The organism is Ancylobacter sonchi, from assembly GCF_018390695.1.
Classification (GTDB): Bacteria; Pseudomonadota; Alphaproteobacteria; order Rhizobiales; family Xanthobacteraceae; genus Ancylobacter; species Ancylobacter sonchi.
Genome location: NZ_JAHBGF010000026.1, coordinates 1 through 55,717, shown reverse-complemented (window position 1 = coordinate 55,717; position 55,717 = coordinate 1). Strand labels below are relative to the sequence as shown.

Here is a 55,717-nt window from a genome sequence, read left to right as displayed (position 1 = left end):
ACAAGCGCGACGGCAAGCCGCAATACCTTCGCCACATCCCGCGGATATGGAGCTATCTCCAGCGCGGGCTCGCCTTCACCGAGCTGGCGCCGCTGAAGGCGTGGTTCGACCGGCACGTTCCCGCGCCGGGCCAGCCTGCCGGCCAACCCGTCGCCCAACCTTCCGAGCAGCCGCAGACGACATGAGCCCGATCCGTAACGCCATGGTGCTCGCCGCCGGTCTCGGCACCCGCATGCGCCCGCTCACCGACGACCGGCCGAAGCCGATGGTGGACGTCGCCGGCAAGCCGCTGGTCGATCACGTGCTCGACCGGCTGGCCGATGCCGGCATCGGGACGGCGGTGGTCAATCTCCACTATTTCGCCGACCTGCTGGAAGGGCACCTCGCCGGCCGCACCCGGCCGCAGGTGGTGTTCTCCGACGAGCGCGGCCAATTGCTCGACACCGGCGGCGGCATCGTCAAGGCGCTGCCGCTGCTCGGCGACGGGCCGTTCGTCTCGATCAATTCCGACACCATCTGGATCGAGGGCATCCGCCCCAATCTGCCGAGCCTGATCGCCGATTTCGATCCCGAGAAGATGGATGCGCTCCTGCTGCTCGCCGCCTCGACCGGCTCGGTCGGCTATGACGGGCGCGGCGATTTCTCCATGGATGGCGACGGCCGGCTCACCTTGCGCGGCGAGCGCCTCGTGGCGCCCTTCGTCTATGCCGGGGCGGCGGTGCTGTCGCCGGGGCTGTTCGCCGGCGCGCCGGAGGGACCGTTCTCGCTGGTGAAGCTGTTCGCCCGCGCCGCAGAAGCCGGCCGGCTGTTCGGTCTGCGCCTCGAGGGCGTGTGGATGCATGTCGGCACGCCGGAAGCGATCAGCGAGGCGGAGCAGGCCATCAGCCTGTCGACCGAGTAGCCGGGCGTTTGCCCGGCGCATCCTCTACACTCAGCCGAGGCACGATTCGACAGGCCGGAGCATGCCCGCGTCGCAGACGTCGTTCGAATTCGCGGAGACGGTAGGTGAGGGCCGCGCCGGGTCGGTGCGCCCGTCGCCGCGCGTCTTCACCATTCCCTCTTCCGCGCCGTTCCTGCCGGTGCTGGCCGAGGCGCTGCTCGGCGGCGGGCTGGTGCCCGGCTTCGCGCCGCTGGGCGATCCGCTGGCACTGGCCTCCGCCACCATCTACCTGCCGACCCGCCGCGCCGGCCGCCTCTTCGCCGAGGAGCTGCGCCGGCGCATGGGCGGCACCACGCTGCTGCCGAAGATCGTCCCGGTCGGCGACGTCGACGAGGACGCGCTGATCTTCTCGGAGGAGAGCGCCGGCCCGCCCAAAGCGGTCGCCCCGACCACGCGGCGGCTGGCGCTGGCCAGCCTGGTCGGCAAATGGCGGGCGGCGCTCCGCGACGGGGACGGGCGCAGCGCGGTGGCTGCGGGTCCCGGTGCCGGCCTCGCGCTGGCCGACGCGCTGGCCGGGCTGATCGACGAGATGGGCGCGCAGCAGGTGCCGTGGTCGCGGCTCGACGATCTCGTGCCCGGCGAGCACGACCGCTATTGGGACATGGCGCTCGACTTCCTCAAGATCGCCCGCGAGGTGTGGCCGAACCTGCGGGGCGAGGAGGTCGATGCCGCGGTGCGCCGTGACCGGCTGATCGATGCCGAGGCGGCCCGGCTGGCGGGGCTTGGCGAGGCGGCACCGCCGGTGATTGCCGCCGGTTCCACCGGTTCGATGCCGGCGACCGCGCGGCTGCTCGACGCCGTCGCCCGGCTGCCGCGTGGGGCGCTGGTGCTACCCGGCCTCGACCTGCACATGGCGGAGGTCGACTGGCGGTCGCTGACGCAGGAGCCCAGCCCGGCGCCGAGCCACCCGCAATATGGTCTGGCGCGGCTGCTCGGCGGCATGCATGTGCGTCGCGCGGAGGTAGTTAAGCTCGCCGAACCGGCCGCGCACCGCCGCGACACCCTCCTGTCGGAAGCGCTGCTGCCGGCCGAGGCGACGCCGGGCTGGGCTCGCCTCGCCGAGCGCCTGCCGGAGGCGGCGCGCACGGCGGCGCTCGCCGAGGTGACGCTGATCGAGGCGGACGACGCGCGCGAGGAGGCGCTCGCCATCGCGCTGGTGCTGCGCGAGGCGCTGGAAGAGGAGAGCCGCACGGCGGCGCTGATCACCCCGGACCGCGACCTCGCCCGCCGCGTCGCCGCCGAGCTGCTGCGCTTCGGCATCGCCATCGACGATTCCGCCGGCGAGCCGCTGTCGGAAAGCGGGGCCGGCCGCCTGTCGCGGCTGGTCGCCGATGCGGCGGCGGAACGGCTGGCGCCGCTGCCGCTCGCCGCGCTGCTGCGGCATGCCTCGTCGCGTTTCGGGCTCGACCACGCCCCGCTCGGCCGGGCCACCGACGCGCTGGAACTGACGGTGCTGCGCGGCCCGCGCCCCGCGCCCGGCGCCGAGGGGCTCACCGCGGCGGTCGCTGCCTTCCGGCCGGCGGACTGGCATCGCGACGATCCGCGTCGCGGCGTCACCGACGACCAGCGCGAGCGGGCGGCCGATCTCGCCCGGCGGATCGGCGAGGCACTGACGCCGCTCGCCGGCCTCGGGGCGGGCCTGCACGCCTTCGCCGATCTCGTCGCCGCCCATCGCACGGCGGTGGCGGCGGTGCTGGCCGGGGAGGGCGACGCCCCGGCGGAGATCGCGTCCGACGAGACCGCGCTGGCGACCGCTTTCGACGAGCTCGCCGCCGGCGCGCCGCTCGCCCCGGCGATGAGCCTTGCCGACTATGCGGCGGCGCTGCCGCATCTACTCGCCGACACGCCGGTGCGTCCGCCGCTCGACGCCGGGGCGCGGCTGCGCATCTATGGCCCGCTGGAGGCTCGTCTCGTCGATGTCGACCGGGTGGTGCTGGCCAGCCTGGTCGAGGATGTCTGGCCGGCCATGATGCGGCCGGATCCGTGGCTGAGCCGGCCGATGCGCGCCGCGCTCGGCCTCGACGTGCCGGAGCGGCGCATCGGCCTCGCCGCGCATGATTTCGCGCAGGCCTGCGGCGCGCCGGAGCTGGTGCTGAGCTATCCACGCAAGCTCGGCGGCGCCCCGACCGTGCCCTCGCGCTTCCTCCAGCGACTGGCGGCGGTGAGCGGGCGCGCGGCCTGGAACGCCGCGCGCGCGCGCGGCGACCGCTGGCGTCGGGTGGCCGGCGCGCTCGATGTCGAGCCGGCGAAGGAGCGCATCCGGCGGCCGGCGCCGACCCCGCCGGCCGCGCTGCGCCCGACCCGGCTCAGCGTCACCGAGATCGAAACCTTCCTGCGCGATCCCTATGCGATCTACGCCCGCCATGTGCTTGGGCTGCGGCCGCTCGATCCGCTCGATGCCCCGCCCGGCGCCGGCGAGCGCGGCACGGCGATCCATGAGGCGCTGGGCGAGTTCGCCAAGGCCTGTCCCGAGGCGCTGCCGGCGGATGCGGCGTCGCGGCTCGCCGGCTTCGGCCGGGAGGCGTTCGCGCCGCTCGCGGCCTTCCCGGCCGAGCACGCGCTGTGGTGGGCGCGGTTCGAGAAGCTGGTCCCGCTCTATCTCGCCTGGGAGCGCGGCCGCCGCGCCGGGCTTGGCCGGGTGATCGCCGAGACCGGCGGGCATCTCCTGATCGAGGGCACGCGCGGGCCGTTCCGGCTCAACGCCTATGCCGACCGCATCGAGCAGCGCCGCGGCGGTGGCCTCGCCATTCTCGACTTCAAGACCGGGGCGGTGCCGACGGCGAAGCAGACCCGCGCCAACTACTCGCCGCAGCTGCCGCTGGAGGCCGCGATCGCCGCGCGCGGCGGCTTTGCCGGCGTGCCGGGCGAGGAGGCGGTGGAACTCGTCTATGTGAAGCTCGGTACCGCCGAGCTGAAGGAGATTTCCGCCGTCGACAAGGACGCGACCGCCCTCGGACTGGCTGAGGACGCGCTGGAGCGGGTGACGACGCTAGTGCGCGCCTTCGAGAACCCCGCCCAGCCCTATGTCGCGCTGCGTCGCACGCAGTTTCGCGGCCGGTCCGGCCCCTATGATCATCTGGCGCGGGTGCGCGAATGGTCGGTGGGCGAGGAGGAGGGCGAATGAGCGCGCCACCGGTTGCCTCCGCCGCGCTCGGTGCCGCCACGGCGTTGCAGACGCAGGCCTCCGATCCCGGGCTGTCGGTGTGGGTATCGGCCAATGCCGGCGCCGGCAAGACGCATGTGCTGGCGCGGCGGGTGATCCGCCTGCTGCTGCGCGGCGTGCCGCCGGGCCGCATCCTCTGCCTCACCTACACCAAGGCCGCCGCCGCCAACATGGCGAACCGGGTGCTGTCGATCCTGCGCGACTGGGCGGTGATGGAGGATGGCGCGCTCGACAGGGCGATCGTCGCCACCGATGGCGGCGATCCGGCGCCACTGCGGGCGCGCGCCCGCTCGCTGTTCGCGCTGGCGCTGGAAACGCCGGGCGGGCTGAAGATCCAGACCATCCACGCCTTCTGTGGCCATCTGCTGCGTGCCTTCCCCTTCGAGGCCGGTGTCCCGGCCGGCTTCCGCTCGCTGGAGGATGCGCAGCGGCTGGAATTGCTCGCTCTGGTGCGGGCGCGCATCGTGCAGCAGGCGGCCGGCGGGCCGGATACCGAGCTCGGCCGGGCCTTCGCATTGATCATCGGCGAGCTCGCCGATTCCGGCCTCGACGAGCTGCTTGCTGCGCTGCTCGACGCGCCCGACGCCTTGGAGGCCGGCGCGGCCGATCTCGCCCGCCTCGCCGGGCTCGACCCGGTCGAGCCGAGCGCGGCGATCGCCCGCCGCATCGTCGAGGACGCGCTGATCCCGCGCGGCGCCTGGCAGGGCATGGGCGAGGCGCTTCTCGCCGCCGGCGGCCACGCGGCGAAACGCGGCGCCGCGCTGCTCCATGCCGCGCAGGCGCCGGACGACGAGGCCGCCGACCGCTACGCGCAGGTATTCCTGAAGGACGATGGCGGCGCCTATGCCGACGCCTATCTCGGCAAGGCGGAGGTGCGCGCGGCCTTCCCGGCGCTCACCGCCGAACGCGACCGCATCGCGCGGCTCGGCCCGCGCCTCGCCGCCGCCCGCGCGGTGGAGAAGAGCCTCGCGGCGCTGGAACTCGGCCGCGCCGCCCGCGCGCTCTATGAGGCGGAGAAGGCCGCGCGCGGCATGCTGGACTTCGCCGACCTCGTCACCGCGGCGCGGCGGCTGCTCGGCTCCGGCGCCTCGGCCTGGGTGCACTACAAGCTCGACCGCGGCATCGACCATGTGCTGCTCGACGAGGCGCAGGACACCAGCCCGGAGCAATGGGAGGTGATCCAGCCGCTGGTGATGGAGTTCTTCGCCGGCGAGGGCGCGCGGGAGGAGGCGCCGGACGCGCCGCGCACTCTGTTCGTGGTCGGCGACGAGAAGCAGTCGATCTTCTCCTTCCAGGGCGCCGATCCCAGCCGTTTCGACGCCATGCGCGCCGAATTCGCCCGCCATGCGCCGGAAGGCGCCTTCGCGCATGTGAAGCTGCAGCACTCCTTCCGCTCGGCGCCGGGCATCCTCGCGGCGGTGGACGAGGTGTTCTCGCGCGCAGAGGCCTATCGCGGCCTCACGGCGGTGGCCGAGCGCACCGTGCATGTGCCGATCCACGCCCAGCTGCCGGCCCGCGTCGAGATCTGGGAGCCGGAGGCGCCGGGCGAGGCGGTGGAGGTGGACGCCTGGCAGCGCCCGCTCGACGCGCCGCGCCATGACGACCCGGTGAGCCGGCTCGCCGACAAGATTGCCGCCCACATCGCGGCGCTGATCTCGAACGGGGCGCCGGTGGAGGATCGCGGCGGTCCCCGCTCGGCGCGCGCCGGCGATTTCCTGGTGCTGGTGCGCCGGCGCGGCGCGCTGTTCGAGGCGGTGATCCGCGCCCTGAAGCAGGCCGGCGTCGCGGTGGCCGGCGCCGACCGGCTGGTCGTCGCCGAGCATATCGCGGTGATGGACCTGGTGGCGCTCGGTGAGGCCCTGCTGTCGCCGGACGACGAGTTGTCGCTCGCCAGTGCGCTGAAGAGCCCGCTATTCGGCTTCGACGATGACGACCTCATCGCGCTGCTGCCCGACCGCGCGGCGCGGCTGATCGACGAACTGGCCCGCCGCGCCGAGGAGAAGCCTCATTGGCGGGCGGCGGTGGAGCGGCTCGATCGCCTCAGGCCAGAGGCGGCGAGCCTGCGCCCCTTCGATTTCTACGCCCGTGTGCTCGGGCGCGAGCGCGGCCGGGCGCTGATGCTGGCGCGGCTCGGGCCGGAGGCGGCCGACGCGCTCGACGAGATGCTGGCCATCGCTCGCGCCTATGAGGGGGCCGAGGCGCCTTCGCTCGCCGGCTTCCTCGCCTTCCTGCGCGGCGGGCAGGCGCAGGCCAAGCGCGACATGGAGGCCGGGCGCGACCAGGTGCGGGTGATGACCGTGCACGGCGCCAAGGGGCTGGAGGCGCCCTATGTGCTGCTCGCCGACACCACTTCCGGGCCGCAGAAGAGCCCGCGCGGTGGCCTGCTGGTCGGGCGGCGGGGTGATGGCGGGCGCGCCTTCCTGGTCGCCCCGCGCAAGGGGGAGGATACGCCGGCCATGGGGCTGCTGCGCCAGCAGGCCGAAGCCGGGCTGATGGATGAATATCGCCGGCTGCTCTATGTCGCGCTCACCCGCGCCGAGAGCGCGCTGGTGCTGTGCGGCGCCGACGGCAAGCGCCGGCGTCCCGCCGATTGCTGGTACGACGTGGTGCGCGGCGCCTTGGAGGCGCAGGCCGTGCCGGTGCCGGCGGTCGGCTTCGAGGGTATGGTGTTGCGCTGGCGCGCGGCGCCCGAGCCGGAGCGGGCAGCTGCCGCGGTCGCGGTGGCGCCGCCGGACGATGCGGCGGCCGAGGCCGCATTGGCCCGCCGCCTCGCCTTGCCGGCGGCGACGGAGGCGGCGCGGTCACGGCTGCGGCCGTCGCAGGCCTCGCCGATCGCCACGCCGGAGCAGCGGGAGAACGTCGCGCGCGGCGCGCTACTGCATCGCCTTTTCGCCGCGCTGGCGCCGTTGCCGGCGGAGCAGCGTGCGAGCGCGGGACTTCGCCTGCTGGCGATTGCCGATGCTGGTGACGGCGAGACCCTGCTCGCCGAGGCGCTGGCGACGTTGGCCATGCCGGAGCTGGCGGCGCTGTTCGCTCCAGAGGGGCGCGCCGAAGTGGACATCGCCGGCACCCTTGCCGACGGCACGCTGGTGAGCGGGCGCATCGACCGGCTGGTGGTGCTGCCGGAGCGGGTGCTGGTCGCCGATTTCAAGACCGACCGCCGGGTGCCGGGTTCGCTTGCCGCCCTGCCTCGCGCCCATGTCGACCAGATCGCCGCCTATGCCGGGCTGCTGGCGCGGCTCTATCCCGGACGGCGGATCGAGCCGCTGCTCGTCTACACCGCCGGCCCGCGCGTCTGGGCGCTCGCCGAGGCGCGGCTGTGGACGGAAGGCGGGGGCCTCACGTCGGAGTGACGGCGCCTTGACGCGGGTGGGGGGGGATACCTACCTTTGCTGCAACTTCATTCCCCTTGCGGGGATTCGCGGAAAGGGTACGCCATGGGCGTCGAAAAGGTGTCGGACCAGTCGTTTGAGTCCGACGTGATCAAGTCCTCCGAGCCGGTTCTGGTCGATTTCTGGGCTGAGTGGTGCGGTCCCTGCCGCATGGTCGCCCCGGTTCTCGACGAAGTCGCCGGCGAGATGGGCGGCAAGCTGAAGATCGTGAAGCTCAACGTCGACGAGAATCCCGCCGTCGCGTCCAAGTACGGCATCATGTCGATCCCGACGCTGCTGCTGTTCAAGGACGGCCAGCTCGCCGCCCGCCAGGTCGGCGCCGCCCCCAAGGCGAAGCTGGTGCAGTGGATCAACAGCTCGATCTGATCGCGCCGGTCCCGGAGACGAAAAACCCCGGAGCGGTCCACCGCTCCGGGGTTTTGTTTTGGCCGGTGGTCTCTCGGGCGGCGATCAGCCGGCGAGGTCGATCTTGCTCTCGACGGTGGAGTCCGCCTTCAGCCGGTAGATCACCGGCGCGCCGGTGGCGAGCTCGCGCTTCATGATGCTCTCCGGCGTGTGGTTCTCCAGCACCATGATCAGCGCTCGCAGCGAATTGCCGTGGGCGGCGACCAGCACCCGGTTGCCCTGCAGCACCTTGGGCAGGATCTGCGTCACGTAATAGGGCAGGGTGCGCGCTACCGTGTCCTTCAGGCTCTCGCCGCCGGGCGGGGGCACGTCGTAGGAGCGGCGCCAGACGTGCACCTGCTCCTCGCCCCATTTGGCGCGGGCATCGTCCTTGTTGAGGCCGGAGAGGTCGCCATAGTCGCGCTCGTTCAGCGCGAGGTCGTGGGTGGCCGGCAGGCCGGTCTGGCCGAGCTCGGTGAGCGCGAGGTCGAGCGTCTTCTGCGCGCGGGACAGCACCGAGGTGAAGGCGAGGTCGAACTGGTAGCCTTCCGCCTTCAGCCGCTGGCCGGCCTTCTTGGCCTCCTCGACGCCGAGCGCCGTGAGGTCCGGGTCGCGCCAGCCGGTGAACAGGTTCTTCAGGTTCCACTCGCTCTGGCCGTGGCGGACGAGCACGAGAAGGCGTTCGGACATCGGGCGTTTTCTCCGGGTGAGGGCGATGTGGGACGGAAGGCGGGCCTTAGAAATCGGTGAGGTCGAGCACGTCGCGCATGGAATAGAGGCCGGGCTTGCGCCCGCGCGCCCAGCGGGCGGCGGCGAGCGCGCCGCGCGCGAAGATGCCGCGGTCCTCCGCCTTGTGGCCGAGCTCGATGCGCTCGCTCGGTCCGGCGAAGATCACGTTGTGCTCGCCGACCACCGTGCCGCCGCGCAGCGTGGCGAAGCCGATGTCGCCGGCCCGGCGGGCGCCGGTATGGCCGTGGCGGGTGAACACGCCCTGCGTCCCGAGCTCGATGCCGCGCCCCTCGGCGGCGGCGTTGCCGAGCAGCAGCGCGGTGCCCGAGGGGGCGTCGATCTTGCGGTTGTGGTGCATCTCGACGATCTCGATGTCGAAATCCTCGTTCAGCGTGCGGGCCACCCGCTTCACCAGCGCCGACAGCAAGTTGACGCCTAGGCTCATATTGCCGGACTTGACGATGGTGGCGTGACGGGCGGCCGCCTCGATCTTCGCCTCGTCCTCGGGCGTGAAGCCCGTGGTGCCGATGACATGCGCGATGCGGGCCTGCGCCGCCAGGGCGGCATAGGCGACGCTGGCCGCCGGCACGGTGAAGTCGATCACGCCCTCTGCCTTGGCGAAGACCGGCAGCGCGTCGTCGGTCACCTCGACGCCGAGCCTCGGCAGGCCGGCGAGCTCGCCGGCATCGCGGCCGAGATTGTCGCTGCCCGGAGGCTCGATGGCCCCGGCGAGCGCAAGGTCGGGAGCCTCGCTCACCGCCTTGATCAGTGCGCGGCCCATGCGCCCGCCGGCGCCGACGATGACGAGCCGCATCTGCGACATATGAGCCACTCCTTACACATTGTGCCCTGCGGTATAGCTGCCGGACATCGTCACGAAAAGTGCTTGTTCGCGCGTCATTCTCGGCAAAATGGCGTTGTCGCTTGACGGGCGCGCCGGGCGGCTGTAGAGGTCGCGCAACTTTACGAAGGAGCGGCGCCGACATGCGCAACAATATTATCCTTATCGTAGGACGGCGCGTCGCCGCGAAGGCTGCCTGACGGCAGCTTCGCCCAACGGTGACGCGCGTAAAATGGGCCCCTGACGGGGCCTTTTGATTTTCCGGGCAACGTGAAGTTCACAAGCTTCGCCGGGACGAAGCCAGACGCAGGAACGAGGTAACGACCATGATGCGCGAGATGACCGGCGCCGAAATGGTGATGCAGGCCCTGATCGATCAGGGCGTCGAACATATGTTCGGCTATCCCGGCGGCGCGGTGCTGCCGATCTACGACGCGATGTTCCACCAGAACCAGGTGAAGCACGTCCTCGTGCGCCACGAGCAGGGAGCGGTGCACATGGCGGAAGGCTATGCCCGCTCCTCCGGCAAGGCCGGCGTGGTGCTCGTCACCTCCGGTCCCGGCGCCACCAATGCGGTGACCGGCCTCACCGATGCGCTGCTCGACTCGATTCCGGTCGTCTGCATCACCGGCCAGGTGCCGACGCACCTCATCGGCTCGGACGCCTTCCAGGAATGCGACACGGTCGGCATCACCCGGCCCTGCACCAAGCACAACTACCTCGTCCGCGACGTCAACGACCTCGCCCGCGTGCTGCACGAAGCGTTCTATGTCGCGCAGAACGGCCGTCCCGGCCCGGTGGTCGTCGACATCCCGAAGGACGTGCAGTTCGCCAAGGGGATTTACGTCGGCCCGGAGAACATCCAGCACAAGACCTACCAGCCGAAGCTGAGGGGCGACGACGAGAAGATCCGCGCCGCCGTCGAGCTGCTGGCCAAGGCCAAGAAGCCGATCTTCTACACCGGCGGCGGCGTCATCAATTCCGGCCCGGAGGCCTCGCGGCTGCTGCGCGAGTTCGCCCGGCTGTCCGGCTATCCGGTGACCTCGACGCTGATGGGTCTCGGCGCCTATCCGGCCTCCGACAAGCAGTGGCTCGGCATGCTCGGCATGCACGGCACCTACGAGGCCAACATGGCGATGCATGACTGCGACGTCATGCTGTGCGTCGGCGCGCGCTTCGACGACCGCATCACCGGCCGCCTCGACGCCTTCTCGCCGGGCTCGAAGAAGATCCACATCGACATCGACCCGTCCTCGATCAACAAGAACGTCAAGGTCGACATCCCGATCATCGGCGACGTCAAGCATGTGCTCGAGGACATGCTCACCACGTGGCGGGGGATGAAGGCCGAGCCGGATCGCCGCGCCATCGCCTCCTGGTGGGGCGAGATCGACCGCTGGCGCGCCCGCAAGTCGCTGTCCTATGCGAAGTCGCCGGACGTCATCAAGCCGCAATACGCCATCGAGCGGCTCTACCACGCGGTGAAGGACAAGGACGTCTACATCACCACCGAGGTCGGCCAGCACCAGATGTGGGCGGCGCAGCACTTCCACTTCGAGGAGCCGAACCGCTGGATGACCTCCGGCGGCCTCGGCACCATGGGCTACGGCCTGCCGGCCGCCATCGGCGCGCAGGTGGCACACCCGGAAAGCCTCGTCATCGACATCGCCGGCGAGGCGTCGATCCAGATGTGCCTGCAGGAGCTCTCGACCGCGCTGCAGTTCAACCTGCCGGTCAAGATCTTCGTCTTGAACAACGAGTATATGGGCATGGTGCGCCAGTGGCAGGACCTGCTGCATGGTGGGCGCTACTCCCACAGCTACTCGGAATCGCTGCCGGACTTCGTGAAGCTGGCCGAGGCCTATGGTGGCGTCGGCATTCGCTGCTCCCGGCCGGGCGATCTCGACGCGGCGATCCAGGAGATGCTCAAGGCCGACCGGCCGGTGCTGTTCGACTGCATCGTCGACCAGAAGGAGAACTGCCTGCCGATGATCCCCTCGGGCAAGCCGCATAACGAGATGATCCTGCCGGACCATCCCGAGGGGCTGGACGAGGCGATCTCCGAGGAAGGCAAGATCATGGTGTGATGACGCCAGCCGGCGCCGCTCCGTCGCGAGCGGCGCCTCCCCGTCCGCCCATGCACCTCATCCTGCCTGCCGAGTTTTCCCATGCCCCCGATCAATAACGAACCTGCCGAGCGCCACACCCTCTCCCTGCTCGTCGACAACGAGCCGGGCGTGCTCGCCCGCATCGTCGGCCTGTTCTCCGGCCGCGGCTACAACATCGACAGCCTCACCGTCTCCGAGGTGAGCCACGATTCCCGGCGCTCGCGCATCACGGTGGTCACCACCGGCGCGCCGATGATCATCGAGCAGATCAAGAGCCAGCTCGACCGTCTGGTGCCGGTGCATCGCGTCGTCGACCTCACCGTCACCGGCAAGGCGGTGGAGCGCGAGCTCGCGCTCATCAAGGTGCGCGGCAAGGGCGAGATCCGCCAGGAGGCGCTCCTGATCGCTGACTCGTTCCGCGCCCGCACCGTCGACACCACGCTTGAGAGCTTCGTGTTCGAGATCACCGGCAAGCCGGAGAAGATCGACCAGTTCGTCTCGCTGCTGGAGCCGCTCGGCCTCGTCGAAGTGTCGCGTACCGGCGTCGCCGCTATTGGCCGCGGGCCCGACAGCATGTGAGAATGGCGTGTTCGCGGGGTGCTTCGCGGCGCCCCGCGCTGCCGCCGTTCCGCATAATCGACAGGACGGGACGACGTGAGCGAAGGAACAGGTACCTTGCCGGCGACGGTAGCCGGCAAACCCATGTGGTTGCAGGCGGCGCCCTTCCTCTTCCTCCTCCTGTGGTCCGGCGGCTTCGCGGTGGCGAAGGTCGGGCTCATCTATACCGGCCCGTTCACGCTGCTGGCGCTGCGCTACGGGCTGGTGCTCGCCGTCATGCTGCCGCTGCTCGCCTGGTTCCGGCCGCCGCTGCCACGCACGGCACGCGCCTGGTTCAACCTCGCCTTTGTCGGCTTCCTGATCCAGGTGCTCTATTTCGATCTGAGCTACTTCGCGTTTCGCTGGGGGATCTCGGCGGGCACGCTGGCGCTCATCGTCTCGCTGCAGCCAATCGTCGTCGGCCTCGCGGCGCCGGCGCTGGCCGGCGAGCGGGTCGGTGCGCGGCGCTGGGCAGGCCTGCTGCTCGGCCTTGCCGGCGCGGCGCTGGTGATCGCCTCGCGCACCGGCATCGAGACGGCGCCGCCCGGCGTCATGCTGCTGGCGGTCGGCGCGCTGCTCGCCATGTGCACCGCCGCGCTCTACGAGAAGCGCCATGGCGAGACGCAGCACCCGCTGGTGACCAACAGCGTGCAATATGTGGTGGGGTTCGTCTGCACCCTGCCGCTCGCGCTGATGCTCGACGACGGCCATATCGACTGGTCGCTGCCCTTCACTCTCGCGCTCGGCTATCTGGTGATCGGCAATTCGCTGATCGCGGTGTCGCTCTACCTCGCCATGATCCGCGCCGGCGAGGTGTCGAAGGTCTCGGCGCTGTTCTTCCTCGTGCCGCCCTGTTCGGCGGTGATCGCGTGGCAATTGCTCGGCGAGCAGATGCCGCCGCTCGCCTGGGCGGGGATGGCGGTCGCCGCGGCCGGGGTGGCGCTGGCGTCGGGGGCGCGGCTGCCATCGCTCCGTGCGCGTCGCGCGCGCTGAAGCTGCAGTGCCGCTTGCATCGGAAGGGCGGCTCCTATAGGAGAACCGTAACGTACGGTACTGAGTTCTCCGGCAATGTCCCTCGCCAGCGATCCGAGCATGGAAGAGCTGACGGCCCGCCAGCAGGCGGTGCTGGACGCCGTGCTCGCGCTGATGGTGGAAGAGGGCGGCGACGTCACCATGACCGCCGTGGCCCGCCGCGCCAGCTGCTCCAAGGAGAGCCTCTACAAATGGTTCGGCGACCGTGACGGGCTGCTCACGGCCACGGTGCGCTGGCAGGCCTCGCGGGTGCGCGCCGGCAATTACGACCGGACCAAGCTCGACGCGCTGGCGCTCAGGGATAGCCTGATCCGCTTCGCCGCCAACTGGCTCAGCGTGATCTCCAGCCCGACCTCGATCGCGCTCAACCGCTTCGCCATCGCTCAAGGAGCGGCCAAGGCTGGAACATCCGGCTCCAATCTCGGCGCCATCATGCTGGCCAATGGCCGTTTCGCCATTGGCGAGAGGCTCAAGCCGGTGCTGGACGCCGGCCGCGAGGCCGGGCTGATCGACTTCGACGACACCGAGACCGCCTTCCGCAGCTTCCTCGGCCTCGTCGGCCGCGACGTGCAGATCCGCCTGCTGCTCGGCGACGCGCTGGCGCTTACGCCGGCGGAGATCGAGCGCGACGCCGCCCGCGCCACCGACCAGTTCTTCACCCTCTACGGCTCCGCGTCCAACGCGCCGGGCCGGAACAAGACCAACGCGTGACACAGGAGACACCCATGCGCGTTTATTACGATCGCGACGCCGACCTCAACCTGATCAAGGGCAAGAAGGTCGCCATCATCGGCTACGGCTCGCAGGGTCGCGCCCATGCGCTGAACTTGAAGGATTCCGGCGCCAAGGAGATCGCCATCGGCCTGAAGCCGGGCTCGGCGACCGCCAAGAAGGTCGAGGCCGACGGCCTCAAGGTGCTCACCGTCGCCGAGGCCGCCAAGTGGGCCGACCTGATGATGATGGCCACCCCGGACGAGCTCCAGGCCGACATCTACCGCGACGAGATCGCCCCGAACATTCGCGATGGCGCCGCCATCGCCTTCGCGCACGGCCTCAACGTGCATTTCGGCCTGATCGAGCCGAAGAAGACCGTCGACGTGCTGATGATCGCCCCCAAGGGCCCCGGCCACACCGTGCGCGGCGAGTATGAGAAGGGCGGCGGCGTGCCGTGCCTCGTCGCCGTGCACCAGGACGCCTCGGGCAACGCGCTCGACCTCGGCCTGTCCTATGCGTCCGGCGTCGGCGGCGGCCGCTCGGGCATCATCGAGACCACCTTCAAGGAAGAATGCGAGACCGACCTGTTCGGCGAGCAGGTGGTGCTCTGCGGCGGCCTCGTGGAGCTGATCCGCGCCGGCTTCGAGACGCTGGTCGAGGCCGGCTACGCCCCGGAGATGGCCTATTTCGAGTGCCTGCACGAAGTGAAGCTGATCGTCGACCTCATCTATGAGGGCGGCATCGCCAACATGAACTACTCGATCTCCAACACCGCCGAGTGGGGCGAGTACGTCTCCGGCCCGCGCATCATCACTGCCGAGACCAAGGAAGAGATGAAGCGCGTCCTGAAGGACATCCAGACCGGCAAGTTCACCTCGGAGTGGATGCAGGAATATCGCGCCGGCGCCGCCCGCTTCAAGGGCATCCGCCGCCTGAACGACAGCCACCAGATCGAGCAGGTCGGCGAGAAGCTGCGCGGCATGATGCCGTGGATCGGCAAGAACAAGCTGGTCGACAAGGCCAAGAACTGAGCCTTATCGCGCTTGCGATGCTTCGGTGCCGTCGCCCTCGGGCGGCGGCACTTTGCTTTTCAGGCCGGTCATCCGGCCGTGCCGGCCTTCGGTTGCGGCTGGCAGCACGGGTCGGTCATGCTATGGGCGTGGCTCGATGGGCCTGCGGGCATCGCGTCCGCCGGCGACGTTGGAGGGGCGCATGATCATCGTTCGGCTGACCAAGGCCTTCATGGTGGCGGCGCTGGCCGCCTTCGCGCTGCTGGTCGCCTACAACAATGTCGCGGATTGGGGGGCGAACTACGCCTTCGTCCAGCATGTCCTCAGCATGGACACCACTTTTCCCGGCAATCCGCTGACCGGCCGGGCGATCACCGATCCGGCGTTGTGGCGCGTGGCCTATGTCGCGATCATCGCCGCCGAGGCCGTCGTCGGCCTTGTGCTGGCGCGCGCGGCGTTCCGCATGCTGCGGGCCCTGCGCGACGAGGCGCGCTTCGCCCAAGCCAAGACATGGGTGGTGGCCGGCGTCGGCCTCGGCTTCGCGCTGTGGTTCTTCGGCTTCATGGTCGTCGGCGGCGAGTATTTCCAGATGTGGCAGTCCGCGACCTGGAACGGGCAGGAATCGGCGTTCCGCTTCTACATGACGATGCTGGGCGTGGGGATCTTCGTCAGCCTGCCCGAGCCGGGTTGATCCACGCGGGCCGCACCTCCGCCTACCACCCGCTCCAGAACTTCATCACCGCCGCGCCCGGCGCCAGCAGCACGAGCGCCCACAGCATCGCCGAGGCGATGTTGGCCATCTGGAACACCAGTGCCGGCATGGCGAACATGCCGGCCACCAGCGGGATTACCGCCCGGATCGGCCCGAAGAAGCGGCCGATGAACACGCTCCACGAGCCGTAGCGATGGAAGAAGCGCTCGCCGCGTTCCAGCATCTGCGGATGCCGGCTGAACGGCCAGAGCTTGTGCGTGTGTTCCTTGAAGTGGAAGCCGACCCAGTAGGACACCGCGTCGCCGAGCGCCGCGCCCGCCGCCGCTCCGGCCCAGATCGGCAGCAACGCCATGCCGCCGGCCTCGATCAGCGCGCCGACGCCGACCAGGATGAAGGTCGCCGGCACGATCAGCGAGATCACCGCCAGCGATTCACCGAAGGCGAGGGCGAAGACGATATAGGGGGCGAGATGCGCATGCGCCTCGACGAAGGCCAGCGCGTCGTGCGCCCAGCTTTGCAGATCCAACAACGAAAATCCTCACAGCCTGTCGCGCAGGGCGTAGTAGCTGAGCCCGGCGGCGAGCAGTGGCCAGCGCATCAGCGGGCCGCCGGGAAAGGCGGGCACCGGCAGCTTTTCAAGAAGGTCGAAGCGCCCGAGCTGGCCGGCCACCGCCTCGGCGAGGATCCTGCCGAAATAAGGCGCCAGCATAACGCCCTGGCCGGAATAGCCGGCGGCGGTCAGCACCTTCGGCCCCAGCCGCCGCACGAAGGGCATGCGGGTCATGGTGATGCCGAGAATGCCGCCCCAGCCATAGTCGATGCGCACATCGGCGAGCTGCGGGAAGATCTTCAGCATGTAGGGCCGCACGAAGGCGCCGGGATTGGCGCGCAGCCGGCGCGTATAGCTCTCGCCGCCGCCGAACAGCAGCCGCCCGTCCTCGCTCAGCCGGTAATAATTGACGACGAAGCGGCTGTCGGCCACCGCCGCGTCATTGGCGATGACGGTCTTCGCCCGGTCGCCGAGCGGCTCGGTGGCGGCGATGTAGTTGGCGATCGGCATCACATGGCGGTCGACGCGGGCGTCGAGCCCGTCCTGCAGTCCGTCGCCGCATTCCAGCACCCACTCGGCCTCGACCGTGCCCTCGCCGGTCGCCACCTTCACCCGGCCGTTCTCCTCGATGCGGCCCGCGCGTGAATGTTCGAACAACCGTGCCCCGGCCGCCACCGCCGCGCGGGCGATGCCGAGCGCGAGGTTGAGCGGGTGCAGATGGCCGCCCTCATGGTCGATCGCCCCGCCATGATAGGCGTCGGTGCCGACCAGTTCGCGCAGTTGCTCGCGCGACAGCGGGTCGACATGCGGATAGTCGTAGACCTCGGCCAGCTTGCGGGCATAGGCGTGCGAATGGGCGACATAGCCCGGCTTGTGGTCGGCCATGATCAGCCCCTTGCGCGGGGCGCAGTCGATGGCGTGGCGGGCGATCAGCGCGCAGAGGTCGGCCTTGGCATCCTCGGCGAGGCGCCACAGCGCCTTGGCCATGTCGAGCCCGACCTTGTCCTCCAGCCAATCCTGGTCGCGGCGCTGGCCGGAATGGATCTGGCCGCCATTGCGACCGGAAGCCCCGGAGCCGATCTTCGCCGCCTCCAGCACCACCACGTCGAGCCCGGCCTCGGCGAGATGCAGCGCGGCGGACAGGCCGGTATAGCCGCCGCCGATCACGCAGACATCGGCGCGCACCGTGCCGCGCAGTGGCGGGAAGGCGGGAAACGGCGTCGCCGTGGCGGCGTACCAGCTGTTCGGATGGCCGTTTTCGGTCAGGGCGTCAGTCAAGATGCGTCACTCGGCAGGGTTCGCGGCGTGCCTTTTCAGCGGCGCGCGAACAGTTTCTCGATGTCGGGGAGCGACAGCGTCACGAAGGTCGGCCGCCCGTGATTGCACTGGCCGGCATTGGGGGTGCGTTCCATCTCGCGCAGCAGGGCGTTCATCTCCTCGGGCCGCAGCCGCCGGCCGGCGCGCACGGAGCCGTGGCAGGCCATGGTGGCGGCGACGTGCAGCAGCCGCCGCTCCAGCGGCATCTCATCGTCCCATTCCGCGGCGTGCTCGGCAAGCTCGCGGATCAGGGCGGGCACGTCGGCCTCGCCGATCAGCGCCGGCACCTCGCGCACCAGCAGCGCGCCCGGCCCGAAGGACTCGACCACCAGGCCGAAGCGCTCGAGCGCCTCGGCACGCTCGGCCAGCCGCGCCGCCTCGGCCGGGTCGAGATCGACGACGAGGGGCACCAGCAGCATCTGCCGGGCGAGGCCGTCGCGCTCCATGGCGGCCTTCAGCCTCTCATAGACGATGCGCTCATGCGCGGCGTGCTGGTCGACGATGACCACGCCGTGCTGGGTCTGCGCGACGATATAGGTCTCGTGCAGCTGCGCGCGGGCGGCGCCGAGCGGGCGGTCCATCGCATCGGCCTGTGCCGGTGCTTCATGGGCGCGGGCATCCGCCGCCGGGGTGAGGTCGAGGCCGAGATCGAAGTCCGGCGCGGCGGGACCGGCACCCGGCTCGGCCGGCGGCTCGGCGAAGCCCGCGGTCGCCTCCCAACCCTCCGGGCGCGCCCAGGACTGGCGCCAGTCAGTGGGCGGCGAGGATTGCCGCCAGTCGGCAGCGGCGGGCGGGATGCGCAGCGGCGCGGCGGGGAGCACGCTCGCCCCCATATTCGCCCGCGCCAGTTCCGCCAGCCGGTCGGCGGCGGTGGTGGCGGTGCGCGGCACCCCGGCAGTGAGCGCGTCGGTTAGGGTGCGCACCATCAGCGCGCGGATGTTGCCGGCATCGCGGAACCGCACCTCGGTCTTGGCCGGGTGGACGTTGACGTCGACGCCCTCCGGGTCGAGGTCGAGGAACAGCACCGTCACCGGGTGCCGGTCGGAGGGCAGCAGGTCGGAATAGGCGGCGCGGATGGCGCCGATCAGCACCTTGTCGCGCACCGGTCGGCCATTGACGAACAGGTACTGCGACAGCGAGTTGGCCTTGGAATAGGTCGGCAGCCCGGCGAGGCCGGTGAGCCGCGCGCCCTCGCGCACGCCATCTATGTCGAGCGCGTTCGCCGCCACCTCGTGGCCGAGCACGTCGGCGATGCGCGCCCGTCGCCCGGCGGCGTCGGCGCTGCGCCCCGGCCACGTCACCGGCGCGCGGTCGTCGGTCACCAGCGTGAAGGCGACCTCGGGACGGGCGAGGGCGAGGCGGCGCACCGCGTCGACCGCCGCCGCCGTCTCGGCGCGCTCGGATTTCAGGAATTTCAGCCGCGCCGGGGTGGCGAAGAACAGGTCGCGCACCTCGACCCGCGTGCCGGGGCCGAGCGCGGCGGGGCGCACCTCGCTTTTCACCCCGGCCTCGACGCGGATCTCGTTGGCGCTGGAGGCTCCCGGCGGCCGGCTCACGATGGAGAGCCTCGCTACCGCGCCGATGGAGGGCAGCGCCTCGCCGCGAAAACCCAGCGTGGCGATGGACATCAGGTCCTCGGCGTCGAGCTTGGAGGTGGCGTGGCGCTCGACGCACAAGGCGAGGTCTTCCGCGCTCATGCCGCCGCCGTCGTCGGTGACGCGCAGCAGCCGGCGTCCGCCGCCGTCGATGACGATCTCGACGCGTCGCGCCCCGGCGTCGAGGGCGTTCTCGACGATCTCCTTCAGCGCCGCGGCCGGGCGTTCCACCACCTCGCCGGCGGCGATGCGGTCGACCAGCGTGGAAGGAAGCAGGCGCAGCGGCATGATCGGTCGGGGGCTCGATTCGAGGGCGGTCCGCCAGCCTACACGCTGGCGCCGGGCCATGCGCTCCGAAACCGCCCGTCGTTCACATCACGAATTGGGAAAGCCGAGCCAGGGCTCGATGCGTTCGAAGGTCTCGTCCATCGCCCAGGCCGGGGCGAACGGGAAGGGGAAATGGCCGTAGAACAGCGACAGCTGCCATTCGGCGGCCATCTCGCCTTCCTTGGCGATGGCGGCGACATAGAGCGCCGACGCGATGCCCGAGCGATCGGCGCCGCCACGGCAATGCACCAGGATCGGCTTCGGCGCGTCGCGCATGAGGGCGATCAGCTGCTCCACCTGCGGCTGGGTCAGCTCGCGCCCGGCGGAGAGGCCGAAATCGATATGGGTCAGCCCCAGCTTGCTGCTCTCGGCGACCTCGTCCTTGTACCAGGGATGGTTCGAGGCGCCGCGCAGGTTGATCACCGTCTTGATGCCGTAGTCCTTCTGGAGGCCGGCAAGCTCCCTGGCGTCGATCTGGGCGGAGCGGTAGAGCTGGCCGGGCACCACGGTGTGGAAATTGCCGATCAGCTGCTCGATGCCGAGATAGACGCCGATCAGCAGCGCCACCATGCCCACGACCTGAACGCTGCGGCGCAGGATGCGGCGCAGGCGGCCCGGTCGCCGGGCGGCATCAGAATGCGTCGATGTGGCGGCCTCGCCTGCGGCGTCGAGGGCGTCGGTCTGGCTCATGGGCGGGGCTCTCGGGGCAGGGCTCTTGTGAGCGGGCTCGCGTGACGGAAACCGGGCGGAAGGAACGATCGTGCAATACGGCCATTCCTCGCCCGGAATCGTGTCGGAATTCAGCCCGCCGCCGCCAGTCGCTCCGCCCGCTCGCGCGCCACTTCCTGCCGTTTGGTGATGATCGAGGCCAACACCACCACCACGGTGACGATGCCGATCATGATGGTGCAGATGGCGTTGATCTCCGGCGTCACGCCGAGGCGCACCTGGCTGTAGATGCGCATCGGCAGGGTGGTGGCGCCGGGGCCGGTGGTGAAGCTGGCGATGACGAGGTCGTCGAGCGACAGGGTGAAGGCCAGCATCCAGCCGGAGACCACCGCCGGCAGGATGATCGGCAGCGTCACCACGAAGAAGGTCTTCAAGGGCGGGCAGCCGAGGTCGAGCGCCGCCTCTTCCAGCGAACGGTCGAAGGTGACGAGGCGCGACTGCACCACCACCGAGACGAAGCACATGGTGAAGGTGATGTGGGCCAGCGTGATGGTCCAGAAGCCGCGGTCGAAGTTCACCGCCACGAAGAGCAGCAGCAGCGACAGGCCGGTGATCACCTCCGGCATGACGAGGGGCGCGTAGACCATGCCGGAGAACAGCATGCGGCCGTTGAACCGGCCATAACGGGTCAGCGCGATCGCTGCCAGCGTGCCGAGCACGGTCGCCACGCTCGCCGAGATGAAGGCGACCCGCAGCGTCACCCAGGCGGCTTCCAGCAACTGGTCGTTCTGCAGCAGCTTCCAGTACCATTCGGTCGAGAAGCCGGCCCACACCGTCACCAGCCGCGAGGCGTTGAAGGAGTAGATCACCAGCAGCAGGATCGGCAGATAGAGGAAGGCAAAGCCGAGCACGATCGATGTGGTGTTGAACCAGGAGAGCCCCTTGCGCATCTAGCGGCCCTCCATCTCTTTGGCCTGGACGTTCTGGTAGAAGACGATGGGCACCACCAGTACCAGCAAGAGCAGCACCGCCACCGCCGAGGACACGGTCCAGGAGCGGTTCACCGAGAACTCGGTCCACAGCACCTTGCCGATCATCATGGTATCGGAGCCGCCGAGCAGGTCGGGGATGACGAACTCGCCCACCGCCGGGATGAAGCACAGGAGGCAGCCGGCGAACACGCCGGGCAGCGACAAGGGCCAGGTGATCTTCCAGAAGGCGGCGAACGGCGGGCAGCCGAGGTCGGCGGCGGCTTCCAGGAGCGTCTCGTCCATCTTCTCCAGCGCCGAGTAGAGCGGCAGGATCATGAAGGGCAGGTAGGAATAGACGATGCCGATATAGACCGCGGTGTCGGTGGCGAGGATCTGCAGCGGCGCGTCCGGGCTGATGATGCCGAGCGCGATCAGCAGCTGGTTGAGCAGGCCCTCGGGCGACAGGATGCCGATCCAGGCATAGACGCGGATCAGGAACGAGGTCCAGAACGGCAGGATCACCAGCATCAGCAGCGTCGGGCGGATCGATTTCGGCGCCCGCGCCATGCCGTAGGCGATCGGATAGCCGACCGCGAGCAGCAGCAGCGTCGAGATGCCGGCGATCCAGAGGCTGGAGCCGTAGGCCTCGATGAACTCGTTGTCCCAGGACAGGACGTAGGCGTAATTGTCGAAATTGAGCTGGCTGAACGCGTCGGTGATGGCGTCCCAGCCGGCGGCGAGGTCGAACACCGGCTCGTAGGGCGGCTGGGCGATGGCGTCCTGCGACAGGCTGATCTTGAAGACGATCAGGAACGGGACGAGGAACAGCACCAGCAGCCAGAGATAGGGAACGGCGAGGACGAGCCAGCGTCCTTTTGCTTTCGCGGCCATGCCCGCCTCCTCAGCGCGTCAGCACGACGCCGGAATCCGGCAGCCAGGAAACCCACACCTTGTCTTCCCAGGTGATCGGCCGCTCCACCATGCGGGTGAGGTTGGGCTTGGCCGCCTTGATGCGCACCCCGCCCTCCAGCTCGACATGATAGATGGAGAGGTCGCCGAGATAGCCGATGTCCCACACCTCGCCACGCAGGCAGTTGGCTTCCTGCCACGCCGGCGGATCGACGTCGATGCGCACCTTTTCCGGGCGGATGGCGACGAAGGCGGTGTCGCCGGGCTTGGCCTCGACATTCTGGGCGATGGACAGCTTGGCGCCGCCACCGATCCCCGTGTAGAGGCTCACATTGCCGGGCGCGACCGTCTCGACCTTGGCCTCGATGATGTTCACGTCGCCGACGAAATCCGCCACGTAGCGCGAGTTCGGCTGCTCGTAGATCACCGCGGGCGGAGCCACCTGGATCAGCTTGCCGTGGTCCATCACCGCGATGCGGTCGGCCACCGTCATCGCCTCTTCCTGGTCGTGGGTGACGATCAGGAAGGTCATGCCGAGCTGCATCTGGATGTCCATCAGCTCGAACTGGGTCTCCTCGCGCAGCTTCTTGTCGAGCGCGCCGAGCGGCTCGTCGAGCAGCAGCACCTTGGGGCGCTTGGCGAGCGAGCGGGCGAGCGCCACGCGCTGGCGCTGGCCGCCGGAGAGCTGGTGCGGCTTGCGCTTGGCGAATTTCTCCAGCTTGACGAGCTTGAGCATCTCCTCGACGCGGGCGGTGATGTCGCCCTTCCCCATCCGGTCCTGCTTCAGGCCGAAGGCGATGTTGTCCCACACGCTCATATGCGGGAACAGGGCATAGGACTGGAACATCATGTTGGTCTGCCGCTTGTAGGGCGGCATGCCGACGATGTCCTGGCCGGCGAGGGTGATGCGGCCCTCGGTGGGGTCCTCGAAGCCGGCGAGCATGCGCATCAGCGTGGTCTTGCCGCAGCCCGAGGGGCCGAGCAGGGCGAAGAATTCGCGCTCGTAGATGTCGAGGGACAGGTTGTCGACGGCGGTGAACTCGCCGAAGCGCTTGGAGACGTTTTCGTAGCGGATGAGCGGGACGGCGGCGGGGTCGGTCCAGGGCGCGAACTTGCGGCGGATGCCGCCGATGGTGGTCTGCGTCTTCTCGGTGACGCCCGTGCTCATCTGCTACCCCGTAATGCCCGCCGGCGCGCCGGCCCCATGGCGAACGCTATCCGCCTTCAAGCGACGGCTCAATGAAAGATTGCAAACAATTTTGCCATGCATCGATTCGGGCAGACGCTGACGCTGCGTTGGCCCCCTTGACGGCCGGAATGGGGCCGTGATTGCCTCGGGAGCGCGCGGTAGACGCGCAAATGGAAGGTTCACATGGCTAAGAAGAAGCGTTCCGAGCAGGACGCGATCGGGAATCCGCGCGGCGTCGCCAATCTGGCGGAAGCGAAGGCGTGGATGGCGGCGCGGGGCATCACCGAGATCGAATGCGCGGTGCCCGACCTTGCCGGGGTGGGACGCGGCAAGATCATGCCGGTGTCCAAGTTCCTCAACGGCCCGGTGATGAACCTGCCGCTCAGCGTGTTCTTCCAGACCATTTCCGGCGACTACCCGCCCTATGACGACCTCGTCGATTCGGTGGTGGTGGATTCGGACCTCGTCATGGAGCCGGATTTCTCGACGCTGGCGGTGGTGCCGTGGGCGCAGGACCCGACCGCGCAGATCATCCACGACGCCTATCACCGCGACGGGCGCCCGGTGGATCTCGCGCCGCGCCAGGTGCTGAAGAACGTCGTCGAGCTCTACGCCAAGAAGGGCTGGAAGGCGGTGGTGGCCCCCGAGATCGAGTTCTATCTCGTCGAGCCCAACACCGATCCCGACTATCCGCTGAAGCCGCCCGTCGGACGCTCCGGCCGGCCGGAGATCGGCCGCCAGTCCTATTCGATCCAGGCGGTCAACGAGTTCGACCAGCTGTTCGAGGACATGTACGACTATTCCGAGGCGCAGGGTCTCGAGATCGACACGCTGATCCATGAGGACGGCGCGGCGCAGATGGAGATCAACCTGCTGCACGGCGACCCGATCCAGCTCGCCGACCAGGTGTACCTGTTCAAGCGCACCATTCGCGAGGCGGCGCTGGAGCACAAGATCTACGCCACCTTCATGGCGAAGCCGATCGCCGACGAGCCCGGCTCGGCGATGCACATCCACCAGTCGATCGTCGACGCCGAGACGGGGAAGAACATCTTCTCCGACAAGGAGGGCGACCCGACGCCGGAATTCTTCTCCTTCATCGCCGGCCAGCAGCGCTATCTGCCGGCGGTGATGTCGATCCTCGCGCCCTATGTGAATTCCTATCGCCGGCTGACCCGCGATTCGATGGCGCCGATCAACGTGCAGTGGGGCTACGACAACCGCACCGCCGGCCTGCGCGTGCCGCCGTCCTCGCCGGCGGCACGGCGAGTGGAGAACCGGGTGCCGTCCTCCGACGCCAACCCCTATCTGGTCATCGCCGCCTCGCTGGCCTGCGGCTATCTCGGCCTCGTCGAGGGGCTGCGCCCGACCGAGCCCTTGGAATCCGACGCCAAGGGCCTCGATTTCGAGCTGCCGCGCGGGCTGCTCGAAGCGGTGGCGGCGATGCAGTATTCCGACGAGATCGCCACCGTGCTCGGCCCGTCCTTCGTGAAGACCTACACGGCGGTGAAGCAGCAGGAATTCGACACCTTCATGCGGGTGATCTCCCCCTGGGAGCGCGAATATCTGCTGCTGAACGTATGAGGGAGCCGATCCGGCGATCGCCGCCGGATCGTGCCTCTTGTTCCCTCTCCCCGCGGGGAGAGGGAAGCCGCAGGTCCCGGACGAGCCTCGCAGCGGTCCGGGATGACGCGCGGCAAGGCGGCTGCCGCGGCGAGCGCCGCACGGCCTCGCCGCGCGGTTTGGCCCCGCCTCAGTCTTCCAGCATCTCGCGCACCAGCGGGATCACCTTGCTCCCATAGAGCTCGATGCAGCGCAGGCACTTGTCGTGGCCGAGCGGGCCGGCGCTGTATTTCAGGTCGAAATGATCGAGCTCCAGCGCCTTGGCGGTGCGGGCGATCTTCTCTGCCACGGTTTTCGGCGAGCCGAGATAGAGCGAGCCATGGCTCACCTCGCGCTCGAATTCGTCGCGGCCCATGGGCGGCCAGCCGCGCTCGGCGCCGATCCGGTCGCGATTGGCCTTGAAGGCCGGGAAGAACTCCTCCTTGGCCTGCTCGTCGGTGTCGGCGATGTAGCCGGGCGAATGCACTCCCACCGCCTGCGGCGTGGTGCCGAGCTGGGCGGCCGCCTTGTGGTAGAGCTCGACATAGGGTTTGAACCGCGAGGCGCTGCCGCCGATGATGGCGAGCATCAGCGGCAGGCCGTAGCTCGCCGCGCGCACCACCGATTCGGGTGAGCCACCCACCCCGATCCAGGTCTTCATCGTGCCGCTTTCCGGCAGCGGATAGACGTGCGGGCCGGCGAGCGGCGGGCGCAGTTCGCCCTTCCAGTTCACGCCGCCGGGCGAAGCCAGGCCTCCCGGTACGGCGTTGTCGCGCAGCAGCGCCGCGAACAGGTCGAGCTTCTCCGAGAACAGCTTCTCGTAGTCCTTCAGCTCGAAGCCGAACAGCGGGAAGGATTCGGTGAAGGAGCCCCGGCCGAGGATCACCTCGGCGCGCCCGTTCGACAGCGCATCGACGGTGGCGAAGCGCTGATAGACGCGGATCGGGTCGTCGGAAGACAGCACGGTCACCGCCGAGCCGAGCCGCACGCGCTTGGTGCGCGCGGCGATGGCGGCCAGCACCACTTCCGGGGAGGAGACGGCGTAGTCCTCGCGGTGATGCTCGCCGACGGCGAAGAAGTCGACGCCAAGCTCGTCGGCGAGCACGCCCTGCTCGACCACGTTGCGCAGCACCTGCGCGTGCGGGAGCGGGCGGCCCTCGCCATCGGCCATGACGTCGCCGAAGGTGTCGAGCCCGAGATCGAGATGCTTTGCCATGACGCGGATGTCCCGGATGCTGGAGGATGCGTGCCGGCGTGTCGCCGGCCATCCTCATATGGACGCTCGCGCCGTCATCTCCATTGTGCCGGCTGCAATGGCGGGATTTCGCGTCTGCAAGCTCGCCCTCTGCACGCGCGCCTGCCGGAATCTCGCCGCCGCCGGGCGATCAAGGTCGCGGGGCGGCAATAAAAAAGCCCGCCGGGCGGACCGGCGGGCTCAGTTAGGCGGTAAAAGGGGATAGGAACCGCCGAAACTCGTTCCGGGTTTGCGGCCCGGCATGATCAATGGCACCCGGCGGTTTCGCGGGGAGCGGCATTCGAAACATTATGCGGACGCGTCGCGTCGAGGCTGTCGCGCACCGCCTGCCGGCGGCCGGCGCGGCGCTCGACGGCGCGCACCACCAGCACGCTGGTCGGGTCCTGCCAGACCGGACCCGAGGCGGCATCGCGCAGGTCGGCGCGGGTGAGCCCGATGTCCTTCAGCATGCGGTCGTCGAAATCGCCGAGCTGGTTGAGCAGCGTGCGGCGGTGCAGCGCCTTGGCGACGCGCACGAGGCTGGTGAAGGCACCGGTCAGCAACCCGCTGGCGGCGGTACCGAAGGATGAGAACGCGGTTCTGCGAACTTCGCCCATGTACGACATCTGAGAATTCCTCCATCTGTGTCGGCCGCGCGGCGGTGCGGGCTATTTCACTGATGGCGCGTCCCGCGACCACCCGAATTCGCCGTCACCCGTTCGCGACAGGATCTTTATGAGGGAGATCAATTCATCACACTAGCGAATGTTTATGATCCAAGTTATCATAGATATTGATGTTGGAGCGCGATGAGGCCCGCCATGACCGCCCTGCTCGATATTGATCAATTAAGAACATTCATAGCCATCGCCGAGACCGGCAGCTTCACCAAGGCGTCCGAGGTGGTCCACAAGACCCAGTCGGCGGTGTCGATGCAGATGAAGCGGCTGGAGGAGCGGGTCGGCAAGCCGATCTTCGCCCGCGACGGGCGCGCCTCGCGCCTCACCGACGAGGGCGAGCGTTTGCTGGACTATGCTCGCCGCATCGTCCGGCTCAACATGGAAGCGGTGGCGAGCCTCAGCAATGCCGAGCTTTCCGGCCGCGTGCGCCTCGGCGTTCCCGACGATTATGCCGACCGCTATCTGCCGGAAATCATGGCGCGCTTCTCGCACACCCACCCCAATGTCGAGCTGACCGTGGTGTGCGATCCATCAACGGATCTGATCGATCGTATCGACACCGGCGATCTTGACCTCGCCATCATCACCGATTGCGAGATGATCGCCCGCGAGACCGAGATCATCCGCCGCGAGCAGCTGCTCTGGGTGGGGTCGAGCCGGCACGTGACGCATCTGGAGGAGCCGCTGCCGCTGGCGCTCGGCCGGCAGAGCTGCAACTGGCGGCAGGAGGCGATCGCGCAATTGCAGGCGCTCGCCCGGCCGTTCCGCATCCTCTACACCTCGTCGAATTCGACGGCGGTGTCGGCGGCGGTGCTGGCGGGGCTCGCCATCTCCGTGCTGCCGGAATCCGGCCTGCGCCCGGGCATGCGGGTGCTCGGCCCCGGCGAGGGCTTCCCGGCGCTGGCGCCCTGCCGCATCGGCCTGGTGCGCAACCGGCATGAGCATTCCGCGCTCGCCGACGCGCTCGCCGATCACATCGTGCAGGGCCTCGACAACATCTCCGAGGCTGCCATCGCGGCGGAGTGAGGAACCCGACGGGCTCGTGCTCGTTGTGGCGACAGCCCGCGTCCGAGGCCGAAGCCTCAGGGAGGTTGCCATGCCCGCCCCTATGCCAGCCCGTCACGTTCCCGGCGATATCGTGCCGTTCCTGCGCTATGCCGATCCGCGTGCCGCCATCGACTGGCTGGAGCGCGCCTTCGGCTTCGCACCGATCCTGGTGGTCGACGACGGCGCCGGCGGGGTCGCCCATGCCGAGCTGCGGCTCGGTTCCTCCGCCATCATGCTGGGCGGCCTGAAGGACGACGCGCTCGGCATGGTCAGCCCGGCGCAGGCCGGCGGCGTCACCCAGGGCATCTATGTGGTGGTGGACGATGCCGAGGCGCTGTGGGTCAAGGCCCGCACCGCCGGCGCGCGGGTGGCGATCAATATCTACGATACGCCCTATGGCTCGCGCGAATTCGCGGTGCGCGACCCCGAGGGCCATCTGTGGAGCATCGGCACTTATCGCGCCGGCTCCTCGGAGGGGTGAGGCTGTCTGGGCTAAGCTAGTCGTGTCGGGGCGGGCGGGAAGGCCGGGCCTTCCGCGCGTGCCTCACGCCGATGTCTTTGGCCCAAGCCTCAGTAGGCGTCCTCGACGAACACCGGCTCCACCGAACCGCCCCAGGCGCCGCTGTAGCGGTCGAGCAGCCGCTCGGCCGGCGTGGTGCCGAGGGCGAGGCTCTCTTCCAGCGGCTTGAGGAAGCGCGTCTCGTCGCGGCCCTGGCTGTCGCGCATGTCGCGGCGGGCGAGGCCGGCGCGGGCGATGGCGACCACGTCGCGCGCCACGTCCAGCATCGAGCGGCCGGCGATCTCGGCCTTGAGGCCGAGGCTCGGCACGTCGTCGCGCAGCTTCTGCCGCTGCTCGGCCGTCCAGCCCTTGGCGAGGTCCCAGGCGGCGTCGAGGCTGGTGGTGTCGTAATAGAGGCCGGTCCACAGCGCCGGCAGGGCGCACAGATTCTTCCACGAGCCGGCGTCGGCGCCGCGCATCTCGAGGTAACGCTTCAGCCGCACCTCGGGGAAGATGGTGGAGAGGTGGTTGGCCCAGTCGGAGACGGTCGGCCCCTCGCCGGGCAGCGCGGGATGCTTGCGCGCCATCAGGTCGCGGAAGGAGGAGCCGGCGACGTCGATGTAGTGATCGCCGCGCTTGATGAAATACATCGGCACGTCGAGCGCGTAGTCGACATAGCGCTCGAAGCTCATGCCGTCCTCGAAGGCGAAGGGCAGCATGCCGGCGCGCTCATTGTCGGTGTCGCGCCAGATCTCCGAGCGGAACGACAGGAAGCCGTTCGGCTTGCCTTCCGTGAAGGGCGAGTTGGCGAACAGCGCGGTGGCGACTGGTTGCAGGGCGACGCCGACCCGCAGCTTCTTCACCATGTCGGCTTCGGAGGCGAAGTCGAGATTCACCTGCACGGTGCAGGTGCGGAACATCATGTCGAGGCCATGCGTGCCGACCTTCGGCATGTAGTTGGCCATGATGCGGTAGCGGCCCTTGGGCATCACCGGCGTCTCGCCCAGCGTCCATTTCGGGCTCATGCCGAGGCCGAGGAAGCCGAAGCCGAGCGGGGTCGCCACCTGCCGCACCTGTTCGAGATGGCCGTTCACCTCGGCACAGGTCTCGTGGACCGAGATGAGCGGCGCGCCGGACAGTTCGAACTGTCCGCCGGGTTCCAGCGAGATCGCCCCGCCGCCGATGGTGTCGGCGAGGCCGATGATCGCCTCGCCCTCCATGATCGGCTCCCAGCCGTTCAGCGCCTGCATGCCTTCCAGGAGGGCGCGGATGCCGTTCGGGCCCTCATAGGGCACCGGCTTGTGGCCGTTCAGCGTGAACGGGAATTTCTCGTGCTCGGTGCCGATGCGGAAGCGCGGCGCCGGCTTGCAGCCGGCGTCCAGCCAGGCGACCAGTTCGTCGCGGCTCTCGATGGGCTGGGTGTCGATCTGGTCTCGCGCCATGGGATCTCCGGCGGCTCGGCAGAGCCAAGTTGGGCGCGAGAACATACACAGGCCGAAGGGCAACGCAAATCGGTGAAATACCGCGATTTTCGGCTGTTATTTGAGGCCTGCCGCTACGTCAGATTTCCCGCGCCGCGCCGACCAGGGCGAGCGCCGCCACCGCCGCCGTGTCGGCGCGCAGCACGCGGGGGCCGAGCGACAGAACGATGGTTCTATCGTGCGCGACAAGCATCCGGCGCTCGACCTCGGCAAAGCCGCCCTCGGGTCCGATCAGTACCGCGAGCGGCGCCTCGCCGGCGGCGCGGATCTTCGCCACCGGGTCGCCCGGCCCGGCGGCTTCGTCACAAAATAGTATCACTTTTTCGTGTTCGAGGCCGGCCAGCCAGCGCTCGAAGGGCAGTGGTTCGGCCACCTCCGGCACGGCGAGAATGCCGCATTGCTCGGCCGCCTCGATGACGTTGGCCCGCATGCGCTCGGTGTTCACCCGGGTCGCCTGGGTGTGGCGGGTGATCACCGGCACCAGCCGTCCGGCGCCCATCTCCACCGCCTTCTGCACCATGTAGTCGAGCCGGGCATGCTTCAGTGGCGCGAAGACATAGTCGAGCGCAGCGAGCGGCGCCTGCGCCCGCAGCCGGCTCTCGCAACGTAAGGCGACGTCGCGCTTTCCGGCGCTCTGGCGCACCGCGCGCCACTCGCCGTCGCGGCCGTTGAACAGGTGCAGCGCGGCCCCCGGCTCCAGCCGGATCACGTCGGCGACATAGTGGGCGCGGTCGCGGTCGAGGCGGATCTCCACCCCCTCGCCGAGGTCGTCCGGCACAAAGAGGCGCTGGGCACGGAAGTCGTAAGCCTCGGCTTCGGCGCCCTCGCCGCGCATGCGTGCCATAAGTCTGCCCGTATCTGCCTGTGTGAGTGGGCCCCAGCAGTCGGAATTAACCATTCTGCCGTGATATTGCCCTATCTTTCAGGCCTCTGTATCACGCTTGGTAAGCGACGTCCCTGCAGCGGAAGACGGAATGACACGCCAGAATTGGGAAGGCCATCGGGCCAGCATTCGCGCGACGCGCGGCGCTCGCGCCGCCGTCATCGGCCTCGCGGCCGTGGCCGGGGTGGCGCTGACGACGGGTTCGGCCGGCGCGCAATGGATCGGAGCGGCCGGCGGCAGCACCGAGACCACTCCCCAGGCCAGTACCGCGCCCGTCAGCCCCGCGCCCGTGGCTCCCGCGCCCACCGCCGCGCCGGCGACCGCTCCCGCGGCGACGATCGACACCACCCCGGATCTCGGCAGCGCCGCGCCGTCGCTGTCGTCGCCCTCGCTGTCTGCGCCCGCGATGTCGTCGGCGCCCGCCGCATCCGCGCCGGGGCAGATGCACATGACCATGCCCGGCGGCATGGTGCAGCAGCCCACCGGCGACATGGCCGACTGCCAGACCAATGTGAACAAGCTGCGCACCGATCTCGAATCGCGCGGCGGCGCGCTGCAGGCGGCGAGCAAGAAGAAGGTGCCGCCCACGGAGCTCTGCCCGCTGTTCCGCAATTTCGCCACCTCGCAGCAGAAGTTCCTCTCCTATCTGCGCACCAACAAGACCAAGTGCGGCGTGCCGGACGAGGTGATCACCAAGCTGGGCGAGAGCACCAGCAACGTCCTCGGCGTGCGCGACAAGGTGTGCAAGGTCGCCATGGAGATGAAGGAAGGCGGCGGCGCAGGTCCCTCCGGCCCGCCGCCGCAGAGCGCGGTGTCGGCCGGTCTCGGCCTGCCGAGCGGCCTGCCCGGCGTGTCCGCCAACAAGCCCGGCGGCGTGTTCGACACGCTCGGCGGCAACGCGCTGCGCTGACCGTTTCCGCGCCGCCCGTCATGATCACCCCCGCCGCCGCGCCTGCCGATGCCGCGGGCAATTGGGTGGAGCGCCACGCGCCCGCCTTCGCGCAGCCTTATCTGCGTCTCGCCCGCGTCGACCGGCCGATCGGCTCGTGGCTGCTGCTCATCCCCTGCTGGTGGTCGGTGGCGCTCGCCGCCCGCACCATGCTGGCGCAGGGTGTGACGCCCGATCCGCTGGCGGCGCTGGCCTATCTGGTGCTGTTCGCGCTCGGCGCCGTCGCCATGCGCGGGGCCGGCTGCACCTGGAACGACATTCTCGACCGCGACATCGACGGCAAGGTCGAGCGCACCCGCTCGCGCCCGCTGCCCTCCGGCCAGGTCAGCCTCGCCGCCGCCTTCGCCTTCCTGGTGGCGCAGGCGCTGGTCGGCCTCCTGGTGCTGCTCTGCCTGCCGCGCTTCGCGCAGGTCACCGCGCTGTCCTCGCTCGGCATCGTCGCGATCTATCCCTTGATGAAGCGGGTGATCTGGATCCCGCAGGCGGTGCTGGGGCTGTGCTTCTCCTGGGGCGCGCTGATGGGCTTCGCCGCGCTGATGCAGGCGCTACCGCCCGCCGCGCTGCTGCTCTATGCCGGCGCCATCCTGTGGGTGATCGGCTACGACACCATCTACGCGCATATGGACCGCGCCGATGACGAGGCGGTGGGGGTGAAGTCCTCCGCCCGGCTGTTCGAGCGCCAGACCCGGCCGTGGCTGGTCGGCCTCTATGCCGGTGCGGCGCTGCTGATCGCGGCGGCGGTGGCGGCGGCGGGCGGCGGTGTCTACGCCTATGCCGGCGCGGCCTTGTTCGCCGGCCATCTCGCCTGGCAGATCGCGCGGCTCGACATTGACAACCCGGCGCTGTGCCTGAGGCTGTTCCGCTCCAATCGCGACGCCGGGCTGGTCCTGTTCGCCGGCTTCGTGCTGCAGGCGCTGGCCGGCTGAGCTTGCTGGACGGGTTGGCGGCTCGGGTTGTCGGCGCCGGTGCCGGGTGATAATCACCGCCATCGCATAAAGGGCCGAGCTCATGACCATCCGTCTGCACCGCGGCGATCTCGTCGATCTCTCGCGCTATTCGCCGGAAAAGTCGCCCTTCGTGGCGATCGACACCGAAACGCTCGGCCTCAATCCGCATCGCGACCGGCTCTGCGTGGTGCAGCTGTCGCCCGGCGACGGCTCGGCCGACGTGGTGCAGATCCCGGCCGGCGCCGGCCCGGGCAGCGCGCCGAACCTCGAGGCGCTGCTCGCCGATCCCGCCATCGTCAAGCTGTTCCACTTCGCCCGCTTCGACGTCGCGGTGCTCGGCAAGGCGTTCGGCGTCACCGTCGAGCCGATCTGGTGCACCAAGATCGCCTCCAAGCTCACCCGCACCTATACCGACCGCCACGGGCTGAAGGAGCTCGCCCGCGAGCTGATCGGCGTCGACCTGTCGAAGCAGCAGCAGAGCTCGGACTGGGCGGCGGAGAGCCTCACCGACGCGCAGCTGCAATATGCGGCGTCCGACGTGCTCTATTTGCACGCCATCCGCGAGAAGCTCGCCGCCATGTTGGCGCGCGAGGGGCGCACCCAGCTCGCCGAATCCTGCTTCCGTTTCCTGCCGACCCGCGCCGCGCTCGACCTCGCCGGCTGGCCGGAGGAAGATATCTTCGCGCATAGTTGAGCGTAATCAACAGGTTGCCCCGGTTGTCCCGTGGTTGAACCCGGCGTGGCTTGCATGGCGGAGGCGGAATAGCCATTTTAGGCGCCGCTGGAGGGGCCGGCGACCGGGGACGTGCCTCAACTCATGAATCGTCAGTTTACATCCGCCGAGCGTGCTGCGTCGGAGTCGGGGAGCGGGGCATCGCCACGCCGAGCGGCCGTGTCGGCGCAGCGTTTCCGCGATGCGGCCAGCCACAGCCGATGGGTGCGCGTGTTCAAGCGCGGCATGCCGGTGCTGGTGGTGGCGGGGCTGGTCATCGTCGGCGGCATCGCCTGGCTGGATCCGTTCCGCATTCCGGTGAACCTGCCGCTGGAGCTCGGCCGCGCCTCGCTGTCGGGCAGCCGCATCAAGATGGAATTCCCCAAGCTCAACGGCTTCACCGAGGACAATCGCGGCTACAACCTGACCGCTGAAGCGGCCTCGCAGGACCTCACCCAGCCGAACCGCATCGACCTCGAGGTGATCAATGCCCGCATCGAGCTTGCCGAGCAGGGCTGGGCCAAGCTGACCGCCAAGGTCGGCAGCTACGACACCAAGACGCAGGACATCCATCTCGGCGAGGGCATCACCTTCGCCACCAATGCGGGCTATGCCGGCAAGCTGCAGGATGCGGCGGTCAGCATGCGCGAGGGCCGTATGGTCAGCGAGCACCCGGTGGAGCTGACCTATACCGATGCCAAGCTCACCGCCGATCGCATGGAAGTGACGCAGAAGGACGCGCGCGCGCTGTTCACCGGCAATGTCACGCTGGTGTTCAAGCTGCCGCCGGAGCACAAGGCCGAGGCCGGGCCGGCGTCGAACGCCGTGGCGATGGACCCGGTTGCCGCCCCGCGCTCGCAGGCGACGCCGTGAGCACGGCCGGCGGCGCTTGCGTCACTAGGCCGGGCCGAACCGGGCGGCTGCCCATTGAATGCCTGCCCGCAGCCGGATAGACATAGGTCATGCACGCTTTGTCCCGCTCCACCGCCGTCCTGCTCGCCCTTGCCCCCGCTCTCGCGGTCGCGCTGCTCGTGCGGCCGGCGGTCGCGCAGCAGAACGTGCCGAACGCCCTGCAGGGCTTCGCGGCCAATCGCGACCAGCCGATCAAGATCGACGCCAACAGCCTCGAAGTGCGCGACCAGGAGAAGAAGGCGATCTTCTCCGGCAATGTCGTGGTGCAGCAGGGCGACACCAACATGCGCTCGCGCGAGCTGGTGGTGTTCTATGACGGCAAGAGCCTTACCGGCGTCGAGGGCAAGGCCGACGGCGACAACAAGGCCGACGACGGCAAGGCCGCCCCGGCGGGCACGTCGACGGCCGACCCGGCGGCGGGCAACCCGATCAATTCCTCGTCGATCCGCCGGCTGGAGATCAATGGTGGGGTGATCGTCACCACCAAGGAACAGCAGGCGACCGGCGATCAGGGCGTGTTCGAGACCAAGACCAACACCATCACCCTCACCGGCAATCCGGTGGTGCTGACCTCCGGCCAGAACGTGATCCGCGGCAAGCGGCTGGTGGTCGATCTCACCACCGGCACCTCGCGCATCGAGGGCGGCCGGGTGGAGAGCCTGATCGTGCCGGGCGCGATGAAGCAGCAGCCTGGTGCGCCGGCCAAGCCGAAGCCCTAGTTGCGGCATCCCCCGTCGGCGCCGCAGCGGCGATCCGGCGGGCAGGGTGGTGCCAGGGTAGAGAAGGGCGTGAGACCCGCGCCGGCCTTAGCGCCGGCAAGCGGCTTTTTATGGCGTTTTTTCGCTTCGCGCGGCTTCCCGAACGATTTCGGCCCGGTTTTTGCTTGCCGCCATTTGCCAGCGCGTCCGGGATTGTTTATCACCCTTCTAGTGGTGCTTTCACCACGGAGGGTGCGCGTGAGATTGTTTCCGGTAGGCAGCCGCGAACGCCAGATGGTCCCGCCGGCAGCAGCGGACTACGGTTCCGGGAATGGCGGGGCTCCGCAGAATGGTGTCGGCCGTGGCCGGCGTCCTGGCGAGACCCCGGCGGGAATGCGGCAGCCGGCGGTATCGTCGTCGGCCGGCCTGCTGCGGGCGACCGGGCTCGTCAAGCAGTATGGCGGCCGCCGGGTGGTGCGCGAGGCCAGCCTCGGCGTCCGGCGCGGCGAGGCGGTGGGTCTGCTCGGGCCGAACGGCGCCGGCAAGACGACGATCTTCTACATGATCACCGGCCTCGTGAAGGCCGATGCCGGCCGCATCGAGCTCGACGGCCATGACGTCACCCATCTGCCGATGTATCGCCGCGCCCGTCTCGGCGTCGGCTACCTGCCGCAGGAAGCCTCGATCTTCCGCGGCCTGTCGGTCGAGGACAATCTGCGCGCCGTGCTGGAGATGGTCGAGCCGGACCGCAAGCGCCGGGAGATGGAGCTCGACGCGCTGCTCGAAGAGTTCCGCGTCACCCATGTGCGCAAGTCGCCCTCCATCGCGCTGTCGGGCGGCGAGCGGCGGCGCGTCGAGATCGCCCGCGCCCTGGCGACGCGGCCGACCTTCATGCTGCTCGACGAGCCTTTCGCCGGCATCGATCCGATCGCGGTGGGCGACATCCAGGCGCTGGTGCGCCACCTCACCCATCGCGGCATCGGCGTGCTGATCACCGATCACAATGTGCGCGAGACACTCGGCCTCATCGACCGGGCCTACATCATCCATTCCGGCACGGTGCTGATGGAGGGTTCGCCCGACGAGATCGTCGCCAACCCCGAGGTGCGCCGGCTTTATCTCGGCGAGGAGTTCCGGCTGTAACATGGCGTATGCGTCGCGCTCACGCCTTTGCCGCATCGGTCATGGAGGCCTGCTTCCATGTCGCTGAGCCCGCGTCTCGAATTCCGCCAGACCCAGTCGCTGGTGATGACGCCGCAGCTGATGCAGGCCATCAAGCTGCTGCAGCTCTCCAATCTCGATCTCGTCGCCTATGTCGAGGCGGAGCTTGAGCGCAATCCGCTGCTGGAGCGCCAGTCCGAGCCGGAAGGCGAGGGCGGGGCGGCCGGCGAGCGCGCCGAGAGCGTGCTGGAGGTCGCGGTCCACGAGGCGCACGAGGCAGTGCCCGAAGGGCACGGCGCCGAGCGCGAGGCCCAGGCCGCCGACTGGCTGGAGGACCGGCTGGATTCCTCGCGCAGCGCCATCGAGGACCGGCTCGATACCGGGCTGGAGAACGTTTTCCCGGACGATGTCGGCCGCGAACAGGCGGGCGGCGCCCCGGGCGCCGATGCGCCGGCCTATTCGGAATGGGCCGGCGTCGGCGGCGGCGGGCGCGACGAGGAAGGCTACAATCTCGAATCCTTCGTTCCCGCCGAGACCTCTCTCGCCGACCACCTCGCCGGCCAGCTCACCATGGCGCTCACCGATCCCGTGGACCGGCTGATCGGCCATCACCTCATCGATCTCATCGACGAGGCCGGCTACCTCACCTCCGATCTCGCCAGCGTGGCGGAGAAGCTCGGCGCCCCGCCGGCACGGGTCGAGGCGGTGCTCGCCATCATTCACGGCTTCGATCCGCCGGGCATCGGTGCCCGCTCGCTGGCCGAGTGCCTCGCTCTGCAGCTCAAGGAGCGCAACCGCTTCGATCCGGCGATGGCGGCGCTGCTGTCGCATCTCGACCTGCTGGCGCGGCGGGAGTTCAACGCGCTGCGCCGCCTGTGCGGGGTCGACGAGGAGGACCTCGCCGAGATGGTCGGCGAGGTGCGCCGGCTCAACCCCAAGCCCGGCCTCGCCTTCGGCTCCGGCGTCATCCAGCCGGTGGTGCCCGACGTGTTCGTGCGCCCGGCCAGCGACGGCTCGTGGCATGTCGAGCTCAATTCCGACACGCTGCCGCGCGTGCTGGTGAACCAGGCCTATTATTCGCGGGTGTCGAAGACCACCCGCAACGACCGCGAGAAGGCCTTCCTCACCGACTGCATGCAGACGGCAACCTGGCTCACCCGCTCGCTCGACCAGCGGGCGCGTACCATCCTGAAGGTCGCCATCGAGATCGTGCGCCAGCAGGACGCCTTCCTGACGCTGGGCGTGCAGCATTTGCGGCCGCTGAATCTGCGCATGGTGGCGGACGCCATCGGCATGCACGAATCCACGGTTTCGCGCGTCACCTCGAACAAATACATGGCGACGCCGCGCGGAATCTTCGAGATGAAGTATTTCTTCTCCTCGTCGATCTCTTCTTCCGACGGCGGCGAAGCACATTCGGCCGAATCGGTGCGGTTCCGCATCAAGCAGATGATCGACGCCGAGACCCCCGACGACGTGCTGTCCGACGACACGCTGGTGCAACGCCTGCGCGAGTCCGGCATCGACATAGCGCGTCGAACGGTGGCCAAGTACCGCGAGGCGATGCGCATTCCCTCCTCGGTGCAGCGCCGGCGGGAGAAGCAGGCGGCGGCCGCCGGCAGTTGACGCGCCGTACTTTCCGGCCGCTCCGGCGAGCCGGAAAACCGCGAAACTGTGTGCTGCCGGGCGGTACACCTCGGTTTACGTTGACACTTTCCCTCACGGCTCCTACCTCTTAAAGGCACCGGCCGGGCAAGTAGGGGGTTCGGGCAACAGGCGGGAGGAGCGTTGTGCACGTAGTTCTCCCCGCTCATGCCCCAGCAGAGGGACGAGTCACGATGCCGCTGCGGGTTTCTGGCAAAAATCTCGACGTTGGAGAGGCATTGCGCCAGCGGGTTTCCGACCGGCTGGCCGATGTCATGGACAAGTATTTCGACGGCGGCTGGTCCGGCCACGTCACCGTCGCGCGAGAGGGGTCCGGCTATCGCTCGGACTGCGCGCTGCATCTCGACAGCGGCGCCATCCTGCAGGCGCATGGCGGCGCCCAGGATCCCTATTCGAGCGCCGATGCGGCGGTGGAGCGCATCGAGACGCGCCTGCGACGCTACAAGAGCCGGGTGAAGCGCCGCGCGCCGAATGGCGAGGTGCAGGCCGGCGCGCCCGAGACGGTGCCGCTCACTGTCTTCGAGACCCCCGACCACGAGGAAGGCGAAGGCTTCGACGGCTGGAGCCCGACCGTGGTGGCCGAGGCGACCGCCGACATGCCGCGTCTCGCGGTCAGCGACGCGGTGCTGGAACTGGATTTCACCGGCGCGGCGGTGCTGGTGTTCCGCCATGCCAGCCATGGCCGCGTCAATGTGGTGTATCGCCGGGTCGACGGTCATGTCGGCTGGATCGATCCGCCGCTCGCTGCCGCGGAAGACGTGCATTGACCTCCCGTCGTCACCCTCGGAACGCGGGCGGGGTCGTCCCGTCCCGCGTCCGCCAAACGCCCACGCTCTCCATCCGGATCGCGCTATGGCCCTGAACGATATTCTCGCCCTGCCTGCGGTATTTCCTGCCTTGCGGGTCGGCAGCAAGAAGCAGGCGTTGCAGGAGCTTTCGGCCAAGGCCGCCGCCCTTCTGAACCGCGACGAGCGGGAGATCTTCGAGACGCTCAATTCGCGCGAGCGGCTGGGCTCCACCGGGGTCGGCAACGGCATCGCCATCCCGCACGGCAAGCTGGCCAAGATGGACAAGCTGTTCGGCCTGTTCGCGCGGCTGGACAAGCCGATCGACTTCGAGGCGCTGGACGGCGAGCCGGTGGATTTGGTGTTCCTGCTCTTGGCGCCGGAGGCGGCGGGAGCCGACCATCTCAAGGCGCTCGCCCGCGTGGCGCGGCTGCTGCGCGACCCCGAGGCCGCCAAGAAGCTGCGCACCTCGCACGACGCCGCTGCCATCTACGCCATCCTCAACGGCACCACCGCCTCCAACGCCGCCTGAGCGGCGTCGCGAGTGCCGGCGCGGCGCCGGCATCCTCGCTTCCGTTTCATCAGGAGAGTTCCATGGCCGATCCGCTCGATTCCGGCGTCCCGGCGCTCGGCGCCGAACAGTGCCGCGCCGCCCGCGCCATGCTCGGCTGGAAGGTGGAGGATCTCGCCGGCCATTCCGGGGTGACCGCCGCCTATGTCGAGGCGTTCGAGCAGGGCCGCGAGCCGGGCGATGGCGAAGACCCCAATGAGAGCGTGCGCATGCGCCGGGCGCTGGAGCATGCCGGGGTCGAGTTCATCGATTCCGGTCTGCCGAGCGCCGGCGGCGGGCCGGGCCTGCGGCTGCGCTCGACGCCGTCCTATATCCAGCCGGAGAACCTGTCCTCCGCCAACGACGTGTGACGGCGGAAACGGTCCCCGGCCGGCTCACGTCACCCGGCCACGCTCGGCGAGGAAGTCGATCAGCGCCCGCACCCGCGCCGGCAGCGGGCCGCCGCTGCCGGGATGCACGGCGTGGAAGCTCTCGCGGTCGCCGGGATTCAGCGCCTCCAGCACCGGCACCAGCCGTCCCGCCGCGATGTCGGCCCGCACGGTGAAGGTGGCGAGCCGGGCCAGCCCGACGCCGGCCACCGCCAGCCGGCGGACGCCCTCGCCATCGCTCGCCTGCACGCGGGCCGAGGGCGGCAGCGTCACCTCCCGCCCGTCCTCCCGCAGCGGCCAGTCCTCCGCCGCCCGCGCATAGCCGAAGCCGATCCGTACATGCGCGTCGAGATCGGCGGCGCGTCGCGGCATCCCGGCCTGCGCCAGATAGGCTGGCGCGGCGACGATCACCTTGCCGGTATCGCCGAGCCGGCGGGCGAGCAGGCTGGAGGCCTTCAGCTCGCCGGCGCGGATGGCGACGTCCACCCGTTCGGCGAGCAGGTCGATCACGGTGTCGGTCTCGACGATGTCGAGGCTGACGCCGGGATGGCGGGCGAGGAAGTCCGGCAGCAGCGGCGCCAGCACATGCGCGCCATAGGAAGCGCTGGTGCTGATCCTGATCCGCCCCGCCGGCCGCTCGCCGGCGCCGGCGCTGCGCTCGGCCTCCTCGATGTCGGCGAGGATGCGCGCCGCGCGCTCGTAGAAGGCGCAGCCTTCCGGGGTGAGTTCCAGCCGGCGGGTCGAGCGGGTGACGAGGCGCGAGCCCAGTCGCGCCTCCAGCCGGGCCACCAGCTTACTCACCGCCGAGGGCGTCATCCGGCTGGCGCGGGCGGCGGCGGAGAAGCCGCCCTGCTCCACCACCCGCACGAACACTTCCATCTCGCCGGAGCGGTTGATCTCGCCGCGCGCCATTCGGTCTTTAAACTCACAGATGATATGCCGATCGGCAGTCTATCTCACAAATGCGGGCGACTCCATCTTCGCGGCAGCAGAATGGAGATAGGAGAGCCTGCCATGGATTATCGCCCGCTCGGGCGCTCGGGCCTGAAGGTACCGGCGCTTTCCTTCGGTGCCGGCACCTTCGGCGGCACCGGGCCGCTGTTCGGCCATTGGGGCACCGCCGATGCGGCGGAGGCACGGCGCCTCGTCGACATCTGCCTCGACGCCGGGGTGAACCTGTTCGACACCGCCGACGTCTATTCCGACGGCGCCTCGGAGCGGGTGCTGGGCGAGGCGATCCGCGGCCAGCGCGACAAGGTGCTGATCTCCACCAAGGCCGGGTTGCCAATGGGGGAGGGGCCGAACGAGGCCGGCACCTCGCGCCCGCGCCTGCTGCGCGCGGTGGACGATGCGCTCGCCCGGCTCGGCACCGACTATATCGACCTGTTCCAGCTGCATGCCTTCGACGCGGCGACGCCGGTCGAGGAGGTGCTGGCGACGCTCGACGCGCTGATTCGCGCCGGCAAGCTGCGCTATGTCGGGGTGTCGAACTTCGCCGGCTGGCAGATCATGAAGGCGCTGGCGGCCAGCGAGCGGCATGGCTGGCCGCGCTATGTCGCCAACCAGGTCTATTACTCGCTGGTCGGCCGCGACTATGAGTGGGAACTGATGCCGCTCGGCGCCGATCAGGGGCTGGGGGCGCTGGTGTGGAGCCCGCTCGGCTGGGGCCGGCTCACCGGCAAGATCCGCCGCGGCGCGCCGCTACCGGCCGGCAGCCGGCTCAACGCGACGGCGGAGTTCGGCCCGCCGGTGGAGGAAGAGCGGCTCTATCGCATCGTCGACGTGCTGGAGGAGCTGGCTGAGGAGACCGGCCGCAGCGTGCCGCAGATCGCCATCAACTGGCTGCTGCAACGACCGACCGTCGCCTCGGTGATCCTCGGCGCCCGCAACGAGGCGCAGCTCATCGACAATCTCGGCGCGGTGGGCTGGGCGCTCGACGCCGGGCAGATCGCCCGGCTCGACGCGGCGAGTGCGGTGACCGCTCCCTATCCCGCCTTCCCCTATCGCCGCCAGGCCGGCTTCGCCCGCCTCGATCCGCCCATGGTGGGGTGAGGGAGCTGCACGCAGACATGCGCGCTCCGCCGCCGCTGGCCAGCGTGCCCCGGCGGCTGAGTCGACGGAATGCGACATGCCGAGCGCCCTCACTTGTTCCTCTCCCCGTCGAGGAGAGGTGGCCCGCGAAGCGGGTCGGTGAGGGGCGACGACATTGGGAGGCCAAGAAGGCCTTCACCCCCTCCCTCTCCGTCAAACTCGGCTGATGCCGAGTTTGACTTCTAGAAGATCGAGCTCGGCATCAGCCGAGTTCGATGGGGGAGGGGGAGAAGCGGCCGCGCCCGCTGTTGCGACGCGAGGGGGCGGAATCAGCAGCCTGCGGATATTCGTCGCGTTCCGGCCTTTCCTTTCCTCTCCCCGCTCGAGCCCGGCTGCTGCCGGGTTCGGTCCCGACGATGTCGAAACCGGGGACTTCCGGTTTCGACGGGGAGGTGGGCCGTACGGCGGGTCGGTGAGGAGCGACGGCATCGGGAGGCCAAGAAAGCCCCTCTCCCGGTCTGGAAGAGGGGAAGAAGGGAGAATAGAGGCCTCAAGCCCCCTACGGCGTGATCGCCACCTTCAGCACGCCGTCGCGCTGGTTGGCGAACAGCTCATAGGCGGCCTCGATGTCGTCGAGCTTGAAGCGGTGCGTCACCAGCGGCTTCAGGTCGACCCGGCCGGCGGCGATCACGTCCATCAGCCGGCGCATGCGTTCCTTGCCGCCGGGGCATAGCGTGGTGACAATCTTGTTGTCGCCGAGCCCGGCGGAGAAGGCGCCGAGCGGGATCTTCAGGTCGGTCGAGTAAACGCCGAGCGAGGACAGCGTGCCGCCCGGCCGCAACACCCTGAGCGCCGATTCAAAGGTGCCCTGCGTGCCCAGCGCCTCGATGGCGACGTCGACGCCGCGCCCGTCGGTCAGCGCCAGGATCTGCTCCACCACGTCGCCGGCCTTGAAGTCGACCACGTCGGAGCAGCCGAGCTGCTTGGCGATGGCGAGCCGCTCCGGCACGGTGTCGACGCCGATGATCCGCGTCGCGCCCTTCAGCTTGGCACCAGCCACCGCGCACAGGCCGATGGGGCCGAGCGCGAACACCGCCACATGGTCGCCGATCTGCACCGCGCCGGATTCGGCGCCGGAGAAGCCGGTCGACATGATGTCCGGGCACATCAGCACCTCGTCGTCGCTGAGATGACCGGGCACCGGGGCGAGGTTGGCGAGCGCGTCCGGCACCAGCACATATTCCGCCTGCGCGCCGTCGATGGTGTTGCCGAACTTCCAGCCGCCCATCGCCTTGAAGCCGTGCCTGGTGCCCGGCCCGTCCTGCGAGCCGCAGCCGCACAGGCAGGCATAGGAATGGCCGGACGGCGTGATGGCGCCGGCGATCACCCGCTGGCCCTCGCGATAGCCGGTCACTGCCGAGCCGAGCTTCTCGATGACGCCCACCGGCTCGTGGCCGATGGTCAGGCCCTTCTCGACCGGGTACTCGCCCTTGAGGATGTGGACGTCGGTGCCGCAAATGGTGGTGGTGGTGATGCGCACCAGCGCGTCGAGCGGGCCGACATCGGGGATCGGCTTGTCGTCGAGAACGATGCGTCCCTTCTCGACGAAGATGGCGGCTTTCATGCGGGGCATGGCGTTCCTCCTGAGCGAGCGCGTTTTCGAGCGAAGTGGCATCCGGTTCGCGTGAAGAAAACGCGTCCGAACAACAACCTGAAGCCTTTCCGGTGAACCGGGGTTAGCCGGAAAGGCTTCAGGCGGGCACCACTATGCACGCCGGGCCGGGGAAGAACATGACACGGGTCAATTGCCGGCTTCGTACCGCCGGCGGGCTGGCGCCCGCTGGCTCAGGCGGCCGGACTTCAGGAAATCCCGCGCTCGCGCATCAGCGTCACCACGGCGGCGCGCAGCTCCGGCATGCCGGTACCCTCGCGCGAGGAGGTCGGGAACACCACCGGAAACGCCGCCGGCCGGCGGGTGAGCGCGGCCTGCGTCTCCTCGAGGCGGGTGGCGAGCTCGGCCGTCTTCAGCTGGTCGGCCTTGGTCAGCACGATGGCGTAGGACACCGCCGCCTTGTCGAGCCCGTCGAGCACGCCGAGGTCGATCGGCTTCAGCCCGTGGCGGGAATCGATCAGTACGAAGACGCGGGCGAGATTGGCGCGGCCGCGCAGATAGGCGTGGATGGTCGCCGTCCAGGCGTCGACCTTCTCCTTCGGCGCCTGCGCGAAGCCGTAGCCGGGCATGTCGACCAGCGTCAGGTCCGGCCCGAGGCCGAAGAAGATCAGCTCCTGCGTGCGGCCCGGCGTCACCGAGGTGCGCGCCAGCGCCTTGCGGCCGGTCAGCGCGTTGACGAGGCTCGACTTGCCGACATTGGAGCGCCCGGCAAAAGCGATCTCGATGCCGCGCATCGCCGGCAGCGTGTCGATGGTCGGGGCGGCGGTGAGGAAGTTCCACTCGCCGGCGAACAGCTTGCGGCCGGCCTCGATGAGGGCGGCCTGCTCGGCGGCGCGGGCGGCGTCCTCGGGGGAGGTATCGGCGTTGGGAATGTCGGTGCTCATGGCCCGCTTATCCGCCGCCCGGCGCCGTTGCGCAAGCCGTTGCGGCCGCGCGAGCGCCGATCAGAAGGTGATCCGCCGCAGAATGCCGTCGCGATCGACCAGCTGGTGCTTCAGCACGGCCAGCACATGCAGGGCCAGCAGCGCCAGCAGCGCATAGGCGAGCACCTCGTGCAGGAGCTGCAGCCGGTCGAACAGCGCCTCGTCCGGTCCGACCGGCGCCGGCAGGGTGAACAGTTCGAACGGCCGTGTCGGCAGGGCCAGCGGCGAAGAAGCCGCCATCAGCCAGCCGCTCGCCGGCACGGCCAGCATCAGCGCGTAGAAGCCCAGATGCGCCGCCTTCGCCGCCTGCCGCTCGAGGCGGGAATGCTCGACCGGCGGCGGCGTGGGGGCGAGCCGGGCGAGGAGGCGCAGCGCCAGCAGTGGCAGCACCAGCAGCCCGTAGGATTTGTGCCACTGATAGAGCGCGAAGCTGGTGCCGAGATCGCGCTGGACATGCGTCATCGACCAGCCCACCGCCAGCAGCGCCAGTATGAGCGCCGCCATCAGCCAGTGCAGCAGCCGCAGCGGGAGACTCCAGTGGCGCGGTGCCGTCATTGCGAGCCGTCCGCATGCGCGGCGACGATGATGCGCACGTCGTCGGCGACCAGCGGCAGGCCGGCGGTCATGCCGTAGCGCGAGCGCCGCACGCCGAACTCGGCGTGGAAGCTGAAGCCGCGCCCGCCGTCGCGCTTGACCTCGACGGTGAAGCTCTCCGGCCGCGTGGTGCCGAGCAGCGTCATGTCGCCGCTCACCCGCACCGAGCTGTCGTCGAGCTTCTCCACCGAGGTGGAGGTGAAGCGGATGTCGGGATAGCGGTCGGAATCGAGGAAGGCGGGGCCGCGCACATAGGTGTCGAGCGCCGGCGAGCGGGTGTCGAGCGAGGCGGAGGCGACGGAGAACCGCACCGAGGAGCGCTGCGGCCGGTCGAGGTCGATCGTCAGCCGCGAGGTGAAGCGGCGGAACACGCCATGGGTGAGCGGGTAGCCCTTGGCGCCGATCTCGAAGGCGATCTGGGTCTGCGACGGGTTGATGCGATAGGGCTCGGCGCGCAGCGGTAAGCCCGCCACGAGAAGCAGGGCGGCGACGGCGAAGCCTTTCACAGTGACCTGCCGCATCGGATCACCTCAGGGCGGAACGCCTCGGGACCGGGCCGGCATTCTATACCCGCCCTGTCCGGGTGGCGAGGCGGATCGCGCGGATGTGTGCCCATGGCGGGCGGCGCGCCGGGCGGCGCAAACGAAAACGGCGGGAACCGCCGCCTGGCCGTTCCCGCCGTCCGTGTCGTTTGCCGTGCCGGCCGGGTCGCTAGCCCGTTCCGGCCTTCTTCCGGCCGAGGCGGAAGGTGCTCTTGAAATTATCCCAGAGCTCCACCTTCACGCCGTTGCGGCGCATGATCACCGATTGCTGCAGCACCGAGAGGGTGTTGTTCCAGGCCCAGTAGATGACGAGGCCGGAGGCGAAGGACGACAGCATGAAGGTGAAGATCAGCGGCATCCAGTCGAAGATCATCTTCTGGGTCGGATCCGGCGGGGCCGGGTTGAGCTTCATCTGCGCCCACATGGTGCAGCCCATGATGATCGGCCAGATGCCGAGCATCAGGAAGTGGCCGATCATCGGCACCTGCGAGGGATCCCAGGGGATCAGCCCGAACAGGTTGAACAGGGTGGTCGGGTCGGGCGCCGAGAGGTCCTTGATCCAGCCGAAGAACGGCGCGTGCCGCATTTCGATGGTGACGAACAGCACCTTGTAGAGCGCGAAGAAGACGGGGATCTGGATCAGGATCGGAAGACACCCGGCGATCGGGTTGATCTTCTCCTTCTTGTAGATCTCCATCATCTCCTGCTGGAGCTTGGTGCGGTCGTCGCCATAGCGCTCGCGCAGCGCCTGGATCTCCGGCTGCACCGCCTTCATCTTCGCCATCGAGGCGTAGCTCTTGTTGGCGAGCGGGAAGAAGATGCCCTTGATCAGCACGGTGACCACCAGGATGGCGATGCCGAAATTGCCGACCAGGTGATAGATCCAGTCGATGACGACGAAGAGCGGCTTGGTGATGAAGTAGAACCAGCCCCAGTCGATCAGCCGGTCGAAGCGGTCGATATTGTACTGCGCCTGGTAGCCGTCGACGAGGCGCACCACCTTGGCGCCGGCGAACAGCCGGCCGTCGCGGGTCGCCTTGGCGCCCGGCTCGATGGTGACGGCGTCGCCGAGGAAGTCGGTCTGGTAGGTGAGGTCGTTGCCGTTCTGGGCGGCGGAGAAGCGCGCCTGCACCTTCTCGGCGGAATCCGGGATGACGGTGGTCGCCCAGTACTTGTCGGTGATGCCCAGCCAGCCGCCGGTCGAGTTGAAGGTCTCGGTCTTCCGGTCGGCGATGTCCTTGTACTTGATCTCGTGCAGGCCGCCCTCGGAGGTCACGCCGATCAGGCCTTCATGCAGGATGTAGTAGCCGAGCGTGTGCGGGGTGCCGTGGCGCGAGACCAGCGCGAAGGGATGCAGCGCGACGGCGGCAGCGCCGTTGTTCTCCACCTCGTCGACCACATGGAACATGTAGTTGGCGTCGATGGAGAGGGTGCGGCGGAAGATCTGTCCTTCGCCATTGTCGTAGGTGAGGGTGAGCGGGGTCTCGGTGGTCAGCTTGGCGCCTTCGGGGGCGGTCCACAGCGCGTCCGGGGCCGGCAGCTTCACATTGGAGCCGGAGGCGGCGACCCAGCCGAATTCGGCATAGAACGGGTTCGGCCCGCCGGAGGGCGAGAGCAGGGTGATGATCGGCGAGTTCGGCTGCACCGTCTCGCGGTAGTTCTTCAGCGACAGGTCGTCGATGCGCCCGCCGCGCAGCGACACCGAGCCGGTGACGCTCGGGGTGTCGATGGCAACGCGCGGCGTGCGGGCGAGGGCCTCCTCGCGGGTCATCGCCTTGGCGGCGACCGCAGCCGGCGCGGGAGCGGAGGCATCGGAGGGCGCGCCCGGTGCCGCCGGGGTGGCCGCCTGCTGGCCCTGCTGCGCCGCCTGCTGCTGCTGCGCCTGACGCTGGGCCTCCATTTGCGGGATGCCCGAGAAATACTGCCAGGCCAGCAACACCGCCATCGACATGACGATGGCGACGATCATGTTGCGGTTTTCACTCGTCATGCGCAGTCTCTCCGTCGGCGTGCGCGGTCGCCTGCACGGCGGCTGAAGCCGCGGCAGGTTGGGGCCGCGCGGGCGGGTGCCGGCGCCGGTTCCCAGAATGGAGGCGGGTTATGCCCCGCTCGATGTCGTTTATGAGGTCGGTGAAGCGCGTGGAAAGCGTGGCGCGTCGGGCGACGATCACATAGTCGAAACCAGGCCGTGCCACGTGGGGCAGGGCGGCGCGCACGGCTTCACGCAGGCGGCGCCGGATGCGGTTCCGCTCGACGGCATTGCCGTGCTTCTTGGTGACGGTGAGACCGATGCGCGCGGCGCCGTCGTCGGCGCGGTCACGGGCCTGCAGCAGCAGCGGCCCGGAATTGGCCCGGAGCCCGCCGGCGGCGGCGAGGAAGTCCTTGCGCTTGACGAGCCGGTCCATAAGGGCGCCGTTCCTCAGGCGAGGGCGAGGCTGACCCCAGCCCGTGCCATCTCAGCCCTCTCGACCAGAGACAGGATGACCGCGGCGGCAGGCGTCGCGGTCATGTCAGGGATCGGATCAGGCCGACAGGCGCTTGCGGCCATGCGCGCGGCGGGCAGCAATGATCTTGCGGCCGTTACGGGTCGCCATGCGCGCACGAAAACCGTGGCGGCGGGCGCGCACGAGCTTGCTCGGTTGATAAGTGCGCTTCACGGGTGTCTCTCCGCAGTCTGGTTATGCCGCCCGGGACCGGATTGCCCCCCTTGAACGCGGGCCGCGACAAAGGTGCGGCACTCTTGCGTCAATATGGGAGACAGCCCGGCCGCCAGGGCAGCCGAGGTTCGGAGGCGGCTTATAGGGGGATGGGGCAGACAAGTCAACGCGGCAACGCTGCCTTTGCCGCGAGTTCCGCCGCGACGCGCGCGGCGCACCGGCGTGCGTCTCTCCTACCCCCGCGGCGGGCGGTGCGCCAGTCACGCAATTCCCGGTACCGTGCGCGGCGTACGCGCCGGCGGCGCGCCGCATGTCCGGTGTCGATCCTGCCATATTCCCGCCTGCCATGTTCCCGACGCCGCGCCGGCCGCCTCCGGTCGCCGACCGGCCGGCGCCGTCGCCGGATCGAGGCCGGGGAGGGCTGCGAGGACCGATTCTCTCGGTCTGCGGCGGTGCGGCGCCCGCCGGGGCCGCCGCACCGCCTTCGCGCCGGCGGCAGGTATTGTCCGGCGACAGGTGTTGCCCGGCCGTCAGTTGCGGGGCATCGCGCGGTGCGCGGCCTCGCCACGGCCGCAATCGATCTTATATGCTTTCACGATTCCGTGCGACGCGCTCGTCCATGCGACGCGCGCACGCGTCTCGGGTCCGAATGACGGACCGTGACCAGACAAGGCTGCGATGACGACGCCTCTCGATGCCGCTGCGCCTCCGGCTTCGCTCTCCGAGCGCACGCTGCCGCCCGTCGCGGCGGCGGCGGAGCCTGCCGTGCGGGAGCCGGTCGTGCCCCGGTTCTCCCGCCATCTCGGCCTGTCCGGCAAGCTGCTGGCCTTCACCGTCGCCTTCGTGGTGCTGGCGGAACTGCTGATCATCGTGCCGTCGATCGCCGCCTATCGCGTCAACTGGCTGTCGGACCGGCTCGCCGCCGCCCGCACCGCCGCGCTGGTGCTGGACGCGGCGCCGCAGGAGATGGTGCCGCCCGACCTCACTCGCGAGCTGCTGGGCAGCGTCGGCGCCATCACCGTCGCCCTGAAGCGCAACGACACCCGCCGCCTGCTCGCCTCCACCGACATGCCGCCCGAGGTCGATCTGCATGTCGATCTGCGCGACGTCTCGCCGTGGCAGGCGGTGACCGAGGCGGTGGACACGCTTTTCGCGCCCGACGGGCGCATCATCCGCGTGGTCGGCACCCCGCCGCGGCTCGGCGGCTTCGTCGAGATCGTCATCGACGAGACGCCGCTGCGCAAGGCGATGCTGCGCTTCACCCGCAACCTCGTGCTGGTGTCGCTGATCATCGCCGCGCTGACCGGCGGACTGATCTATCTCGGCCTCGCCTGGATGTTCGTGCGGCCGATGCGCCGGCTCACCCAGCGCATGGTCGCCTTCCGCGAGGCGCCCGGCGCGCTGCCGGCGGCGCTCGATCCCACCGCCCGCATGGACGAGATCGGCCAGGCGGAGCGCGAATTCACCGAGATGCAGCGGCAGATCCGCGAGACGCTGCAGCAGAAGAGCCGGCTGGCGGCGCTGGGGCTCGCGGTCTCCAAGATCAACCACGACCTGCGCAACCTGCTCGCCTCGGTGCAGTTGCTTTCCGATCGCCTTGCCATGATCCGCGATCCCGCCGTGCAGCGCTTCGCCCCCAAGCTGGAGGCGGCGCTCGACCGCGCCATCGCCTATTGCGAGCACACGCTCGCCTACGGCAAGGCGCAGGAGCCGCCGCCGGAGCGGCGGATGGTGGCGCTGGCGCCGCTGATCGCTGACGTGCAGGCGACGCTGGGGCTCAGCCCCGAGGACGGCGCCGCCATCGGCTGGGTGGACTCGGTTGAGCGCGGCCTCAAGGTCGACGCCGATCCCGACCAGTTGTTCCGCGTGCTGCTCAATCTCTGCCGCAACGCGGTGGAGGCGCTCGCCGCCCGTGCCCCCAACGACCCGCTGCGCGACCAGATCCGCGTCACCGGCCGCCGCGAAGGCTCCGCGGTGGTGGTCGAGGTCGCCGATACCGGCCCCGGCGTGCCGGAGGCGGCGCGGGTGCATCTGTTCGAGGCCTTCCAGGGGTCGGCGCGGCGCGGCGGCACCGGCCTCGGCCTCGCCATCGCCGCCGAGCTGATGCAGGCGCATGGCGGCGAGATCCGCCTGGTGCCCGGCACGATCGGCGCCACCTTCCAGCTGCGCATCCCCGACCGTCCGGTCGATCTCGAGGCTCACCGGGCGCTGCGGTCGCATGGCTGACCGCGCGCGGGCCCTCCCGCTTCTCCTGTGCCGGTCGGTGATCGGCCTGATCGGACGTATCGTCCTGATCGTCCACCTCACCATCCTGTCCGGAGTCGCCATGGCCGACCCTGTCAGCGTCTCCGGCACGCGGATTCTCGTCGACGGCAAGCCCTTCCCGGTTCGCGGCGCGGCGGGAGAGGACCAGCTGGCCGAGCTCGCCGTTCTCGGCGCCACCACGGTGCGCACCTATGGCGGCGATCCCGGCCCGGTACTGGAGGCGGCGCGGCAGGCGGGACTGAAGGTGATCGTCGGCCTGTGGGTCGAGCATCCGCGCCGCGGCGTCGACTATGCCGACCGCTCCTTCGTGGACAGGCAGCTCGGCGAATTTCGCCAAACCGTTGAGAAATATAAGGATCATCCGGGCCTGCTGATGTGGGGCATCGGCAACGAGGTGGAATCGGAGCTGGCCGACGATCGCGCCGTCTGGCCGGCGATCGAGGAAGTGGCGGCGATGGTGAAGGCCGTCGATCCCGCTCATCCGCGCATCGCCGTGCTGGCCGAGACCGGCGCCGACAAGGTGGCGAAGCTGCGCGCGGCGGCGCCGAGCATCGATGTTCTCGGCATAAATGCCTATGGCGACGCGCTTTATTCCGTCGTCGCCCGCGCCCGCGACCAGGGATGGACAGGTCCGGTCGTCATCACCGAGCTGGGCGCGCGCGGCCAGTGGCAGGCCGCGACGGCCCCCTGGGGCGCGCCCTTCGAGCTGACCTCCACCCAGAAGGCCATCGAGCTGCGGCGCTACATTGCGGCGCTGGAGAAGCAAGAGGTTGGGATCATTCTGTTTTTGTGGGGCTGGAAGCAGGAGGTGACGCCGAGCTGGCACAGCCTGCGCCTGCCTTCCGGCGAGTGGACCGAGGCGGCCGAATCGATGGCGGAGGCGTGGAGCGGCCGGACGACGGACGGCAACCATGCCCCGCGCATCGCCGCCCTGCGCCTCGTCGCCAACCCGTCGCAGCCCTATGCCAGCGTCGCGGCTTCCGAGGCGTGGGAAGTGGAGCTGGCGGCGAGCGATCCCGACGGCGACCCCTTGGACATTCGTTGGATCGTTCGCGAGGAATCGCGCATCCGCACCGTCGCCGGCGATTTCGAGCCGGATGCCGAGATGGTGGCCGGCGCCGCCGTCGCGACGCGGGACGGAGCGCGGGTGCGGGCGCTACCCATTGGAAAATATCGGCTTTTCGTCGAGATCCGCGACGGGCGCGGCGCGGCCGCGACGGCGAATCTGCCGTTCGAGGTGCGATGAGCGCGCCGTTCCGTCATCGTGGCGCGCGGAAATTTTTCCACAGGCGGATCGGCTTTCCCTGCGATCCGTTGTGACAGGGATGTTGCATTGCCTGCGGAAACGGGGTAGCTGACGGGCCTCTCGCGAGGGGTAACGCCTCCGCGACGAAGGCCAGCGGGTTTCACGACCCCGGCCGGGCGCCCGTAGCTCAGCTGGATAGAGCACCAGACTACGAATCTGGGGGTCAGAGGTTCGAATCCTTTCGGGCGCGCCATTATTTTCAAGGACTTAGCTGGATTTCACCGTTTCAAACACGTGAGCTGAAACGGTTTTTGAAACGGTTTTCGCGGTCCGATACGTTTCTCCCGCCGTCTTTTCGCTACGGGACGAAGCGCTCCCCCAGCCGATGCACCTGAACAACGAGACCTAAAAGTGGGCGCGCAGAAGTGCTGCCAGCCTCGCCGCCGCATGCGGCCGCCCGCACAGACGCGCCTTTGTGCCGCCCGCACCGTTGGCCACGTCGGGTTGGCGGCCCAGTCGAGGGCGGGGATCGGCGTCGGACGCCGTGTCTAACTCGCCGGTCGGTGCGGAGGTGCCGTTCTCGATGATCTACTCGCCTCGCAACGACAACCCGTTGGTGTGAACTTTGCTCAGCCTCACACGGAAGATGGTCCGGGAGCAGGCTGCGACGCGCTGATGCTCGCAGCGCCGCCAGCCGCGCGGCACGCCTTGGCGAATTCGCGATCCGTGGCGATGAAACGCTCCAGCATCGGCACGATGAGCTTTGCTGGATCCGGGACAGGCTGGCCGGTTTCCCGAGCGAGCACCTCGGCGTAGGCGACAAGATCGCGGTGCAGCGCGCCGGGCAGCGACAGCGCCACCTTCACCGGCTTGTCGTTGGCGATAGGTCCGAGCTTCAGCTTCGCCATGGTCAATACCTGTAGGGTTCGAGCACGAGGTCGCGGGCCACCATGACCTGCACCGGGAATCCCGGCCGGATGGTCAGGGTGGGCGCGACCTGCAGCTGCCGGCGGATGATTTCCTGCCCGGCATCGTTGATGGTGTCCTGCGCCCCGCTTTGGAGCGCCTGGATCAGTTCGTCCTCATCATCCATGGCGAGCTCGGCGCTGACGGAAAGCAAGGTCGAGAGGCCGACCGCCTTGGCGAGATCCCACCAGTGCATGTCGACGCCGTCCTCAAGGCCAGCATAACCCTGCGCATCCGTGCCGGGCTGGCGCTCGAGCACGATGGAGCGGCCATTGGGGAGGATCAGCCGGTTCCAGACCAGCAGGATGCGGCGCTGTCCGAAGCCGACGCCATTGTCGTACTGGCCGAGCAGCTTCGTTCCCTGCGGGATGATCAGAATGCGGCCGGTCGGGCTGTCATAGACGTTCTCGGTCACCTGCGCGCTGATCTGGCCGGGCAGGTCTGAGCGGATACCGGTGATGAGCGCAGCCGGTATGACGGCGCCCGCCTGCAGCACATAGGGCGACGCCGGTGCCATGACGCGATCGGATGCGACCACGCGCCGATCCACAGTGGCATTGAGGAAGGCGAGCTGGCGATCCTGGGGTGAGGACGTGCCGCCCGTTCCCGCCTAGCCAGGGCTGCTGAAGCCGGAAGCACTCGCCCCCGAAGGCGCGCTCGCGCGAGCCTGCGCCGCCTGGAAGAATACGCGGCTGGTCCGCGCGGCTTCCTGTTCCGCCAGACGCCGCTGCTGCTCGGGATCGGCCTGTGGCGCCGTCATTGTCGGCGGCACGACGGGCTGGCCGCGGTTCTGTGCATCAAGGATCGGCCGGCCGAGGTCGCCAGGTAGCGGCGGTCCAAGGATGGGGCCGGTGTAATCCCGCGGCAGGCCGGCAAGGCCATCGGCGGTGGAGCGGTTCTGCGTGGAGTAGAGCTCCTCACCACCGGTGCCTTTGTCGCGCCCCTGCAGTGCATAGATCAGGGCGCCACCAATGCCGATGCTGACGACTAGCCCGGCACCGGCCATCACCTTGCGGGAGAGACGTGTGACGCGCGGCGGCTCGGGACGCAGCCGCATGGCGGCGGCGCGATCGGTGTTCGGAGCGGCGAGATCGACCTCAAAGTCATGATTGTCGGGGTTGCTCATGATGCCGGCCTCCCGTCCGTCCGCTCGATCCGCACCTTCTGCGGACGCTCGCCGCCACCGAGGCGAAGCTCGGCGGCACCGAACAGCCGGTCGACGATCAGGATGTTCTGGTGGATGCGACTGTTGACGATCTGGGGTTCGCCATCGGCGCCGATGACGAAGAGCGGCGGCATCTCGCCCTGAAGGACCCCGCGCGGGAATTCGACATAGACCTTGCGCCCGTCGTCATAGACGGCCATCGGCCGCCAGGGCGGCGTGTCTCCGGTGAGCGCATAGCGGTAGTTGCGGGCGGCGAAGCTCGGAATGACCGGGGCCGGCGGAATACTGGGGCGCTGCGCTCCCGGAACCTGCGGATAGGCCCAGGCGACGGCCGGCATATAGGGCGTCTCGCCGGCGCGCAGCTCGATCATGTAGCTGCGCCGGTCGGTGGTGATGACGAGGTTGGTGGCGATATCCGCCCGCGTCGGTTTCACCAACACATGCACGCGCCGCCTCGCTCCCTCGCCGCTCTCGGTGTCGCCGATGATCCAGCGGGCGGTATCGCCCGCCGCGATCGGTCCACTGCCAGTCAGGCTCTCACCCGGCTCCAGCGCGATATTGGTGATCTGGCCGGGCGCCGCATAGACTTGATAGAGCGCGCCTTCGCTCCAGGGATAGATCTGAATGGCGTTGTAGTATCCCTCGCGGCGCGGCTCCACGCGGGCCGCCGCATTGGCATTCTCTACGCGGGCGACGGGTGTTTTGGCGTCCGTGCCGCCCTTGGCCGGCGTCCAGGCGGGCGGCGTGTGGAGCGGGCGCGGACGCTCATCCGTGACAACGGCGGGCACTACTGGCAGCGCCGGCACGTCACTGTCGTAGCTGATCTGCGGCGGCTTCGGTGCCGAAGCGCATCCAGCAAGCGCGGTCGCCGATAGCAGGAGCGCCGCAAAGGCAGAGTGGCGGAAAGCCGGAGATGCGGGTTTACGGCACGACGTTTTCACTGGCTCAACTCCCGCGACCAGCTGATGGCGTTGACATAGATGCCGAGCGGGTTGGTGCGCAGGCGCTCGGCATCCTGCGGCGGCTGGATCACCAATGTCAGGATCGCGCTCCAGCGCTCGGTGGCGGCGAGCTGACCGTTCTCGTACCGTCGTTCGACCCAGGCGACGCGGAAGGAATCCGGGGAGGCCCGGATCACGCTGGAGACCTCGACGGCGATCTGCTGCTTGCCGACCCGGGTAAAAGGATCGTTGGCGCGGGCGTAATCGTTGAGCGCGGCAGCACCCCGATCGGTGGTGAACTCATAGGCCCGAAGCCAGTTCTGCCGCACGATGACGGGATCCGCCGGCAGGCTGCGCACCTGCTCGATGAAACGGGCGAGATGCCAGGCGATCTGCGGATCGGTTGGGCGATAATCGCCGGTTGCAGGCCCTACGGCCTGCGTCTGTCCAAGACGATCCACCTCGACCACCCAGGGCACGACGGTGCCCCGCGTCGACTGCCAGATCAGCGCCGAGGCAAAGCCGGCCGAGAGCAACAGACTGCCAAAGGCCATCAGTCGCCAGTTCTTCGCCTGCACACGGGCCGAGCCGATGCGCTCGTCCCAGACCTGGGCCACCTTCTGATAGGGCGTGACGGGCTCGGGCGAGGTGCCGTAATGTGTCGCGGGTCGCTTGAAGAGGCTCATGAGCGGTCGCTCTCGCTGAGGGAGACGGAAGAGCCGCCGGCATGGCTGTCACCGGAGTGCACAGCATGGGCGGCGGCGGAGACGCCATGGCGAAGCGATTGGCCGCGCTTCATGTGCTTCGCCCAGTCGGGCACGTCACCGGCCGCGGAAGCCGATGCCGTGCCGTTGACGGCGTTCGCCAGCGGGGTCACGGCTGCGGAGCCCGCGGCGCGTGCGACGCTCCCTAGTCCCGAGGCGACACTCGCCATGCCGGACTGGCCTCCCGCGCCGATGCTGTAAGCAGTCGCACCGCCCCGCGCCGCGGCCGCTGTCGCGGAGAGCGCCGCCCCACCGCCTCGGACGGCGAGGCTGGCCGCACCGCCGGCCGCCATCAGCGCGCCACCGGCGGCGAGGCCCGTGCCGACCGCGGCCCCCGCGCTCAGCTGCGGGCCGCCGGAGACAAGGCTCGCGGCAATGCCAGGGCCGAAGATGCCGAGACCGAGAAGGGAAAGAGCAGCCAGCACGATGGCCATCGCGTCGTCGATGGTCGGCGTCTGCCCGCCAAAGCCGGCGGTGAACTGGCCGAAAAGGGTGGAGCCGATGCCGATGATGACCGCGAGCACCATGACCTTGATGCCGGAGGAGACGACGTTGCCCAGCACCCGTTCGGCCATGAAGGCGGTTTTGCCGAACAGGCCGAAGGGGAT

At 69.3% G+C, this 55,717-nt stretch carries 52 protein-coding genes, 1 tRNA gene and 1 pseudogene (1 of these 54 cut by a window edge); 28 read left to right on the top strand and 26 right to left on the bottom strand.

What is annotated here, in order from left to right; all coding sequences use genetic code 11:
• The 5 genes from tsaE to trxA form a co-directional block, all read left to right on the top strand.
• Positions 1-185, top strand: partial view of a tRNA (adenosine(37)-N6)-threonylcarbamoyltransferase complex ATPase subunit type 1 TsaE gene (tsaE, locus tag KHC28_RS14755; RefSeq protein ID WP_214009126.1) — the 3' end only. It extends 1,438 nt beyond the left edge of the window; 185 of the gene's 1,623 nt are visible here — the last part of the coding sequence; its start codon lies beyond the left edge, outside the window; its stop codon occupies positions 183-185.
• Positions 182-901, top strand: a complete 720-nt coding sequence (locus KHC28_RS14750) for a nucleotidyltransferase family protein (RefSeq protein WP_214009125.1) — start codon at positions 182-184, stop codon at positions 899-901. The genes tsaE and KHC28_RS14750 overlap by 4 nt, the downstream gene beginning before the upstream one ends.
• A gap of 61 nt (positions 902-962) precedes the next feature.
• The gene (gene addB / locus KHC28_RS14745) at positions 963-4,064 is read left to right on the top strand and encodes a double-strand break repair protein AddB (RefSeq protein ID WP_214009124.1); all 3,102 of its coding nucleotides are present in this window, start codon (positions 963-965) and stop codon (positions 4,062-4,064) included.
• A complete protein-coding gene (gene addA / locus KHC28_RS14740) occupies positions 4,061-7,456 on the top strand; it encodes a double-strand break repair helicase AddA (protein ID WP_214009123.1) in 3,396 nt (1,131 codons plus the stop codon). Before addB ends, addA begins: the two co-directional genes overlap by 4 nt.
• A gap of 84 nt (positions 7,457-7,540) precedes the next feature.
• Entirely contained in the window at positions 7,541-7,861 is a 321-nt protein-coding gene (trxA, locus tag KHC28_RS14735; RefSeq protein ID WP_214009122.1) for a thioredoxin, read from the top strand.
• An 84-nt stretch (positions 7,862-7,945) separates the two neighbouring features.
• Here trxA and KHC28_RS14730 read toward each other — a convergent pair whose 3' ends face one another.
• Positions 7,946-8,569 (bottom strand): 2,3-bisphosphoglycerate-dependent phosphoglycerate mutase, encoded by a 624-nt coding sequence (locus KHC28_RS14730; protein WP_214009121.1) that lies wholly within the window; start codon positions 8,567-8,569, stop codon positions 7,946-7,948.
• Positions 8,570-8,615: 46 nt separating this feature from the next.
• Positions 8,616-9,431 (bottom strand): 4-hydroxy-tetrahydrodipicolinate reductase, encoded by an 816-nt coding sequence (gene dapB / locus KHC28_RS14725; protein ID WP_214009120.1) that lies wholly within the window; start codon positions 9,429-9,431, stop codon positions 8,616-8,618.
• 344 nt (positions 9,432-9,775) lie between these two features.
• On the opposite strand from dapB, the gene KHC28_RS14720 reads away from it, so the two are divergent.
• The 6 genes from KHC28_RS14720 to KHC28_RS14695 all read left to right on the top strand — a co-directional run bounded on the left by KHC28_RS14720 (position 9,776) and on the right by KHC28_RS14695 (position 15,601).
• A complete protein-coding gene (locus KHC28_RS14720) occupies positions 9,776-11,536 on the top strand; it encodes an acetolactate synthase 3 large subunit (protein WP_214009119.1) in 1,761 nt (586 codons plus the stop codon).
• A gap of 81 nt (positions 11,537-11,617) precedes the next feature.
• Complete coding sequence (gene ilvN / locus KHC28_RS14715; RefSeq protein WP_214009118.1) at positions 11,618-12,136, top strand: acetolactate synthase small subunit; 519 nt, start codon at positions 11,618-11,620, stop codon at positions 12,134-12,136.
• Between the two features lie 75 nt (positions 12,137-12,211).
• Positions 12,212-13,147: a DMT family transporter gene (locus tag KHC28_RS14710; protein ID WP_312893203.1), complete on the top strand. Its 936-nt coding sequence runs from the start codon at positions 12,212-12,214 to the stop codon at positions 13,145-13,147.
• A gap of 99 nt (positions 13,148-13,246) precedes the next feature.
• A complete protein-coding gene (locus KHC28_RS14705) occupies positions 13,247-13,897 on the top strand; it encodes a TetR/AcrR family transcriptional regulator C-terminal domain-containing protein (RefSeq protein WP_246564856.1) in 651 nt (216 codons plus the stop codon).
• Between the two features lie 14 nt (positions 13,898-13,911).
• A complete protein-coding gene (gene ilvC / locus KHC28_RS14700) occupies positions 13,912-14,931 on the top strand; it encodes a ketol-acid reductoisomerase (protein WP_213352168.1) in 1,020 nt (339 codons plus the stop codon).
• Between the two features lie 181 nt (positions 14,932-15,112).
• Positions 15,113-15,601 (top strand): DUF2165 family protein, encoded by a 489-nt coding sequence (locus KHC28_RS14695; protein ID WP_214009116.1) that lies wholly within the window; start codon positions 15,113-15,115, stop codon positions 15,599-15,601.
• A gap of 22 nt (positions 15,602-15,623) precedes the next feature.
• On the opposite strand, the gene KHC28_RS14690 is transcribed toward KHC28_RS14695, so the two are convergent.
• The 7 genes from KHC28_RS14690 to KHC28_RS14660 all read right to left on the bottom strand — a co-directional run bounded on the left by KHC28_RS14690 (position 15,624) and on the right by KHC28_RS14660 (position 23,128).
• Entirely contained in the window at positions 15,624-16,142 is a 519-nt protein-coding gene (locus tag KHC28_RS14690; protein ID WP_376772707.1) for a DedA family protein, read from the bottom strand.
• An 18-nt stretch (positions 16,143-16,160) separates the two neighbouring features.
• Positions 16,161-17,450: an NAD(P)/FAD-dependent oxidoreductase gene (locus tag KHC28_RS14685; protein ID WP_246564853.1), complete on the bottom strand. Its 1,290-nt coding sequence runs from the start codon at positions 17,448-17,450 to the stop codon at positions 16,161-16,163.
• A 35-nt stretch (positions 17,451-17,485) separates the two neighbouring features.
• On the bottom strand, positions 17,486-19,372 hold the full coding sequence (gene mutL / locus KHC28_RS14680; protein WP_214009114.1) for a DNA mismatch repair endonuclease MutL: 1,887 nt from the start codon (positions 19,370-19,372) through the stop codon (positions 17,486-17,488).
• 87 nt (positions 19,373-19,459) lie between these two features.
• Positions 19,460-20,101, bottom strand: coding sequence for a dual specificity protein phosphatase family protein (locus KHC28_RS14675; RefSeq protein ID WP_214009113.1), 642 nt, complete (start codon positions 20,099-20,101; stop codon positions 19,460-19,462).
• Between the two features lie 110 nt (positions 20,102-20,211).
• Entirely contained in the window at positions 20,212-21,030 is an 819-nt protein-coding gene (locus tag KHC28_RS14670; RefSeq protein ID WP_214009112.1) for an ABC transporter permease, read from the bottom strand.
• Entirely contained in the window at positions 21,031-21,942 is a 912-nt protein-coding gene (locus KHC28_RS14665) for an ABC transporter permease (RefSeq protein WP_214009111.1), read from the bottom strand.
• 10 nt (positions 21,943-21,952) lie between these two features.
• A complete protein-coding gene (locus KHC28_RS14660) occupies positions 21,953-23,128 on the bottom strand; it encodes an ABC transporter ATP-binding protein (RefSeq protein ID WP_214009110.1) in 1,176 nt (391 codons plus the stop codon).
• 204 nt (positions 23,129-23,332) lie between these two features.
• On the opposite strand from KHC28_RS14660, the gene KHC28_RS14655 reads away from it, so the two are divergent.
• A complete protein-coding gene (locus KHC28_RS14655) occupies positions 23,333-24,733 on the top strand; it encodes a glutamine synthetase family protein (RefSeq protein ID WP_214009109.1) in 1,401 nt (466 codons plus the stop codon).
• A 169-nt stretch (positions 24,734-24,902) separates the two neighbouring features.
• On the opposite strand, the gene KHC28_RS14650 is transcribed toward KHC28_RS14655, so the two are convergent.
• Together KHC28_RS14650 and KHC28_RS14645 are read right to left on the bottom strand one after the other, a co-directional pair.
• Positions 24,903-25,967 carry an LLM class flavin-dependent oxidoreductase gene (locus KHC28_RS14650; RefSeq protein WP_214009108.1) on the bottom strand — a complete coding sequence of 355 codons (1,065 nt, stop codon included), beginning with the start codon at positions 25,965-25,967 and terminating at the stop codon, positions 24,903-24,905.
• Between the two features lie 284 nt (positions 25,968-26,251).
• Positions 26,252-26,611: a DUF1127 domain-containing protein gene (locus tag KHC28_RS14645; RefSeq protein ID WP_214009107.1), complete on the bottom strand. Its 360-nt coding sequence runs from the start codon at positions 26,609-26,611 to the stop codon at positions 26,252-26,254.
• Between the two features lie 195 nt (positions 26,612-26,806).
• On the opposite strand from KHC28_RS14645, the gene KHC28_RS14640 reads away from it, so the two are divergent.
• On the top strand, positions 26,807-27,691 hold the full coding sequence (locus KHC28_RS14640; RefSeq protein ID WP_214009106.1) for a LysR substrate-binding domain-containing protein: 885 nt from the start codon (positions 26,807-26,809) through the stop codon (positions 27,689-27,691).
• A 70-nt stretch (positions 27,692-27,761) separates the two neighbouring features.
• Complete coding sequence (locus KHC28_RS14635) at positions 27,762-28,193, top strand: VOC family protein (protein WP_246564851.1); 432 nt, start codon at positions 27,762-27,764, stop codon at positions 28,191-28,193.
• Positions 28,194-28,282: 89 nt separating this feature from the next.
• On the opposite strand, the gene KHC28_RS14630 is transcribed toward KHC28_RS14635, so the two are convergent.
• Together KHC28_RS14630 and KHC28_RS14625 are read right to left on the bottom strand one after the other, a co-directional pair.
• Positions 28,283-29,653: a glutamate--cysteine ligase gene (locus tag KHC28_RS14630; protein ID WP_214009105.1), complete on the bottom strand. Its 1,371-nt coding sequence runs from the start codon at positions 29,651-29,653 to the stop codon at positions 28,283-28,285.
• A 118-nt stretch (positions 29,654-29,771) separates the two neighbouring features.
• On the bottom strand, positions 29,772-30,536 hold the full coding sequence (locus KHC28_RS14625) for a 16S rRNA (uracil(1498)-N(3))-methyltransferase (RefSeq protein ID WP_214009104.1): 765 nt from the start codon (positions 30,534-30,536) through the stop codon (positions 29,772-29,774).
• 130 nt (positions 30,537-30,666) lie between these two features.
• Here KHC28_RS14625 and KHC28_RS14620 point away from each other — a divergent pair, with 130 nt between their 5' ends.
• The 10 genes from KHC28_RS14620 (at position 30,667) to KHC28_RS14575 (ending at position 39,325) form a co-directional block, all read left to right on the top strand.
• Positions 30,667-31,485, top strand: coding sequence for a hypothetical protein (locus tag KHC28_RS14620; RefSeq protein WP_246564849.1), 819 nt, complete (start codon positions 30,667-30,669; stop codon positions 31,483-31,485).
• 20 nt (positions 31,486-31,505) lie between these two features.
• Positions 31,506-32,450 carry a 4-hydroxybenzoate octaprenyltransferase gene (gene ubiA / locus KHC28_RS14615; RefSeq protein ID WP_214009103.1) on the top strand — a complete coding sequence of 315 codons (945 nt, stop codon included), beginning with the start codon at positions 31,506-31,508 and terminating at the stop codon, positions 32,448-32,450.
• An 82-nt stretch (positions 32,451-32,532) separates the two neighbouring features.
• The gene (locus KHC28_RS14610) at positions 32,533-33,165 is read left to right on the top strand and encodes a ribonuclease D (RefSeq protein WP_214009102.1); all 633 of its coding nucleotides are present in this window, start codon (positions 32,533-32,535) and stop codon (positions 33,163-33,165) included.
• Positions 33,166-33,363: 198 nt separating this feature from the next.
• Positions 33,364-34,056: an LPS export ABC transporter periplasmic protein LptC gene (gene lptC / locus KHC28_RS14605; RefSeq protein WP_312893201.1), complete on the top strand. Its 693-nt coding sequence runs from the start codon at positions 33,364-33,366 to the stop codon at positions 34,054-34,056.
• Positions 34,057-34,145: 89 nt separating this feature from the next.
• Positions 34,146-34,814 (top strand): LptA/OstA family protein, encoded by a 669-nt coding sequence (locus tag KHC28_RS14600; RefSeq protein ID WP_214009101.1) that lies wholly within the window; start codon positions 34,146-34,148, stop codon positions 34,812-34,814.
• Positions 34,815-35,087: 273 nt separating this feature from the next.
• Complete coding sequence (gene lptB / locus KHC28_RS14595; protein ID WP_376772700.1) at positions 35,088-35,936, top strand: LPS export ABC transporter ATP-binding protein; 849 nt, start codon at positions 35,088-35,090, stop codon at positions 35,934-35,936.
• Between the two features lie 57 nt (positions 35,937-35,993).
• Positions 35,994-37,580: an RNA polymerase factor sigma-54 gene (gene rpoN / locus KHC28_RS14590; protein WP_214009099.1), complete on the top strand. Its 1,587-nt coding sequence runs from the start codon at positions 35,994-35,996 to the stop codon at positions 37,578-37,580.
• 212 nt (positions 37,581-37,792) lie between these two features.
• A complete protein-coding gene (hpf, locus tag KHC28_RS14585; RefSeq protein ID WP_214009098.1) occupies positions 37,793-38,386 on the top strand; it encodes a ribosome hibernation-promoting factor, HPF/YfiA family in 594 nt (197 codons plus the stop codon).
• An 85-nt stretch (positions 38,387-38,471) separates the two neighbouring features.
• The gene (ptsN, locus tag KHC28_RS14580) at positions 38,472-38,936 is read left to right on the top strand and encodes a PTS IIA-like nitrogen regulatory protein PtsN (RefSeq protein ID WP_214009097.1); all 465 of its coding nucleotides are present in this window, start codon (positions 38,472-38,474) and stop codon (positions 38,934-38,936) included.
• Between the two features lie 62 nt (positions 38,937-38,998).
• Entirely contained in the window at positions 38,999-39,325 is a 327-nt protein-coding gene (locus KHC28_RS14575; RefSeq protein ID WP_214009096.1) for a helix-turn-helix domain-containing protein, read from the top strand.
• A gap of 24 nt (positions 39,326-39,349) precedes the next feature.
• Here the strand turns inward: KHC28_RS14575 and KHC28_RS14570 are convergent, their stop codons facing one another.
• Entirely contained in the window at positions 39,350-40,255 is a 906-nt protein-coding gene (locus KHC28_RS14570) for a LysR family transcriptional regulator (protein WP_214009095.1), read from the bottom strand.
• A gap of 102 nt (positions 40,256-40,357) precedes the next feature.
• On the opposite strand from KHC28_RS14570, the gene KHC28_RS14565 reads away from it, so the two are divergent.
• Entirely contained in the window at positions 40,358-41,395 is a 1,038-nt protein-coding gene (locus tag KHC28_RS14565; RefSeq protein WP_214009094.1) for an aldo/keto reductase, read from the top strand.
• A 538-nt stretch (positions 41,396-41,933) separates the two neighbouring features.
• On the opposite strand, the gene KHC28_RS14560 is transcribed toward KHC28_RS14565, so the two are convergent.
• The 7 genes from KHC28_RS14560 to rpmH form a co-directional block, all read right to left on the bottom strand.
• Complete coding sequence (locus KHC28_RS14560; RefSeq protein ID WP_214009093.1) at positions 41,934-43,007, bottom strand: NAD(P)-dependent alcohol dehydrogenase; 1,074 nt, start codon at positions 43,005-43,007, stop codon at positions 41,934-41,936.
• A gap of 227 nt (positions 43,008-43,234) precedes the next feature.
• Complete coding sequence (gene yihA / locus KHC28_RS14555) at positions 43,235-43,930, bottom strand: ribosome biogenesis GTP-binding protein YihA/YsxC (protein WP_214009092.1); 696 nt, start codon at positions 43,928-43,930, stop codon at positions 43,235-43,237.
• A 60-nt stretch (positions 43,931-43,990) separates the two neighbouring features.
• A complete protein-coding gene (locus KHC28_RS14550; protein ID WP_214009091.1) occupies positions 43,991-44,524 on the bottom strand; it encodes a cytochrome b in 534 nt (177 codons plus the stop codon).
• Entirely contained in the window at positions 44,521-45,084 is a 564-nt protein-coding gene (locus tag KHC28_RS14545) for a YceI family protein (protein ID WP_214009090.1), read from the bottom strand. The genes KHC28_RS14550 and KHC28_RS14545 overlap by 4 nt, the downstream gene beginning before the upstream one ends.
• 190 nt (positions 45,085-45,274) lie before the next feature.
• Positions 45,275-47,095: a membrane protein insertase YidC gene (gene yidC / locus KHC28_RS14540; RefSeq protein ID WP_214009089.1), complete on the bottom strand. Its 1,821-nt coding sequence runs from the start codon at positions 47,093-47,095 to the stop codon at positions 45,275-45,277.
• Positions 47,085-47,510 (bottom strand): ribonuclease P protein component, encoded by a 426-nt coding sequence (gene rnpA, locus KHC28_RS14535; protein WP_214009088.1) that lies wholly within the window; start codon positions 47,508-47,510, stop codon positions 47,085-47,087. Before rnpA ends, yidC begins: the two co-directional genes overlap by 11 nt.
• Before the next feature lie 117 nt (positions 47,511-47,627).
• Positions 47,628-47,762, bottom strand: coding sequence for a 50S ribosomal protein L34 (rpmH, locus tag KHC28_RS14530; protein ID WP_213340341.1), 135 nt, complete (start codon positions 47,760-47,762; stop codon positions 47,628-47,630).
• Between the two features lie 678 nt (positions 47,763-48,440).
• Here rpmH and KHC28_RS14525 point away from each other — a divergent pair.
• The 3 genes from KHC28_RS14525 to KHC28_RS14515 all read left to right on the top strand — a co-directional run bounded on the left by KHC28_RS14525 (position 48,441) and on the right by KHC28_RS14515 (position 51,526).
• On the top strand, positions 48,441-49,988 hold the full coding sequence (locus tag KHC28_RS14525; protein ID WP_214009087.1) for a sensor histidine kinase: 1,548 nt from the start codon (positions 48,441-48,443) through the stop codon (positions 49,986-49,988).
• Entirely contained in the window at positions 49,981-51,273 is a 1,293-nt protein-coding gene (locus tag KHC28_RS14520) for a glycoside hydrolase 5 family protein (RefSeq protein WP_246564847.1), read from the top strand. The genes KHC28_RS14525 and KHC28_RS14520 overlap by 8 nt, the downstream gene beginning before the upstream one ends.
• A 176-nt stretch (positions 51,274-51,449) precedes the next feature.
• Positions 51,450-51,526: transfer RNA gene (locus KHC28_RS14515), tRNA-Arg, on the top strand.
• 382 nt (positions 51,527-51,908) lie between these two features.
• Here KHC28_RS14515 and KHC28_RS14510 read toward each other — a convergent pair.
• From KHC28_RS14510 to KHC28_RS14490, 5 genes and pseudogenes are all read right to left on the bottom strand, one after another.
• Positions 51,909-52,181, bottom strand: a complete 273-nt coding sequence (locus KHC28_RS14510) for a DUF2274 domain-containing protein (RefSeq protein WP_214009086.1) — start codon at positions 52,179-52,181, stop codon at positions 51,909-51,911.
• 2 nt (positions 52,182-52,183) lie between these two features.
• A pseudogene (locus KHC28_RS14505) lies at positions 52,184-53,365 on the bottom strand (TraB/TrbI/VirB10 family type IV secretion system protein).
• A complete protein-coding gene (gene trbG / locus KHC28_RS14500) occupies positions 53,362-54,345 on the bottom strand; it encodes a P-type conjugative transfer protein TrbG (RefSeq protein WP_214009085.1) in 984 nt (327 codons plus the stop codon). The pseudogene KHC28_RS14505 and the gene trbG overlap by 4 nt, the downstream one beginning before the upstream one ends.
• Positions 54,342-55,031 carry a conjugal transfer protein TrbF gene (trbF, locus tag KHC28_RS14495; RefSeq protein WP_214009084.1) on the bottom strand — a complete coding sequence of 230 codons (690 nt, stop codon included), beginning with the start codon at positions 55,029-55,031 and terminating at the stop codon, positions 54,342-54,344. The genes trbG and trbF overlap by 4 nt, the downstream gene beginning before the upstream one ends.
• The coding region (locus tag KHC28_RS14490; protein ID WP_214009083.1) for a type IV secretion system protein at positions 55,028-55,717 on the bottom strand (690 nt) is incomplete at its 5' end. The genes KHC28_RS14490 and trbF, both read right to left, overlap by 4 nt.

Excerpts from the sequence above, each read along its gene's own strand:
- KHC28_RS14750 (WP_214009125.1), top strand. The coding sequence starts at position 182 with ATGAGCCCGATCCGTAACGCCATGGTGCTCGCCGCCGGTCTCGGCACC.
- addB (WP_214009124.1), top strand. The coding sequence starts at position 963 with ATGCCCGCGTCGCAGACGTCGTTCGAATTCGCGGAGACGGTAGGTGAG.
- addA (WP_214009123.1), top strand. The coding sequence starts at position 4,061 with ATGAGCGCGCCACCGGTTGCCTCCGCCGCGCTCGGTGCCGCCACGGCG.
- trxA (WP_214009122.1), top strand. The coding sequence starts at position 7,541 with ATGGGCGTCGAAAAGGTGTCGGACCAGTCGTTTGAGTCCGACGTGATC.
- KHC28_RS14730 (WP_214009121.1), bottom strand. The coding sequence starts at position 8,569 with ATGTCCGAACGCCTTCTCGTGCTCGTCCGCCACGGCCAGAGCGAGTGG.
- dapB (WP_214009120.1), bottom strand. The coding sequence starts at position 9,431 with ATGTCGCAGATGCGGCTCGTCATCGTCGGCGCCGGCGGGCGCATGGGC.
- KHC28_RS14720 (WP_214009119.1), top strand. The coding sequence starts at position 9,776 with ATGATGCGCGAGATGACCGGCGCCGAAATGGTGATGCAGGCCCTGATC.
- ilvN (WP_214009118.1), top strand. The coding sequence starts at position 11,618 with ATGCCCCCGATCAATAACGAACCTGCCGAGCGCCACACCCTCTCCCTG.
- KHC28_RS14705 (WP_246564856.1), top strand. The coding sequence starts at position 13,247 with ATGGAAGAGCTGACGGCCCGCCAGCAGGCGGTGCTGGACGCCGTGCTC.
- ilvC (WP_213352168.1), top strand. The coding sequence starts at position 13,912 with ATGCGCGTTTATTACGATCGCGACGCCGACCTCAACCTGATCAAGGGC.
- KHC28_RS14695 (WP_214009116.1), top strand. The coding sequence starts at position 15,113 with ATGATCATCGTTCGGCTGACCAAGGCCTTCATGGTGGCGGCGCTGGCC.
- mutL (WP_214009114.1), bottom strand. The coding sequence starts at position 19,372 with ATGCCGCTGCGCCTGCTTCCTTCCACGCTGGTCGACCGCATCGCCGCC.
- KHC28_RS14675 (WP_214009113.1), bottom strand. The coding sequence starts at position 20,101 with ATGAGCCAGACCGACGCCCTCGACGCCGCAGGCGAGGCCGCCACATCG.
- KHC28_RS14670 (WP_214009112.1), bottom strand. The coding sequence starts at position 21,030 with ATGCGCAAGGGGCTCTCCTGGTTCAACACCACATCGATCGTGCTCGGC.
- KHC28_RS14665 (WP_214009111.1), bottom strand. The coding sequence starts at position 21,942 with ATGGCCGCGAAAGCAAAAGGACGCTGGCTCGTCCTCGCCGTTCCCTAT.
- KHC28_RS14660 (WP_214009110.1), bottom strand. The coding sequence starts at position 23,128 with ATGAGCACGGGCGTCACCGAGAAGACGCAGACCACCATCGGCGGCATC.
- KHC28_RS14655 (WP_214009109.1), top strand. The coding sequence starts at position 23,333 with ATGGCTAAGAAGAAGCGTTCCGAGCAGGACGCGATCGGGAATCCGCGC.
- KHC28_RS14650 (WP_214009108.1), bottom strand. The coding sequence starts at position 25,967 with ATGGCAAAGCATCTCGATCTCGGGCTCGACACCTTCGGCGACGTCATG.
- KHC28_RS14645 (WP_214009107.1), bottom strand. The coding sequence starts at position 26,611 with ATGTCGTACATGGGCGAAGTTCGCAGAACCGCGTTCTCATCCTTCGGT.
- KHC28_RS14640 (WP_214009106.1), top strand. The coding sequence starts at position 26,807 with ATGACCGCCCTGCTCGATATTGATCAATTAAGAACATTCATAGCCATC.
- KHC28_RS14635 (WP_246564851.1), top strand. The coding sequence starts at position 27,762 with ATGCCCGCCCCTATGCCAGCCCGTCACGTTCCCGGCGATATCGTGCCG.
- KHC28_RS14630 (WP_214009105.1), bottom strand. The coding sequence starts at position 29,653 with ATGGCGCGAGACCAGATCGACACCCAGCCCATCGAGAGCCGCGACGAA.
- KHC28_RS14625 (WP_214009104.1), bottom strand. The coding sequence starts at position 30,536 with ATGGCACGCATGCGCGGCGAGGGCGCCGAAGCCGAGGCTTACGACTTC.
- KHC28_RS14620 (WP_246564849.1), top strand. The coding sequence starts at position 30,667 with ATGACACGCCAGAATTGGGAAGGCCATCGGGCCAGCATTCGCGCGACG.
- ubiA (WP_214009103.1), top strand. The coding sequence starts at position 31,506 with ATGATCACCCCCGCCGCCGCGCCTGCCGATGCCGCGGGCAATTGGGTG.
- KHC28_RS14610 (WP_214009102.1), top strand. The coding sequence starts at position 32,533 with ATGACCATCCGTCTGCACCGCGGCGATCTCGTCGATCTCTCGCGCTAT.
- KHC28_RS14600 (WP_214009101.1), top strand. The coding sequence starts at position 34,146 with ATGCACGCTTTGTCCCGCTCCACCGCCGTCCTGCTCGCCCTTGCCCCC.
- lptB (WP_376772700.1), top strand. The coding sequence starts at position 35,088 with ATGGTCCCGCCGGCAGCAGCGGACTACGGTTCCGGGAATGGCGGGGCT.
- rpoN (WP_214009099.1), top strand. The coding sequence starts at position 35,994 with ATGTCGCTGAGCCCGCGTCTCGAATTCCGCCAGACCCAGTCGCTGGTG.
- hpf (WP_214009098.1), top strand. The coding sequence starts at position 37,793 with ATGCCGCTGCGGGTTTCTGGCAAAAATCTCGACGTTGGAGAGGCATTG.
- ptsN (WP_214009097.1), top strand. The coding sequence starts at position 38,472 with ATGGCCCTGAACGATATTCTCGCCCTGCCTGCGGTATTTCCTGCCTTG.
- KHC28_RS14575 (WP_214009096.1), top strand. The coding sequence starts at position 38,999 with ATGGCCGATCCGCTCGATTCCGGCGTCCCGGCGCTCGGCGCCGAACAG.
- KHC28_RS14570 (WP_214009095.1), bottom strand. The coding sequence starts at position 40,255 with ATGGCGCGCGGCGAGATCAACCGCTCCGGCGAGATGGAAGTGTTCGTG.
- KHC28_RS14565 (WP_214009094.1), top strand. The coding sequence starts at position 40,358 with ATGGATTATCGCCCGCTCGGGCGCTCGGGCCTGAAGGTACCGGCGCTT.
- KHC28_RS14560 (WP_214009093.1), bottom strand. The coding sequence starts at position 43,007 with ATGCCCCGCATGAAAGCCGCCATCTTCGTCGAGAAGGGACGCATCGTT.
- yihA (WP_214009092.1), bottom strand. The coding sequence starts at position 43,930 with ATGAGCACCGACATTCCCAACGCCGATACCTCCCCCGAGGACGCCGCC.
- KHC28_RS14550 (WP_214009091.1), bottom strand. The coding sequence starts at position 44,524 with ATGACGGCACCGCGCCACTGGAGTCTCCCGCTGCGGCTGCTGCACTGG.
- KHC28_RS14545 (WP_214009090.1), bottom strand. The coding sequence starts at position 45,084 with ATGCGGCAGGTCACTGTGAAAGGCTTCGCCGTCGCCGCCCTGCTTCTC.
- yidC (WP_214009089.1), bottom strand. The coding sequence starts at position 47,095 with ATGACGAGTGAAAACCGCAACATGATCGTCGCCATCGTCATGTCGATG.
- rnpA (WP_214009088.1), bottom strand. The coding sequence starts at position 47,510 with ATGGACCGGCTCGTCAAGCGCAAGGACTTCCTCGCCGCCGCCGGCGGG.
- KHC28_RS14525 (WP_214009087.1), top strand. The coding sequence starts at position 48,441 with ATGACGACGCCTCTCGATGCCGCTGCGCCTCCGGCTTCGCTCTCCGAG.
- KHC28_RS14520 (WP_246564847.1), top strand. The coding sequence starts at position 49,981 with ATGGCTGACCGCGCGCGGGCCCTCCCGCTTCTCCTGTGCCGGTCGGTG.
- KHC28_RS14510 (WP_214009086.1), bottom strand. The coding sequence starts at position 52,181 with ATGGCGAAGCTGAAGCTCGGACCTATCGCCAACGACAAGCCGGTGAAG.
- trbF (WP_214009084.1), bottom strand. The coding sequence starts at position 55,031 with ATGAGCCTCTTCAAGCGACCCGCGACACATTACGGCACCTCGCCCGAG.